The following is a 53676-nucleotide window of genomic DNA, read 5'->3' as shown; positions in this document are numbered from 1 at the left end:
CTTCGCCCAGCTATGAGCCTGCTGTTGCTGCTCAGCCTGCTGATGCAGGCACTGGTCGGTCTGGGCGCCCTGCTTCTGCTCGGCCAGGCACGCCGCCAGCAACCGGAAAGCTGGCAGGGCGTGCTGTTTGCCAGCCAACTTGGCTTTGCCCTGGCCGCTGCCAGCGCGGCCAGCAGCCTGCCGGCACACTGGCTGGCCGGCGGTGCCTGGCAGGAAGCCAGCGCCTGGCTGGAGCAGGCCCATCGCCTGCTCGGCCAGCCGCTACTGGCCCTCGCCGTGCTGACCCTGGCACGCCATTGGCACTGGAGTCGTCCGGCCTGGGGACGGGCGATTCTCGGCCTGTGTGCGTTCTTCGAGTTGTTCCGGCAAATGGGACACCTGGCTGACTACCGCCTGTTGCTGGAGTTGGGCAGCCTGGCCCTGCTGCTGTACGGCGGCCTGCTCCACGGCCCCAGCAGTCGCCCGCTGCGCCTGGCCCTGGCTGCGCTGCCGGCCTTTGTCGGCGCCGGTCTGGTGATGCATGGCCTGTGGGCGCTGCCGGCCTTTGTCGTACCGCTGCTGCTGTCGCTGGCCTACGGCCTGCTGCTCTGGCTGCTGCTGAGCCTGCTGGCCTTGCAAAAGCCACAGGAATAGCCAGCTGGGCCTTTATCCCGGCCCCACCCCTGGCCCATAATGCACGGGCGGCGGTATCCGCCCCCGCGCATCCTGAGGCGCCACAGTCACCATGAAACACCTTGGCCGCAGCCTGCTCATCGGCTGCCTGCTGCTTGGAAGCACACCCCTTGTCCTGGCCAGCAACAGCTTGCTGATCCCCGCCAGCAGCCGCTGTAACCTCGAAGACCTGGCCGCCGAGGCCCTGCCACAGGCGCTGGCCGACTGTCAGGCGCTGGCCGAACAGGGCGACAGCCAGGCGCAATTCGAACTGGCCGATCTGCTCCAGGAGCAGGCTCGCGCCGAGCAGGATCCCGAACGCCTGCAACAGGCCCTGCACTGGTTCGAGCAGGCCTCGCTGCAGGGGCACGCCGAAGCACAGTTGCGCCTGGGCAGCATGTTCTATCGCGGCGAAGGCGTACCGGCCAATCGCGTGCAGGCCTACATCGTGCTGAAGATGGCCTCGATCAATGGCTCCGATGCCGCCATGGATGCCGCTGATCTGGTCGCCTCGCAGATGACCCGCAGCGAGCATTCCACGGCCACGCAGATCCTCGGGCAGATCTTCCGCAACTACCTGCTGGAACTGCGGGCCAGCGAGTTTGCCGCGCCTGCCGAACCCACCCAGCCCTGAACCTGGCGCGCCCGGCGGCGCTTGCCCGGCGCTCGCCTCACCTTTACCCTACGCGGCCCTTGCCTATCGTCACGCGAGCCGCGCATGTCCCAGCCAGCCTTTACTCCCGACGCCTATGCGGCCCAGCTCGCGGCCAAACAGCAGCGCCTTCACGAGCTGCTGGCTCCCTTTGCCGCACCGCCCGCACAGGTGTTTGCCTCGCCGCTGTCGCACTATCGCCTGCGCGCGGAGTTCCGCCTGTGGCGCGAGCAGGAAGAGCGTCACTATGCGATGTTCGAGGCCGGCGACAAGCACACGCCGATTCTCATCAATGACTTCCCTATCGCCAGCCAGCGCATCAACACGCTGATGCCGCCGCTCAAGGCGGCCTGGCAGGCCAGCCGGGTGCTGTCGTTCAAGCTGTTTCAGGTCGAATTCCTCACCACGCTGGCCGGCGATGCACTGATCACCCTGTGCTACCACCGCCCGCTGGATGCCGCGTGGCAGGCCGAGGCCGAGCAGCTTGCCGCCAGGCTGGGTGTCAGCCTGGTCGGCCGTTCGCGCGGCCAGCGCCTGGTGATTGGCCGCGATTACGTCGAAGAAGAAATGACCGTGGCCGGACGCACGTTCCGCTACCGCCAGCCGGAAGGCGCGTTCACCCAGCCCAACGGCACGGTCTGCCAGCACATGCTGCAATGGGCCTATGACACCCTCGGCCCGCGCGACGACGATCTGCTCGAACTGTACTGCGGCAACGGCAACTTCACCCTGCCGCTGTCCACCCGGGTCAGGAAGGTTCTGGCCACCGAGATCAGCAAGACGTCGGTCAACGCCGCGCTGGCCAACCTGGCTGACAACGCCATCGACAACATCGAACTGGTGCGCCTGAGCGCCGAAGAACTGACCCAGGCGCTCAACGAAGTGCGCCCGTTCCGTCGCCTGGCCGGCATCGACCTGAAGTCCTACGACTTCGGCGCAGTGTTCGTTGACCCGCCACGCGCCGGCATGGACCCGGACACCTGCGAGCTGACCCGGCGCTTCGACAACATTCTGTACATTTCCTGCAACCCGGAGACCCTGGCCCGCGACATCGCACGCCTCAACGACACCCACCAGGTGACACAGTGCGCGCTGTTCGACCAATTCCCCTGGACGCATCACATGGAAAGCGGCGTCCTCCTGCAACGCCGCTAACGTGCACTGCCGGCTAGTTGCCAGCAGGCAATCGCCTTACACTGCCGGGCCTAGCAAAGCTGACAGGCAAGTCAGCCCCCCGTCAGGCAGGAGGCCAAGGCACCAGCACCCCGAAACGGCCATGCCCAACACCCAGCAACGCCTCAGCCAAGACTGGCAACTGCTTCTGCAACGTCATCCTGCCGGACTCCGCCAGCGTGTTGCCGAGCTGGCTAGCCAGCACCGCGCCGACCTCGCAGAACACTTCTACGCACAAATGGGCAGTGATGCCCACGCAGGGCAATTCCTTGCCCACCACAAGGTCAAGGAGCGCCTGGAGCCTTCCATGCAGCGCTGGATCAGCAGTCTGCTGGCCCTGCAGGATGATGCCGAACTCCCCGCGCAGGTCGCCCTGCAGAAGCAGATCGGCGAAATCCATGCCCGTGTCGACATCCCCATCAGTCTGGTGTTGCGCGGTGCGCGCTGCCTGAAGGAACGCCTGTTCAGCCACTTCAGCCAGGCCTTCAGTGATGGAGAACTGGCTGCGGCCATTGGCTTTGCCTCTGACAGCATAGATATCGCCATGGAGCTGATGAGCCACGCCTACACCCTGGCGCACGACCGCAACTCCCGCGCCGAAGAAGCCTATCGGTTATTTTCCGTGTCACAGAACATCGGCACCGAGCGCGAGCGCCAGCGTGCCGCACTGCTCGACTGGGAAAACCAGCTGATGTTCGAAATCGCCGCCGGCAGCCCGGCCCATCAGCTACCACGTGCGCAAAAGTCCGAATTCGGCCTGTGGTTCCGCCATAAGGCCCAGGACAGCTTCCAGGGCGCGCCGGAGATGCAGCAGATCGACCAGCACCTGGCACAAATTGATGAGTTGTACCTGCCCGCCTTCACCCAGGGCAGCCCTCGCGCCCTGGAGCAATTACGGGAAATCCGCGAAGCAGCCAAGGCCGTGCACTACCTGCTGGAACATCTTTTCGAGCGTGCCAGCGATATCGAAAACGGCCGCGACACCCTGACCCAGATGCTCAACCGCAAGTTCCTGCCCGTGGTCCTGGGCAAACAGGTCGCCAATGCACGCAAGAGCGCCAGCAGCTTCGCCTTGCTGATGATTGATGTCGATCATTTCAAGCAGGTCAACGACCAGTACGGTCACGAGGCAGGCGACCTGGTACTCCAGCAGGTCGCCAGTATCCTCGGCAACAGCACGCGGGGTGGCGACTACGCCTTCCGTTACGGCGGCGAGGAGTTCCTTCTGCTGCTGGTGGACACCAACGCGGCCAACGCGCAGATGCTCGCCGAACGCATCCGCCAGCGGGTCGCCGATGAGCGACTGCTGCTCCCCGCGGGGGTCACCCTACAGGTCAGTGTCAGCATCGGCGTGACCCTGCATGACGGCCACCCGGACTATCAGCGCAGCCTGCGCGCTGCCGACAGCGCGCTGTACCAGGCCAAGCACGGCGGACGTAACCGCTGCGTGTTCGTCGCCAGCTAAGCGCCGCGACGCAACAGGTAGCCGGCCAACCCCGCGGAGACCAGCTCGAACAGCAGCGCGTAGAGATTGAAGGTCTGCTGCAGGCCGCCATCCAGCCACAGCCCGGCCAGTCGGCCCAGCACCAGCGCGCTGTACAGCACCAGCAGCAGCAACAAGGCCGCACGCGCCAGGTGCTGCGTCAGCGCCAGCACCAGGTAAGCGGCCAGGCCCATCTGCAGCGCGCCGTAGTAGGCACGTACGTCGCTGATCGCCGCCGCCTGCATGAGCAGCATGCCGCTCAGATTGGCCATTTCATGCGGCCGCAGCAGGTAGGCCAGGCCAAAGGCCAGCAGAATCATGGCCTGCAGCAGCAGAAAGACTCGTTGCATCACCCTGTTGCACTCCTCGCCGCCATGCGGCTGTTCATCACTTGGGAAGTTGTCCGCCGCAGCATAAACTGACCAGGTCATTATCGGGAGAACCCCCATGCGCGCATTGCTCTTCACCGGTCTACTGCTGGCCGGTTCGCTGCAGGCTGCCGAGCCTGTGCATATCGACGTCTATCGCGACCCCAACTGCGGCTGCTGCAGCGACTGGATCGATCATCTGCAGGCCAATGGCCTGAGTGTGACCGACCATGTGGTCGACAACATGAGTGAGATCAAGCAGCAGCTCGGCGTACCGCCACGCCTGGCCTCCTGCCATACCGGGGTGATCAACGGGCAGTTCGTCGAAGGCCACGTACCGGCGGCCGACGTGCTCAAGCTTGGCCAGCGTCCCGCGCTGCGCGGGCTGGCCGTACCCGGCATGCCGCACGGCTCGCCCGGCATGGAAACCGGCCGGGTCGACGCCTACCAGGTCATCGGCCTGGACAAGCAGGGCCGCGAGGAAGTGATCAGCGCCTATCCGGCGCAGTGACATCCTCGCCCGACAAGCCCAGGCAAGCCAGGAGCTGGCGGCAATCCTGCACATGCAGGTCGGTCAGCTCGGGCCAAGGGTTATCGGGCAGGTTGACCAGCACACTGCAGGCGCCCGCGGCGCGCGCGCAGTCAAGGTCATAGCGGTAGTCACCAACCATGACCATGTGCTGCGGAGCCACCTGCCACGCCGCGGCCAGCTGCAACAATCCACCAGGATGCGGCTTGGGCGGCGCCTCGTCGCGGCCAATGATCTGGGCAGGCGCAAAGCAGTCAGCCAGGCCGATAACCTGCAGGGTCAGCAGGGCCAGTGGCTGGGCGTTGCGGGTCAGTATGCCAAGCCGGCAGCCGCGCGCGCGCAGCGTACGAACCAGCTCGACAGCCCCAGGCGCGGGCTGCGCCGCCCGTGCCAGCAGCTGTTCGTGGTCATGCAACCAGGCATGCTTGACTGCCGCCTCGGCCGCCGGCAGAGCGGCCAGGTGCTGCAGAATATCCTCCTGCTCGGCGATCCCCAGCGCTCGCTTGATCGCCGGAAAATCATGCACCGCCTGGGTCAGGGTACCGTCCATGTCGAACACCCAGTGCCGCCGCTCGGCCAGACGCAGCGCCGGACGAATCGTCACTTCCAGTCCTCACGCACCCGGGTGAGGCCTTCCTGGGCCACCGAAGCCACCAGCTGGCCAGCGCGGTTGTAGATGCTGCCGCGGGCAAAGCCACGGGCATTGCCCGCCCAGGGACTGTCCATGGCATACAGCAGCCAGTCGTCCATGCGCAGGTCGGCATGGAACCACAGGGCATGGTCGAGACTGGCTACCTGCATGAACTTCTGGAACACCGACACGCCATGAGGCTGCAGCGAGGTAGTCAACAGGTTGAAGTCACTGGCATAGGCCAGTAGCAGTTTGTGCAGCTGCGGTTCGTCGGGCAGATTGCCGGCTGCGCGAAACCACACATACTTCACCGGCTCGCACGCCTGCGGAGCAAACGGATTGATCTGCGTAACCGGACGAATCTCGATCGGCTTGTCGCTCAGTGCCCGCTCACGCAAGCGCTCTGGAATCAACGCTTCGACCCGCCTGGCCAACTCGGTTTCGCAGAGAAACTGCTCGGGACCGGGCACTTCCGGCATGCTTGGCTGATGGCCAAAGCCCGGCTCGTCATACTGAAAGGAGGCGCTGCAGGCGAAGATCGGCCGACCATGCTGGATGGCCACGACCCGGCGGGTACTGAAGCTGCTGCCATCACGGATACGCTCGACCTGGTAGACCACCGGCGCACGGGCATCACCGGGGCGCAGGAAATAGCCATGCAGCGAATGCACATGACGGGCCTCCTCGACCGTACGACTGGCCGCCGCCACGCACTGGCCGAGCACCTGGCCACCGAACAGCTGGCGAAAGCCAAGGTCCTGGCTACCGCCCCGAAACAGGTTTTCCTCGATCTTTTCCAGGCTCAGCAAAGCCACCAGGTCGTCGAGCACTTGGGTCATCACGCATCTCCAGGCAAACAGGCGCGACCGCAGGTCGCAGGCAGTGGCCAAGGATAATGATTTTTCCCCGCGCCGGCTGCCGGACTTCAGCCGTGTTCGACGCGATTTCGGCCAGCATGCTTGGCCCGGTACAACGCCTGATCAGCCTGATGGTAGAGATGATCAAGGCTTTCCGCCGACCCGCTCAGCGCCAGACCGAGGCTGGCAGTCAGTACGCAGCCGGAAGGTGAGGCGGCATGCGCAATAGCCAATTGCTCGATGGCCTGGCGCACTTGTTCGGCTACCTGCTGCGGCCCCTCGGCACTTTCGCCATACAGCACCAGGGCAAACTCCTCACCGCCCAAGCGTACCGCCATATCCAGCGGACGCCGGGCAAACCCCTGCAGCAGACGCGCCACCTGCTGCAAGGCCTGATCCCCGGCCTGATGCCCATAATGGTCGTTGAACGGCTTGAAATGATCGATATCCACCAGCACCAGCGCCACAGCCGCCCTGGCACGCCGCGCCTGGGAAAGCAGCAGCGGCAGGCGCTGGTCGAAGCTGCGCCGGTTGTACAGGCCGGTGAGCCCATCGCGCTCGGCCATCCAGTGCAGCAAGTGGCGGGACAGGAACTGCTCGCGCTGGCTGTACTCGCGCAGGTAAGCGCCGCTGGCGCTGACGATCACCGCCAGGAAGCAGTAGAACATGCTCAGGTTGAACTGCCCCAGCGCCTCGCCGTGCAGCAGCCAGTTGCCGATCAGCAGGCTGCCGAAAACGATGCCCAGACCGGCCCACAGGCTGCTGTAGAGCGTCATGCCCAGCGGGAAGAACACGGCGATGGTGAGCAGGATGACCCCATCGTAGGAGGCGGAAAAACCCGCGCGGGTATACAGCATATTGATGACCCCGGTAGCCACCCCACAGAGCAGGATCAACCAGGGCGTTACCGGCAGAATGAATTTCTGCATGCGTCTAAACAGCACCAGCAGGCCACCCAGGTAGAGCACACCGGCCACCCCCCAGCGCAAGCCAAGCAGGCACTGCAGATCCTGCGGATATTGCTGGAAGTTCTCCAGCGCGCCAATGCGTTGAGCGTCCAGGGCCACGAACAAGTGCCAAACCAGTAACGCCAGGACAATCGCGATGCGCCGCTGACGTACCGCCGCCAGGCCGATGAAATCCAGATACTGGCGTTCCAGCTCGGGCATGAATTGCAGACGGCCAAAGCCTCGCGCCAGTTGCTGCACATAAGGGTTGTCCGGCACACCGGGGAACAACTTTTCAATCCGCGAGACAGCCATGAGCAGCGGGCAACCTGAAATCCTGACTTTTTTACCTTAGTGGCACAGCGCCACGAACACCAGCCGAATATCACTGCGCTACAATCGCCTTTCTCATTCTGCGACCCCTGCCCCATGTCTGCCTGCACGTCATCCTCTACTCGCGTGGCCATCATCGGCGGTGGCCCGGCCGGCCTGATGGCCGCCGAAGTACTCGCCAGCCACGGTGTGCCAGTCGACCTGTTCGACGCCATGCCTTCGCTGGGACGCAAGTTCCTGCTCGCCGGGGTCGGAGGCCTGAACATCACCCATGCCGAGGACAAGGCGCAGTTCATCCAGCGCTACAGCAGCGGCCAGCCACGGGTCGCCGACTGGCTGGAGCACTTCGATGCCGAGGCGCTGCGCACCTGGGTGCATGGCCTGGGTATCGAAACCTTCGTCGGCAGCAGTGGCCGGGTGTTTCCCCGCGAAATGAAAGCCGCACCGCTGCTGCGTGCCTGGCTGCGCCGCCTGCGTCAGCAGGGGGTGCGCCTGCACACGCGCAGCCGCTGGCTGGGCTGGAGCGCGGAGGGTGCCTTGCGCATCGCCAGCCCGGACGGCGAGCGCCTGATCACCGCGCAGGCCTGTCTGCTGGCGCTAGGCGGCGCCAGCTGGCCCAAGCTGGGCTCGGATGGCAGCTGGGTGGCGCCACTGCAGGCCCGCGGCATCCGGGTCAATGCCCTGCAACCGAGCAACTGCGGCTTCGACGGCCCCGGCTGGAGCGAGCACCTGACCCGTCAGGCGGGCGCCGCCGTGAAAAATGTCAGCCTGGCCCTACCTGGCCAGCCGCCGCGACTGGGCGAATTCATCCTCACCGCCCACGGCGTGGAAGGCAGCCTGGTGTATGCCCTGTCCAGCACCATCCGCACGCAGATCAATCAGCACGGCCAAGCCTTGCTGCACCTCGACCTGCTGCCGGCACTCAGCCCGACGCACGTCCTGCAGCGCCTGAGCAAACCCCGCGGCAAAGCCTCGCTGGCTCGCCACCTGCAGCGCCAACTGGGCCTCGACGGTGCCAAGGCGGCGCTGCTGCGCGAGCTGGCACCGGCCAGTGCGCTGGCCGAACCGGCCCAGCTTGCCGCCCAGATCAAACAGCTGACCCTGCCGCTGTGCCGACCGCGTCCGCTGACCGAAGCGATCAGCACGGCCGGCGGTATCGCCCTCGACGAACTGGACGATGGACTGATGCTCAAGCGTTCGCCCGGCCTGTTCTGTGCCGGGGAGATGCTCGACTGGGATGCGCCTACCGGCGGCTACCTGCTTACCGCCTGCCTGGCCAGCGGTCGCCAGGCCGCCCACGGGGTACTCACCTGGCTGGCATAACAACCACGCGGAAAAGCTGGGCGAAGCGCCGACGAGACGACTATGCTTGAGCCAAGCCGGCCTGCGAACCGGCAGGCACAACAACAGGTGGTAACGATACGGTGATTCCGCTTCTGGTTTGCGACGACTCCGCCATGGCGCGCAAGCAACTGATCCGCGCGCTGCCGGCCGACTGGCCGGTTTCCATTACCCAGGCTGCCCATGGCGAGGAAGCCCTCGCGGCGATCCGCCAGGGGCTAGGCCCGATCATGCTGCTCGACCTGACCATGCCGGTGCTGGATGGCTACCAGACTCTGGCGGCCCTGCAGGCCGAAGGCTTGCAGAGCCAGGTCATCGTGGTCTCCGGTGACGTGCAAGATGAAGCCGTGCGTCGGGTACGCGAGCTGGGCGCCCTGGATTTCCTGAAAAAACCCGCCGACCCCGCGCTGCTTCTGGAAACCCTGCAACGCCACGGCCTGTACCAGGCCGCCAACCAGCCAAGCAGCGCCCCGCCAGCGCCACGCGCCGAGCTGGAACTGAAGATCAACTTCCGCGATGCCCTGCGCGAGGTGACCAACGTCGCCATGGGCCGTGCTGCCGCACTGCTGGCCAAGGTGCTGGGCGTCTTCGTGCAACTGCCGGTGCCCCAGGTGAACATTTTTGAGGTCAGCGAGCTGCACATGACCCTGCTCGACGCACAGCGCGGCGAACGTCTCAGTGCGGTCTGCCAAGGGTTCATCGGTGACGGCATCGCCGGCGAAGCGCTACTGCTGTTCCATGACTCGGAAGTCGCCGACATGGCGCGCCTGATGCGCTGGCAACCCGCCGACGACGCGGAAACCGCCGAGATGCTCCTCGACCTGGCCAGCATCCTGATCGGCGCCTGCCTGTCCGGCCTGGCTGAACAGATCGATGTGCGCTTTTCCCAGGGCCACCCGCAACTGCTGGGCCTGCATGCGTCCATCGACCACCTGATCCAGCTCAATCAGAAGCGCTGGAAGAAAACCCTGGCGGTGGAGATCAGCTACAGCTTGGAAGGCCAGGACATTCACTTCGACCTGCTGCTGCTGTTCACCGAAGACTCGATTCGCCGCCTGACCCACAAGATCAACTACCTGCTGAGCTGAACCGATGCCCGCGCAAATCGATATCAAGGAAGTCCACTGGCTGCTGGACATCGTGCAATGCATCGATGTCGGCGTCATCGTGCTGGACCGCCAGTACCGTGTCGAGGTGTGGAACAGTTTCATGGAAAACCACTCCGGCCTCGGCCCGGACGAAGTGCATGGCAAGGAGCTGTTTGCCCTGTTCCCGGAAATCGACGCCGCCTGGTTCAAGCGCAAGGTAGACACCGTGGTGCAACTGGGCACCCGCGCCTTCAGCCTGTGGGAGCAGCGCCCCTACCTGATGCACTTCAAGAACTACCAGCCGATCACCGGCCAGGAAGATTTCATGTACCAGAACATCACCCTGCTGCCGCTGGCCGCCTCCAGCGGCACGGTGGAGCACCTATGCGTGGTGATCTATGACATGACGGCCGCGGCGACCCACAAGAAACAGCTGGGCCGCCGCTAAGCACTCACTTGCCGAAACGCGGCGCCTTGCGCACCGCGCGCACCTTGGGTGCGGCATCGTCTTCGAACCAGTTGCCCAGGTGTACCTTGCCCTTGCCAGGGGCCTTGCCGGCACCGGGAATAAGCTTCTGCTTGGGCTTCTTGGGCTTTTTCAGCAACTGCCCAGTGGCCGTGGTTTGCGGCACCCGGTGCTCGGGGCTGAAGCCCTCCTCCTCACTGCGCGGCAGCACCTGCCCGATCAACTGTTCGATGGCCAGCAGGCGCTCGACTTCGTCCGCGCACACCAGTGACAGCGCCTGGCCAGTGGCCCCGGCTCGTCCGGTGCGGCCGATACGGTGTACATAATCCTCGGCGACCTGCGGCAGATCGAGGTTGACCACCAACGGCAGCTGATCAATATCCAGGCCACGGGCGGCCACATCGGTGGCCACCAGTACCTGCACCTGACCATCCTTGAAACGCTGCAGGGCCCGCAGCCGCGCCGGTTGCGGCTTGTCGCCATGAATGGAGTCGGCACGAATCCCCTGTGCCAGCAACAGCTGTTCAAGCTCATCGACTCCCTTGCGCGTCTTGCCAAAGACCAGCACCTGCCCCCAGCCACGACGGCGCAACAGGTGCAGGAACAGCTCACTCTTGCGCTTCTTGTCGACCACGATCAGTTGCTGCTGCACGCTGGCCGCGGCGGCATTGCGCGGACTGGTCTCCACCTGCAGCGGATCACGCAGCAGCTCGCCGGCCATCTGGCGAATGCTCTCGGAAAAGGTCGCGGAGAACAGCAGGGTCTGCCGACGACGTGGCAGAGCACAAAACAGCTCGTCCAACTCGCGGGCAAAGCCCAGGTCAAGCATGCGGTCGGCTTCGTCGAGCACCAGCGCCTGCAGCTGGGCAAAGCCCACGGCATTCTGCCGGTACAGGTCTAGCAGCCGCCCGGGCGTGGCCACCAGCAGATCGACGCCCTTGCGCAGCGCCATCATCTGCGGATTGATGCTGACCCCGCCATACACCGCATAGCTACGCAGCGGCAGGCCCTCGGCATAACGCTGTACGCTTTGCTGCACCTGCTCGGCCAGCTCACGGGTGGGTACCAGCACCAGCGCCCGCACGCTGTTGGCGGCTACCCGTGGGCCGGCACAACTGAGCTGCTGCAACAATGGCAGGGTAAACGCAGCGGTCTTGCCGGAGCCAGTCTGCGCTGCAGCCAGCACGTCACGTCCCTTGAGCACGGCGGCGATGGTGGCACGCTGCACCGCCGTCGGGCTGCGGTACCCCAACTCATCCAGACGTTGCAGGAGGGGGGCGAACAGCCCCAGGTCGGCAAAACTCATCGGGTCACTCTCGGTGGCACAAAAACAGCCTGCAGTGTACCTGCTTGCACGACACAGATCAGGTAAAGTGCCGCCGCCCTCCTTTGCGAGCCCGAGCCATGAACCCACTGTCCGCACTGGGCGATGCCTGGTATTTCTATCGTCGCCATTGTCTGGCCATCAGCGGCCTGTGCCTGCCGCTGATTGTCCTCGAAGCCCTGCTACGCCAGGTCCTGAACAGCACGTTGAACACCGACCAGGCAGCCATCGGCGAGCTGTTGCTGAGCCTGCTGTGCTACCCGCTGTACGGCGCGGCACTGATTCTGTTCATCGACAATCGCCTGCACGCACAACCGGCCAGCCACGCCGCGCTGTATGCCGGAGCACTGCGTCTGTGGCCACGCATGGCGGTCCTCTGCGCCCTGGCCACCCTGCTGATCATGCTCGGCGCTTCGCTGCTGATCCTGCCTGGACTGTGGCTGATGGTGCGCCTGGCTTTTGCCGAATACCTGCTGGTTTTGCACGGTCTGCCGCCTCTGGCGGCACTGCGCGAAAGCTTCCTGCTCACTCGCGGCTATTTCTGGCAACTCGGCCCACTGCTGTTGGGCATCATCCTGCCGCTGTGGCTGCTGCATGGCTGGCTGGGCAGTCTGTTACCTGCGCCCAGCAGCCCGCTGGCAGTCCTCCTGGATAGCGGACATGCCCTGGCCCAGCTGTTTACCAGCGTACTGGCCTGGCGCCTGTGCCAACTGCGCCTGCAGCTTACTGAGGCGGCCTGAGGCCCGATAGGCGCGGCAACAGAACGCGCTCGAACAGGCGTGGGAAGAAACGCGCCAGCACCCGCGCACGCCAGTCGACATTGGACAGCACCAACAGGCGCCGCCGCTGTAGCGCGCCCTGGTAGATGGCTTCGGCAACATCCTGCGGCGAGGCCACTTTGCCCATGGCCAGCGGTGGCTGACGGGTCGGCGAGCCATCGCCCACCAGGGCATTCTTGCGCAGGTCGGTGGCGGTAAAGCCCGGGCAGACCAGCATGATATTGACCCCTGAACCGCGCAGCTCGAAGCGCAGGGTCTCGAACAGCCCGTGCAGGGCATGCTTGCTGGCGTTGTAGGCACTGCGGTAGAGCAGCGGGGCAAAACCCGACAGGGAACTGAGTACGATGACCTGGCCTTGCCGGGCAATCAGACTCGGCAAAGCCTCGCGCGTGCAGTGCAGCGCGCCGAAGTAGTTGACCGCCATGACCCGCTGGAACACCGCCAGCTCTGTCTCGGCGAAGGTGCTGCGATGGGTAATGCCGGCATTGTTGATCAGGATGTCGATGCCGCCAAAACGCTCCAGCACTCGCTGCATGGCCGCCTGCACCGCCAGCGCATCCGCCACGTCACAACACAGTCCGAGCGCCTCGACGTTATGGTGGTCGGCCAGGTGCTGCACCAGGCTATCCAGGGTTTCCTGTTGCAGATCGAAGATCACCAGGCGCGCACCCGCCTGGGCAAAGCGAATGGCCAGCGCACGACCGATACCAGCCCCGCCCCCCGTAACCACAACCACCTTGCGCTCAAACACCTTGTTGGCAAAGACCTTGCGATGCATGCCGCACTCCCCTGCTGGCTAAACAGCCTGAGCATAGCCCAAAGCACCCCAGTCCCGGGCAGAAGCCTGCGACGCCTGGCCTCAGCCCCGTCCCGGATCGCACATGTCAAACTGCCGCGCCACCATGACTTGTCAGAGACGCCGGTAGCTGCTTGTCTATGGGACAGAACAACAATAACTCAAGGATACCGCTCACCGTGCATCGGTTTGCCTGCATGGCGCTACTACTTCTGCTGAGCGGCCTGACCTGGCCTACCCTGGCCAGCCCCGCGCAGGACACCCGCCCGGTGATTCGCGTCGGCTTTTACGACTTCCCACCCTACAGCTATGAAGACCGCTAGGGTCGTGCCCAGGGCAGCCTGCTGGCCCTCACCCAACGCCTGCTGGAACAGGCCGGCTATCGTGCGGAACTGCGCATGCTGCCGGTCGCGCGCCTGTATGCCGGGCTGCAGAACGGCAGTGTGCATGTCTGGCCTGGCGCACCCGGAAAGCCCGAGCTGCAAGGCTACACCCTGGAAAGTCGCCACCACCTCGGACATATCGGCCTGCACCTGTACTTCCGCGCGGATACCGCTCCGCCCGCCTTGCCGCATGGCCTGGCAGGCCGCGGACTGATTCTGATCAGTGGCTATAGCTACTGGGCGCCGTACAGCCAGTGGCTGACAGACCCCAGCCTGCAACTCCAACTGCATCGCACCAGCAGCCATGCCGCGGCGCTGGCCATGCTGCAGCGTCAACGCGGCGACTTCATCCTCGACTATCAGGAGCCCCTGGAACAGCACAGCCAGCAGGCCGGTGTACTCGGCTTACGCTCCATCGAACTACAGCGCCTCCCCCTGACCCTGGTCGTTTCACGGCGCGCGCCTCAGGCCGAGCGCCTGCTGGAACAACTTGATCAGGCCTACCAACAGCTGCAGGAGGCCGGTGCAGACTTGCAGCTACCGGCGGATCATTCCTCCAGATAGGCGGCGTAATAGGGCAACAAATTGCGCTCCAGCTCCGCGAAAAGATCCTGCGTCTCGGCGGCCAACACATCCAGCACGATGACCCCGTTAACCCCGTGATCACTGTCCGCAAGCGCACGCAGACGATTAGCCATGCCCAGATTGACCTGGCGTAATTGCGCATAGAGCCCCGGCAACTCATGCAAGGCGAAGTCTGCCGACAACCCCTGCTGGGCACGCAGCATCTGTCCGATTAGATAGGCACCGACCACACGAAACAGCGTTTCATCCGCTTCACTGAAGGGCTGGTGAAAATAAGCCAACGGCAGGAAGGGGCGGGTATGTGGACAGCCCGAGGTAGCGCCCAGCAGGCCAATCAGCGAGCCCAATACACGCTGCAGGGTGGTGCGCTGCTGGATAACCCGACTGCGCCAGCGAATGGTCACCGTCAGCTCATCATAGGAGTTGCGCTGTTCGAGCGGCGCCAGTACCCGCGCCAAAGCGCGGGCAAACGGACACCAGGGCTGCTCTGCCGGCCGCAGCGGACAGTTGCGGCATTGCTGGTACTCCAGGCGCGCCCAGTCCGGCGGCGGAGCATCCTCGGGCGAAGCAGCCATGGCGAGTTCGATCAGGCAACTAGCCGGCTGACCACTGTCGAACTGCAACAAGTAACTGACTTGGGGAGCGTTATGCATGCCTACCTCGACGGCGACCACTGGCATATACGACGATCGACTGACGCCAAAATGCCATCACTGCCGCTTTTTGCGACTATGCTAAACATAGACTTGAATTGCCAATCCGGCTGCACGCATATCGCCGCACGCCGCTAGGCCAAGGGAGGTGCCCGTCATGCTCGACCACGCCTACACCCTGGCTGCCGTGGAGCAGATCGCGGCGGGCTTTTTCATTCTTGATCAAGATACCCGCATTCTCTATTGCAACCGCTTCATCGTCGAGCACAGCGGGCGCCCGGCCAGCCAGCTGATCGGCCTGCGCCTCAACGAAGCCTTCCCGGAAATCGATACCCCCGTGTGGCGTGCCATGCTGGAAAAGGTCTGGAATACCGGCACCGCCCTGCAAACCGTGTGGCACGACCAGCCCTATCTGATCCTGCTTGATCGCCAGGGTGACGTACCCATGCTGCAAGCCTCGCTGCTCTACCGCTTTGAACTGGACGACCAGCGGCTGTTCGGCTTGGCCATCTTCGATAACAGCCGCGCCGCCAAGAACAACCCCATGCTCGACGAGGCGCTACGCGCCCTCAAGCACAAGCATGACGAATTGAGCACGCTCAGCGAGCAGCTGAAAATGGCCAACCGGCAATTGCTGCAGTCGGAAAAGATGGCCGCGATTGGCCAGTTGGCCGCCGGCGTCGCCCATGAGATCAACAACCCGGTAGGTTTCGTCGCCTCCAACCTGAAAACGCTTGTGGGCTATGTGCGCCAGCTGCTGGAGCTGGTCGATCACATGAACGAATGGGGTGGCAGCGAACTGCAGCAACTCAAGGAACGCTTCGACTATGACTTCATCCGCGAAGACATCAACGGCTTGCTGGCGGAGTCCGCCGACGGTGTCGAACGGGTCAAGAAAATCATTGCCGCGCTGCGCGACTTTTCGCGCAGCGGCGACGACACTTTCAGCCTGGCCGACCTGCACGAAGGCATCGAAAGCACGCTCAAGGTGGTCAATAACGAGATCAAGTACAAGGCCGAAGTGATCCGCGAATACGGCGAACTGCCCCCGGTGGAATGTATTGCCGCACAGATCAACCAGGTCGTGATGAACCTGCTGGTCAACGCCGCGCATGCCATCGAGGAGTTTGGCCGTATCGTGATCCGCACAGGCGTCGAGCGCGACCAGGCCTTCATTGAAATCGAAGACAACGGCTGCGGTATCCCCGCTCACCTGCAGCGGCAGATCTTCGACCCCTTCTTCACCACCAAGCCGGTCGGCAAAGGCACCGGACTGGGCCTGGCGCTCTCCTACAACATCATGGAAAAGCACAACGGCCAGATCAGCCTGCGTAGCGCACCCGGCCAGGGCAGCTGCTTCCGCCTCAGCCTGCCGCTACGGCAGACCGCCAGTACGCCAAGGAGTACGGCATGAGCACAGCGGACCAAGACAAGCCCTGCATCCTGCTGGTAGATGACGAGGAGAGTATCCTCAACAGCCTGCGCCGCCTGCTGCGCAGCCAGCCCTACGAGTTGCTGCTGGCCAGCAGCGGCGCTCAAGCCCTGGAGCTGTTCAGCACGCACAAGGTCGACCTAGTACTTTCCGATGCCCGCATGCCGGGCATGGATGGCGCCGCGCTACTGGCGGAAATCCACAAGCGCGACCCGCAGTGCATGAACCTGCTGCTAACCGGCTACGCAGACATTGGCACCATCACCGCCGCGATCAACGAAGGGCGCATCTACCGCTACCTGAGCAAACCCTGGGACGACGACGAGCTGCTGCTGGCACTGCGCCAGGCACTCGCCCACCAGCATGCCGAACGCGAGCGCCAACGCCTGCTGCTGCTGACCCGCGAGCAGAACGAGCAACTACGTCAGCTCAATGCCAGCCTGGAGCAGCGCGTACAAGCGCGCACCGCCGAGCTGCAACAGACAGCCGACATGCTCGACCTGGCCTATGCCGAGCTGCGCCGCAGCTATGTAACCAGCACCGAAGTATTTTCCCTGCTGGTCAATCAACGCCTGCCCCGCAACAAGCAAACCAACCAGCAGGTCATCGCCCTGGTCCGCGCCTTCGCCAGCCATGCCAAGCTCGGCGAGGGCGACAGCCACGATCTGCATATGGCGGCGGCGCTGTACAACATTGGCAAACTCAGCTGGCCGGATGCACTGATCAGCGCACCGGCCGACCTGCTACACAGCAAGCAACGCGACACCTACCGCGCCTACCCTGCACAAAGCGAATCGCTGTTGATGTCGCTGGAGCCACTGCAGGATGCCGCCCGCCTGATCCGTCATCATCAGGAACGCTGGGATGGCAGCGGCTTCCCCGACCATCTCAAGGGTGACGCCATTCCCCTCGGCGCACGCATCCTCAAACTGGCCGTGGACTTCGTCGAACTGCAGTGCGGACTGGTGCTGGAGCGCCAGATGAACCACGACGAGGCGTTGCTGTTCCTGCAGAAGTATGCCGGACGTCTCTACGACCCCGACCTGATCGACGACTTCTGCCAGGTATGCGCTCAGCAACTGCCGGATATCACCCTGACCGACAGCGATGTGCGCGCCCTCGATACCCGCCGCCTGCAACCCGGCATGGTGCTGGCGCGCAACCTGCACGCCGATAACGGCATGTTGCTACTCAACGAAGGCAAGGCACTGTCGCCATTACTGATCGAAAAGCTGATTGCTTTTGAAGCCATCGAAGGGGCGCGCTACACCCTGTTTGTACGCGTCCCAGAACACCTGACAGCCCTGACGGAGTAAGCGCATGATTCGCCTGCAAGTCATCGACGACGAACCGGCCATCCTCAAGGCCATACAACGTCTGCTGCGCCAGGAGGACTGGCAGGTGGACACCTTCAGCGACCCGCAGGACGCCCTGCAAGCGCTGACCGGAGCAAGCTACAACCTGATTCTCTGCGACCTGCGCATGCCGCAACTGGACGGCATCACCTACCTGCAGTTCGCCCGCCAGCGCCAGCCAGGCGCCATGCGCCTGCTGTTCAGCGGCCACGGCGACCGCGAAAGCCTGGTGCAGGCCATCAACCAGGCGCAGGTACAACGCTTCATCAGCAAGCCCTGGGATGACTACGAACTCCTGGAAACCCTACGCAGCTGCCTGCAACTGCAACAACTGCAAATGGAACAGCAACGCCTGCTGCTGCAGGTGCAACAACAACAGGATCAGTTGCAACGCCAACAGCAGGCGTTACAAGAGATGCAGCGGCGCCACCCGCAACTATTCAGCCTGACCCGCGCAGAAGATGGCAGCATTCTGCTGGAGGAACATCCCGGATAACCCGCCCTGTGCATGCGGCAACAATTTTGCCACTGTCGCGACAACGCTGAGGCACTACACTGCTCGCTTAGGGACAGAACGCCCCCGCGCCGATCACAACCGACATGGACTGCTATGCCCGTCACGCTGGCCTGCCTGCTTGCCTTGCTTCTCGCCCTGCCCTGTTGGGCACAAAGCGTTGCCGAACCGCGCCCCAGCGTGGTGGTGCGCTACTTTGAGTTTCCGCCGTTCAGCTTCACCAATCGCCAGGGCCAGCCAGACGGCAGCGTGCTGCGCCTGACCCGTCGCCTACTCGAGGAAGCCGGTTATGCCGGGGATATCCGTGCCCTACCCAGCGCCCGCGTATATGCCGGGCTGGCGGATGGCAGTGTACAGCTGTGGCCAGGGGCTCCGGGCGTGCCACAACTGCAGGACAAGGTACTGGAGGCCGGCGTCACCCTGGGCCAGGTCACGCTCAATCTGTACTACCGTGAAGGCGAACCACGCCCCAACCTGCCGGGCGATCTGCGCGGCAAACGCCTGATCCTGCTCAACGGCTATACCTACCGCCCGCCGGTTTCCGACTGGCTGCGTGACCCGCGACTGCGCCTGCAACTGACCCACACGCGCACTCATCAGGCCGCGCTGGCCATGCTGGAACGGCGCCGCGGCGACTACCTGATCGACTACGACAGCCCGATTGATCGCGAATTGCGCGAAAGCGGTGATGCACCACCGCCCGCCATCCCCCTGCTGAAACTGCCGGTCAAGCTGATCTACTCGCGCCATAACCCGCAGGCCGAGCAACTCCGCGACGATCTCGACCGCGCCTATCAGACCCTGCGCGAAGCCGGTGTCGACCTGGACATCTGATCAGCGGCGCGGCTTGGCCCGCGCCGTGGGCTCGGCGATCAGCGGGTCATCCGGCCAGTAGTGCTTGGGATAGCGGCCCTTGAGGTCCTTCTTCACCTCGACATAGGTATTGGCCCAGAAGCTGGCCAGATCCTGGGTCACCTGCACCGGCCGCCGCGCCGGCGACAGCAGGTGCAGCAACACACGCTGCCGGCCGCCGGCAATGCACGGCGTCTCGGCCAGCCCAAACAACTCCTGCAAACGCACGGCCAGCACTGGCGGTTGTTCGCTGTAATCGATGGCAATGCGCGAGCCGGACGGCACGCTCAGGCTCTTCGGCGCCAGCTCATCCAGGCGCTGCGGCAGCGGCCAGGGCAGCAGGGCCGCGAGCATGGCCGACAGGTCGAGGCTGGCAAAGTGGCTGAGCCGGCTGACCTTGCCCAGGTAGGGCAGCAACCAGTCTTCCAGCGAATCGCGCAGCGCCGCATCGGACAGGTCTGGCCACTCGCTCTCGCCCTTCTGTTGCAGATCAAGCCGGCGCAACAGCGCGATGCGTGCCTGCCACTGGCGCAACTCCGGCGTCCAGGCCAGCAACTCCAGGCCCTTGCGCCGCACCAGGGCGAGCAGCGCGCGGCCACGTGCGGCCTCGTCCAGTTGCGGCAAGGCCCGGCTGTCGAGCACCAGCTCGCCAACCTTGCGCTGGCGCTCGGCACGCAGCACGCCCTCGCGTTCGTCCCAGTCGAGCACATCCAGTTCACGGACCTGCTCGGCCAGCGGCCCGTCGAACAGCGCAGTCTGCAGATCGGCGGCCAGATAGATGCGCTCCTCGCGCTGGCCCTGGCGGCTGCCCAGGTCGGCGATCACCAGCCACTCGTGCTTCATCAGCGCATCGGCCTCGGCAAACAGCGCCGCGCGGCCATTGGCCAGGCGGTATTCGGCCCCGCCGGCGCGGCGCTGACGGGCGATGCGGTCCGGGTAGGCGAAGGCCAGCAGACAACCGAGCCAGCGCGGATGCTCGGGGTCGGCCACCGCCTCAGTGGCCTTGCCGCGGAGATAGGAGCGGAACTGCCGGGCCAGCTGACGCGCGCGCTGCACGCCACCGCGGGAGCCACCCGACGCCCGCGATTCCCCCGCCAGCAGGCTCATACGACTGTGCAGATCGGCACCCGCGCCGCGCAGGATGTCGCGCTCGGAGAGCAGCGCCGCCAGGTCAGCCGCTAGCGCCCCGAGCCCCAGCGCCTGACCGCGCAGCAGCAGATGGGCGATACGCGGATGCGCCGGCAGCTCGGCCATGGCCTGGCCGTGGGCCGTGAGTACACCGCGTTCATCCAGCGCACCGAGGCGCGCCAGCAGATCACGGGCCTGGGCGAAGGCAGCCGGCGGCGGCACATCCAGCCAGGCCAGCTCTGAGGGTTCGACACCCCAGCGCGCCAGCTGCAGGGCCAGCCCGGCCAGATCGGCCTGCAGGATTTCCGCCTCACCGTAGGCGGCCAACTGATCGTGCTGGCTCTGCGACCACAGGCGGTAGCACACCCCCGGCTGCAGACGCCCGGCCCGGCCGGCGCGCTGAGTGGCCGAGGCGCGGGCGATACGCTGGGTGTCCAGACGGGTCATGCCGCTGGCCGGGTCGAAACGCGGCACCCGCGCCAGGCCGGCATCCACCACCACGCGCACGCCGTCGATGGTCAGGCTGGTCTCGGCGATATTGGTGGCCAGCACCACCTTGCGCTGCCCGGCCGGCGCCGGTTCGATGGCCGCGCGCTGCGCGGAGAGGTCCAGCTCGCCATGCAGCGGACAGAGCAGCACGTCCGCGCGCCCGGCCAGCTGGCCCTGCAGTTGCTCGGCCACCCGGCGGATTTCTGCCTGGCCGGGAAGAAAGACCAGCAGGCTGCCGGACTCGTCGCTCAGCGCCTGCAGCACCGTCTGCACCACGCGCGGCTCGATCCATTCGCCGGGCTGCCAGGGCGCGCCCCAGCGGATATCCACCGGGTACATGCGCCCTTCGCTGGACACCACCGGCGCCTCGCCGAGCAGCGCGGACAGCCGCTCGCCTTCCAGCGTGGCCGACATCAGCAGCACCTTGAGCGGCGTGTCGCGCAGCAGCTCGCGGCCATTGAGGGTAAGCGCCAGCGCCAGATCGGCATCCAGGCTGCGCTCGTGGAATTCATCGAAGATCACCAGCCCGACGCCCTCCAGCGCCGGGTCGTCCTGCAGGCGGCGGGCAAGAATGCCCTCGGTGACCACCTCGATGCGCGTACGCGGACCGACCTTGCTGTCCAGGCGAATGCGATAGCCCACCGTCTCGCCGACCGGTTCGCCCAGCTCGCTGGCCAGGCGCTCGGCAGCCGCGCGCGCGGCCAGACGACGCGGCTCCAGCATGACGATGCGCTGCCCGGCCAGCCACGGCTCGTCGAGCAGCGCCAGCGGTACGCGGGTGGTCTTGCCGGCACCGGGTGGCGCCTCCAGCACCGCTTCATGGCCTGCAGCCAAGGCGCGGCGCAGGTCGGGCAATACAGCGTCAATCGGCAGCGGTGTCATCATTTCTCCCCATCAGGGCAGCGATTATAGCGATGAACCTGACGCCTTCAGTGCGGTCGTTAGTCCAGCCCGGTATAGTTCGCCACCTTGTCATGTTGTGGAGGTCACCATGTCCCTGCGTCCCCTGGCAGCTCTGCTGATCATTACCCTGAGCGCACAATTAAGCGCCTGCGGCACCCTCTTCTATCCGGAGCGGCGTGGGCAGATTTCCGGGCAGATCGACCCGGCCATTGCCGCGATGAATGCGATCGGTGTGCTGTTCTTCGTCATTCCGGGACTGATTGCCTTTGCCGTGGATTTCTCCACCGGGGCTATTTACATGCCTGGCAGTCGCTACAGCCTGGCTCCCGAACGCTTGCAGCCGGCCCTTCAGGCCGATGGCCAGGTCGATCTGGCACGCCTGCAGGCGATTCTCGCCGAGGAACTGCAGCTGTCTCTGGCCCTCGATCACCCTGCGCTACAAGTCCATCAGGGTGAGTTGCCGCAGCTGGCTCGTTTTGGCCTGGCACCACGCGGCTGAGCCTCATGGCCATCTCCCAGGAACATGCCCGACTGCTCCGCCTGGCTAGCCGTACAGCGCTGGGCGTAGCCCTGACGCTGGTACTGGCCAAGGCTATCGCCTGGTGGCTGAGCGGCTCGGTAAGCCTGCTCGCCGGCCTTACCGACTCACTGCTGGACAGTGCAGCGTCGCTGCTCAACCTGCTGGCAGTGCACTATGCCATTCGGCCGGCCGACGACGACCATCGCTATGGCCACGGCAAGGCCGAATCACTGGCCGGACTGGCTCAGGCGGCCTTTATCGCGGTCAGCGCGCTACTGGTGGGCGCCCAGGCCATCCAGCGCCTGCAAGACCCACAGCCACTCGGCGCACCGCTGCTGGGCATTGCCGTGATGCTGCTGTCACTGCTGCTCACCGCCGCGCTCCTGCTGCTGCAACAACATGTCATTCGCCAGACTGGTTCACCGGCTATCCGCGCCGATTCGCTGCATTATCGTTCCGACCTGCTGCTCAATAGCAGCATCCTGCTGGCCCTGGCTCTGGCCGCCTATGGCTGGGAAGAACTGGATGCGCTGTTCGGCTTGGCCATTGCCGGCTATATCCTGTGGAGCGCACTGGGTATTGCCCGCGATTCGGTGGCGGTACTGATGGACGAAGAACTGCCACCCGAGGTGAGCCAGCATATGCATGCCCTGGCGATTGCCGTTCCCGGTGTGCAAGGTGCCCACGACCTGCGCACCCGCGTATCCGGCAGTCACTGGTACGTGCAGCTACACCTGGAGTTGCCTGGCCAGCTCCCTCTGGAGCAGGCTCATGCCCTGTGTGTCGCCGTAGAGCAGGCCATTACTCAGGCTTACCCCCGCGCGGAAGTACTGGTCCACGCCGATCCGGTATAAGCGTCGCACAAAAAAGGGCAACCCGAGGGTTGCCCTTTTTTGTTGTCCCGATGCGCGGCGGGTAGCTACGTGTTCATCGCCTGCCTGATTGGGCAGTGCGGACCCGGGGGCCTGGTCGCTCCGGTGGAAGCGCCGGCGCCGCGACACCTGGTTGGGCGAAGCGGTTGGACAACTGTCCGGGCCATGAATCTGGGAGAAATAATAAGCCCACAAGCGCGACAGATGTTTGCTAAAATTGCGCAATAAAGCCACTCCATAGCAACAAATAAAAATAAAAACACAAGAATGCGCAATAAACACAAAAGGAAAGCATCGTGAGCACTCTGGACCGTTACGACCTGAAGATCCTCGCCGAACTACAACGCGACGCCCGCGTGTCCAATCAGGAACTGGCCGAACGCATTGGCCTGTCGCCTTCGCCTTGCTCGCGCCGCGTCAAGCAGCTCGAGGATGACGGCCTCATCCTGCGCCAGGTAGCGCTGCTGGATCGCAAGAAGCTGGGGCTGACCCTCACGGCCTATGTGCAGATCGGCATGGATCGCCACACCCCGGAACGCTTCGAGAACTTCGAGCAGGCCATTCGCCAGTGGCCGGAGGTGCTCGAGTGCAGCCTGGTCACCGGCATGGATGCCGACTACCAGCTCAAAGTCGTGGTGCCGGACATGGAGCACTATCAGCAATTCCTGCTCGGCCGCCTGACGCGTGTCGAGGGCGTAACCAGCGTGCGCTCCAGTTTTGTACTCAACCAGGTGGTGTCCAGCACACAGCTGCCACTGAGCCATTTGCGTTAGAATCCGCGACCTGACGCAACCCACCCGACGAGGCCGGCATGGAACCCGAACAGTTCGAAGCCCTGATGATGTATGTACTGGTAGGCGGCCTGATGGCTTTCATGGCCTTCATCATCTGGGACCTGGCCAAGAAGTCCAAAGCCGGGCGCCTGGGTACCGCTATCCTGTTCCTCGGCCTGGGCCTGTGCTTGTTCGCCTTTGCCGCCAAGCCGATCATTGGCTATCTGATCGGCCTTGCCCAGGGTATCGAATAATTCCCGCGTTCTTTCTGGAAGCCCTTACGCCATGAGCGAGTCACCCTATATTTTCGATATTTCCGGTACCGCCAGTTTTGAACAGCTGGTCATCGAAAACTCCTTCCACAAACCGGTGCTGGTGGACTTCTGGGCCGAATGGTGCGCGCCCTGCAAGGCCCTGATGCCGATGCTCGCCAAGATCACCGAGGAATACCGCGGGGAACTGCTACTGGCCAAGGTCAACTGCGATATCGAGCAGGATATCGTCATGCGCTTCGGCATTCGCAGCCTGCCCACCGTGGTGCTGTTCAAGAATGGCCAGCCGGTGGATGGCTTTGCCGGGGCGCAAGCGGAGTCAGCCGTCCGCGAGATGCTCAAGCCCCACGTCGCCGAGCCAGCCCCTCTGACGGCCGACCCCATGGAGGCAGCCCGTGAGCTGTTCGAAGCCGGACATATCGGCGAGGCCGAGGCACAGCTCAAGCAGTTGCTGACCGAGGACAATGAGCAGGCTGCAGCACTGATTCTCTACGCGCGCTGCCTGGCCGAGCGCGGAGAACTGGGCGAAGCCGAGGCCGTACTAAACGCCGTAAAGGGTGACGAACACAAGCAAGCCCTGGCCGCCGCCCGCGCCCAGTTGACCTTTCTGCGCCAGGCAGCCAGCCTGCCCGAGCCGGCCACGCTCAAGGCGCGTCTGGCCCAACACAACCAGGATGACGAGGCCTGCTACCAACTGGCTATTCAACAGCTGGCCCGGCAACAGTACGAGCCGGCCCTGCAGGGGCTGCTGCAGCTGTTCGTACGCAACCGCGGCTACGCCGAGGGCGCGGCGCACAAGACCCTGCTGCAGGTCTTCGACCTGCTCGGTAACGACCACCCACTGGTTACCGCCTACCGACGCAAGCTGTACCAGGCGATCTACTAAGACTAAGGGCAACGGCAAGCCAGTCATTCGACGCGCCACGCGGTCACTTGAGGCTAATAACCCTACCCCAGCCAGCAATAGCGCGCCGTATCTCCAAGACTTTCCACGCGCACCTGCGGGCAATGGCGTAGCTGCACCAGCAGACGCTTGCCCGCCTGTGCACTGCCCGTCAGGCCGACCAACTCGGCGAGCAACTGCGGGGCATCCAACTCGCCCGCCGCGCATAAAAGCTCCTGCGCCTGCTGCAGCCAGGCGTTACCTTCCCCGGTGCGTCCTGGCGGGGCTGGCGTTCTGGCAACCGGCTGGGCGGCACACTGCGCGCTCAGAGCCGCCCAATCCTGCTCATCCAGCTCCAGGGTCAGGTCCACCGGCCAGGCCCCTATATGTCCGCGCACTCTGATCATTGCCTCACCTCCTGCAGTAGCTGCCCATGCTCCCATGCAAAGCACGTTGCGGCATAGTCTGGCTGGCCAGCCACAGCAAAACCTTGTTATAACGTAACAATCATTACATTCATCAGGAGCCGCCATGCGCCCTCTGCTTCTCGCCCTGCCCTTCGCCCTGCTACCGCCGACTCTCGCCCAGGCCCATCAGCACGCGCATAAACACGACCACACGCATGCGCATAACCATGAGCATGCCGAGCATGCCGAGCATGCCGAGCATGCCGAGCATGCCGAGCATGGCAGCCTGGGCACCCATGAGCACGGCACGGCCGAGCTCAATGTGGTGCTCGACGGCCAAACCCTGGAAATTGCACTGAAGAGTCCGGCCATAAACCTGCTCGGCTTCGAGCATGCCGCGAAAAGCGCCGCCGACAGGGCCAAGGTGTCCGCCCTGCAGCACCAGCTGCAAGCACCCCAGACCCTGCTGGGCCTGAGCAGTGGAGACTGCAGCCTGGCCAGCCACACGCTGGAAAGCCCGTTATTGGCTGCCGAGCAGGCGCACAACCCGCACGACCAGAAGCATCAGCACGGCGATGCCGAAGCGGCCCATGACCACGACGCCGAGCACAGCGATATCCACGCCCACTACCAGTTCGACTGCCAGCAGCCAGACGCCTTGAAACAACTTGATCTGAGCGAACTGTTCAAAGCCTTCCCCGGCATGGAGAAAATTCAGGTACAACTGATCGGCCCCGCCGGCCAGAAGGGCCTGGAGCTTGGCCAGGGCAAGACCACCCTTAGTTTCTGATCTTTTTCGACCAGCAGATCGGCCGGGGCAACCCGGCCGTTTAATGTATGAGCCAAGCGCTGATAGAACTGTCCGACCTCGGTTTTGCCTGGCCCGGCCAGGCGGAGTTGCTGGACATTCCCGCCTTCACCCTGCAGCGCGGGGAGAGCCTGTTCCTCAAGGGCCCCAGCGGCAGTGGCAAGACCACCCTGCTGGGCTTGCTCGGCGGCGTGCAAAAACCGCAGCGCGGTCAAATTCAGGTGCTCGGCCAGAACCTCAGCCAGCTTTCCGCCGGTGCCCGCGACCGCTTCCGAGTTGACCATACCGGCTATATCTTCCAGCAGTTCAACCTGCTGCCGTTTCTCTCGGTACGCGAGAACGTGCAACTGCCCTGCCATTTCTCGCGCCTGCGTGCGCAGCGGGCCCGCCAACGCCATGGCAGCGTCGACCAGGCCACGGTCATCCTGCTCGCCCACCTGGGCCTGGATCAGCCCGATCTGCTTGAACGACGCGCCGATGCGCTGTCCATCGGCCAGCAGCAGCGGGTGGCCGCCGCCCGCGCCCTGATCGGCCAACCGGAGCTGGTGATTGCCGACGAACCAACCTCGGCCCTGGACGCTGATGCCCGCGCAGCCTTTCTTCAGCTGCTGTTCGCCGAATGCCGCGAAGCCGGCTCCAGCCTGCTGTTCGTCAGCCATGACCAGAGCCTGGCACCACGCTTCGACCGTAGCCTGTCGCTGGCCGAGCTGAACCGCGCCACTCAACTGGCGGAGATCTAACCATGTACTTACTACGCCTGGCCCTGGCCAGCCTGGGCAACCGTCGCTTTACCGCCCTGCTCACGGTATTCGCCATCGCCCTGTCGGTATGCCTGCTGCTCGCCGTAGAACGGGTACGTAGCGAAGCACGCGCCAGCTTCGCCAATACCATCAGCGGCACCGACCTGATCGTCGGCGCGCGTTCGGGCAGCATCAACCTGCTGCTGTATTCGGTATTTCGCATCGGCAATGCCACCAACAATATCCGCTGGGACAGCTTCGAGCGCTTTGCCGAGCACCGCCAGGTGAAATGGGCCATCCCCATCTCCCTGGGCGATTCGCACCGCGGTTACCGGGTCATGGGCACCAGCACGGCCTACTTCGAACACTACCGCTACGCCCGTAGTCAGCCTCTGCAGCTGCGCGTGGGCCGCACCTTCACTGATGATCCCTTCGAGGTAGTGCTGGGCGCCGAAGTGGCCCAGGCCCTGGATTATGGCCTGGGCGAGCAGATCGTCCTGGCGCATGGCGTGGCCCGTATCAGCCTGCTCAAGCATGACGACAAGCCCTTTAGCGTGGTCGGCATCCTGGCCCGCACCGGTACCCCGGTGGATCGCACCCTGCATATCTCCCTGGCCGGCATGGAAGCCCTGCATATCGACTGGCAAAACGGCATGCCCGCCCGCGGCGCCGCGCAGGTCAGTGCCGAGCAAGCTCGGGCCATGGACCTGCAACCGAAACAGATCACTGCATTTCTCCTGGGCCTCAACAGCAAGATCGCCACCTTCAGCCTGCAGCGCGAGATCAACGAATACCGTGGCGAGCCGCTGCTGGCGATCCTGCCCGGCGTAGCCCTGCAGGAACTGTGGAGTCTGATGGGCACGGCGGAAAAGGCACTGTTCGTAGTCTCGCTATTCGTCGTGCTCACCGGCCTGATCGGCATGCTCACGGCCATCCTTACCAGCCTCAACGAACGCCGCCGGGAAATGGCCATCCTGCGCTCGGTGGGTGCGCGCCCCTGGCATATCGCCGGGCTGCTGGTGGTCGAGGCCTTCGCCCTGGCCCTGGCCGGGGTGCTGCTCGGCTTGTTGCTGCTGTACCTGGGCATTGCCGGCGCCCAGAGCTATGTGCAGGCCCACTACGGCCTGTACCTGCCACTCAGCGCGCCAAGTGGCTACGAGTGGCGGCTGCTCGGCGCTATCCTGGCGGCCGCCCTGCTGATCGGCTGTGTGCCGGCCTGGCGAGCTTACCGCCAATCCCTGGCCGATGGCCTGTCGATCCGCCTGTAGCGAGAGCCCCATGCGCCTGTTACCCGCATTGCTACTTTCCGGCCTGGCCTGTCTGGCCTTGGCTAGCGAACCCCGTTTGCTCAACTGGAGCGAGCTGATCCCGCCAGACGCACCTCCCCAACCCCTGCAAATTCAGCCCCTGCACGGCCTGGAACAGTTGGCGGCCGAGCTGGGCGAGCAAGCCCCAGCGGCCACACAACAGGGCATCGACGCCCCGGTGGTCAAGGCTCTGCATGGCCAACACATCAAACTACCGGGCTACATCGTACCGCTGGATATCGACGAGCAGAATCGCGTCAGCGAGTTTCTCCTGGTCCCGTTCTTCGGCGCCTGTATCCACGTGCCACCGCCGCCCAGCAATCAGATCGTCCACGTGCGCAGCGAGCTGGGCGTGATGCTGAACGATCTCTACCAGCCCTTCTGGATCGAGGGCGCGCTGAGCGTGGAAAGCATCGACAGCGAACTGGCGCAAGCCGGTTACCAGATGCACGCCGAGAAGATCTATCCCTACGAACTGTAGGTGCATAGCACCACTTCATTGAGCCAAGTCAAAAAACTCTTTAGCAAGCTACCTAACATAGGCTCCAGTAAGAACCACCACCTGACTACGGAAGTCACTGGAGTTATCAATGAAAAAAACACTGCTCGCCACCAGCATCCTGGCCATCGCCCTGACTGCTCCCCTGGCTCACGCGTACAAGGCTGGCGACATCATTGTTCGCGCCGGTGCGGTTACCGTTGATCCCCACGAAAGCAGCAGCGACATCTGGGTTGGCGCACTGAATACCGACGTTCCGGGCACCAAAGCCTCGCTGGACAGCAACACCCAGCTGGGCCTGACCGGCACCTACATGATCACCGACAAAGTCGGTATCGAACTGCTGGCCGCCACGCCGTTCAGCCACAGCGTAGGCGTCAAGGGCATGCCGGGACCGTTTGCCGGCCTGAATGGCAAACTGGCGGACATCAAGCACCTGCCGCCGACCCTGAGCGCCGTGTACTACCCGCTGGCTTCGAGCTCGGCTTTCCAGCCCTATGTCGGCCTGGGTCTGAACTACACCTGGTTCTTCGACACCGAGCTGACCAGCGCAGCCGAAGGCAAAGGCTTCAGCGGCTTCGACCTAGATGACTCCTGGGGCTTGGCTGGCCAGGTCGGCATGGACTACATGCTGACTGACAACCTGCTGTTTAACGCCCACGTGCGTTACATCGACATCGAAACCACGGGCACCACCAGCTTTGGTGGCCGCGAAGTGAAGGTCGATGTTGACGTCGATCCGTGGGTCTACATGGTAGCGCTGGGCTACAAGTTCTAAGCCCCGCTCCAACATGGCCAGGGCGGCAATGCCCCTGGCCATGTATGCATTGCGTGCGTTCCCCGGAAAGCGCACTCAATGGTCAGCTCCCTGGAGCTGCAAGCCGGCCACGCTTGGTGCCGGTGGTCTGAACCACAGTCCTTTGGGCATTCCCCAAGCGGCGCTTCGGCGCCGCTTTTTTATGTCTGCTTAACGCCCGAGCAAACAGGCCAGACCGTCTACCAGCGGTGTCTCCAACGGCACGCTGTAATGCGCAAGCAGGCGCCGATTATCAGCTCGCGAGTGGCGAATATCTCCTGCTCTTGGCGCAACATGCGTGACCGCTGGCAAGCGCCCCAACACCTGCTCGATCGCCTGCAACAACTGCAATAGGCTCACCGCCTGGTTGCGTCCAACATTCACTGCTCCCGATGGCACCTGCTCGGCCAGCAGAGCCTGCACCAACAGCTCGACCAGCTCGCCGACATAGAAGAAATCACGCGTCTGCTCACCATCGCCGTACACCGTGATGGGACGACCGGACAACGCACGCTCGGCAAAAATACTGATCACCCCGGAATACGGCGAAGACGGATCCTGGCGTGGGCCATAGATGTTGAAGAAACGAAAGATCGCCGGCTCCAGAGCATGCTGCCGGGCATAAAAGTCCAGGTAATGCTCGCTAGCCAGCTTGTCGGCCGCATAAGGTGTCAGGGGCGCCTTGGGCGTATCCTCGGCGATCGCCTGGCCTTCGCCGTTCTGCCCATAGACCGCCGCACTGGATGCGAACACCACACGACGGACGCCCTGCTCACGCATGGCTTCACAGACATTCAGCGTACCGATGAAATTGCTTTGGTGGGTGGCTACCGGCGCCTCCACCGAGGCCTGCACCGAGGCCACCGCCGCCAGGTGCGCCACTGCTCGACAGCCTTGCAGCGCCTGACGCACACAGGTCGCGTCAGCTACATCGCCCTGCAACAGGTGCAGGCGCGGATGCGTCAGTTGCAGGTTATCCGGCTTACCGGTGGACAGGTTGTCCAGCACGCGTACATGACAGCCCGCAGCCAGCAGGCGATCGGCCAGGTGTGAACCGATAAAGCCGGCTCCGCCGGTAATCAGGATAGGCGCATCAGTCATGTCGGAAGTAACGATCCAGCAGGGCCGGCAGGCCCGCGCGCCAGGCACGTGGTTTGATGCCGAACGTATTGAGAATTTTCTTGCAGGCCAGCACCGCATGCTGAGGCTCTTCACCGGCATCCGGACGCGCCGCATGCGCCTGGGCCTGCACGTCCTCGGCCTTCAATGCACGCAACTGACGCGCTTCGCCAAGCAAGGTCTGCCCCAGCACCAACGAACTGGTCGCCTCGATGCCACCATAGTGATAGGTGCCCCAGAGTGGCGCCTGGCAGTCCAGCTGCTTGAGTACCGCCAGGATCACCCGGGCGGCGTCATCCACCGGGGTCGGATTACCGCGCCGGTCATCCGCCAGCCACAAGGTTGCATCGCTGGCCGCTCGCTTGAGAAAACGCCCCAGGCGCCCCTGGGGGGAGTCATCCAGTAACCAGCCAAAGCGCAGCAGGACGTGGCGCGGGCAGGTCGCACGCACACATTGTTCGATACGCCACAGCGATTGGCCACGCACCCCCAGCGGACGCGCCTCATCCTTCTCGCTATAGGCCGTGGCACGCATGCCATCGAACACCCGATAGCTGGAAGGCTGCAGCAGGGTGATCGCATGGTGCTTGCACAACTCGGTCAATCGCTCGATGGCTCGTTCCTGCGCGACACAGCGTGACTCGGCGAGGTGCTCGGCCTGAAACCAGTCGTCGTAGTAGGCCAGGTTGACCAGCACGTCCGGACGCGTGTCGTCGATCAACTGGGTCAGACTGGCACTATCCCAACCCTGCTCGGGAGGGCGCGGCGCAAGGAAGCCGATGTCTTCTTCGGCACCCAGACGAATCAGCGCCTGCCCCAGGGCGTTACCGCCGCCGAGCAATACCAGGCGCATTTTCAGACGATTGTGCAAGGAGCCAACTCAGAACGGAATGTCATCGTCAAAGCTGTCGTAGTCGGCGGCGGGTTGCGCCGCTGGCTGCGGAGCCGGACGTGCGGCAGCCGGCTGAGCTTCGCGCGCCGGACGCGGGGCACGAGGCGCTTCATCACCGGCATTGCCGCCGCGACCGCCGAGCAGCTGCATCTGCCCGTTCATATCGACCACGATCTCGGTGGTATAGCGCTTGACGCCATCCTTTTCCCACTCGCGGGTCTGCAGGCGCCCTTCGACGTAGACTTGCGAACCTTTGCGCAGATATTCGCCAGCGATTTCCGCCAGCTTGCCGAAGAACACCACACGGTGCCATTCGGTACGTTCCTGCTTCTGACCGCTCTGCTTGTCGGTCCAGCTATCGCTGGTCGCCAGGGTAATGTTGGTTACTGCGTTGCCGTTAGGCAGGTAGCGGGTTTCCGGATCGCCACCGACGTTCCCGAGCAGAATGACTTTGTTAACCCCACGGGCCATAACGTTCTCCTAGGCTTCAGCACGCCGCCGGGCCAGGTTGCTCAACCAGGCGCTCAAGGGACGTGCGGTCCAATTGTTGGGTATCGACTTTCACATACAGGGCAGCCTCTTCGGCCACCACCACGGCATCCGCCACCCCGGGCACTGCCAGCAAACGCTCGGCCAGCCCCGCATCGGCAAGTGCCCCGGCACTCAGGGGCAGGCGCAGGCTGGTGACATAAGGCGGTTCGCGCATAGTAACAGCAAAGCCCAGCCATAGAAGCGCCATCAGCGCACAGCCGAGAAACACCCCCTGCACGCCGTATTGTTGGAACAACCAGCCACCCGCGATACCGCCCAGCGCCGCACCGAGAAACTGGCTGGTGGCATACACGCCCATCGCGGTGCCCTTGCCCGCAGCCGGTGCCACCTTACTGACCAGCGAGGGCAACGACGCCTCCAGCAGGTTGAAAGCCGTAAAGAACAGCACGAAGCCCAGCACCAGCATCCACAGACTGTTACCCCACAGCAGGAAATACACCTCGCAGAACAACAGCAGACAGATCGCCGCCAACAACACGCGCTTCATCTGCCGGCGCTTCTCGCCATAGATGATGAACGGCAGCATGCCGAAAAAGCCGACCAGCAAGGCCCCCAGGTAGACCCACCAGTGCTCGTCGCGCGGCAAGCCTCCCTGTTCCACCAACGCCAGCGGCAGAGCCACGAAACTGGCCATGAGCAACGCGTGCAGACTGAATATCCCCATATCCAGGCGCAGCAATTCGCCATGACGCAACGCCGGCCACAGCGAGCCCCGCGCCACGGCCGACTCACGATGCTGCAAGGCACGCGGTGCACGCGGCACCAGCCAGGCGATGATCAGCATACCCAGTAAGGCCATCCCGGCAGTGCTCCAGAACAATCCGGACAGGCCGAATGCTCGCGTCAGCAAGGGGCCCAACACCATGGCCACAGCGAAGGACAGGCCAATACTCATACCGATCATCGCCATGGCCTTGGTACGGTGCTGCTCGCGGGTCAGGTCAGAGAGCAGGGCCATTACCGCCGCGGAAATCGCCCCGGCGCCCTGCAGCACGCGCCCGGCGATCACCCCCCAGATGGAGTCGGCTGTGGCGGCCAGCGCGGCGCCGGCGGCAAACACCAACAAGCCGGCATAGATCACCGGCAGGCGGCCCCAGCGATCGGAGAGCATGCCGAAAGGGATCTGCAACACGGCCTGGGTCAGTCCGTAGGCGCCAATGGCCAAGCCGATCAAGGCAGGCGTCGCATCGTGCAGCTCCATGCCGTAGGTAGCCAGGACCGGCAACACCATAAACATGCCGAGCATGCGGAAGGCGAATACCAGGGCCAGACTGCCGGCTGCCCGGCGCTCTCCCGCGCTCATGCGCTCGCTGTGGCTGTTGTCCTGCATGATTGCACCCCAATTCAACAAGCCGGCGATTCTACCAGCAGCCGGCACGCCGGCACAGGCGCGCGCTTTGCCGCAGCCCCGGGCAGCCCCGTATACTGCGGCGTTTACGCACTGCCTCGAGGCACGCCGTGGACCAGATCCTGATTCGTGGGGCGCGCACCCACAACCTGAAGAACATCGACCTGACCCTGCCGCGCGACAAACTGATCGTCATCACCGGGCTATCCGGCTCGGGCAAATCGTCGCTGGCGTTCGATACGCTGTACGCCGAAGGCCAACGCCGCTATGTGGAATCGTTGTCGGCCTATGCCCGGCAGTTCCTGTCGATGATGGAAAAACCCGATGTCGATACCATCGAGGGGCTGTCGCCAGCCATTTCCATCGAGCAGAAATCCACCTCGCACAATCCGCGTTCGACCGTCGGCACCATCACCGAGATCTACGACTACCTGCGCCTGCTGTATGCCCGCGCCGGCACGCCACGCTGCCCGGAGCATGACGTCCCGCTGGAGGCGCAAACCGTCAGCCAGATGGTCGACCAGGCGCTGGCTCTGCCCGAAGGCAGCAAGCGCATGTTGCTGGCCCCGGTGATACGCGAGCGCAAAGGCGAACATCTGGCGCTCTTCGAGGAGCTGCGCGCCCAGGGTTTCGTTCGCGCACGGATCAACGGCAGCCTCTACGAACTCGACGAACTGCCCAAGCTGGACAAGCAGAAGAAGCACAGCATCGACGTGGTAGTGGATCGCTTCAAGGTACGCAGCGACCTGCAGCAGCGTCTAGCCGAATCTTTCGAAACCGCTCTCAAGCTGGCCGATGGCATTGCCTTGCTGGCACCCATGGATGGCGAGGACGGCGACGAGATCATCTTCTCGGCACGCTTTGCCTGCCCGCACTGCGGCCACTCGATCAGCGAACTGGAACCCAAGCTGTTTTCCTTCAACAACCCGGCGGGCGCCTGCCCAAGCTGCGACGGCCTGGGTGTAAAGCAGTTTTTCGATGCCAAGCGCCTGGTCAATGGTGAACTGACCCTGGCTGAAGGCGCCATCCGCGGCTGGGACCGACGCAACGTTTACTACTTCCAGATGCTCGGCTCACTGGCCGGACACTATGGTTTCAGCCTGGAGGAGCCTTTCGACGAGCTGTCCGCTGCGCATCAGAAAGTCATCCTGTTCGGCAGCGCTAGCCAGAATATCGACTTCAAGTACCTGAACGACCGTGGCGATATCGTCAAACGCTCCCACCCGTTCGAAGGCATCATTCCCAACTTGGAGCGCCGCTATCGGGAAACCGAATCCAACAGCGTGCGCGAAGAGCTGGCACGCTTCCTCAGCACCCAGCCCTGCCCGGCCTGCCACGGCACACGCCTGCGTCGCGAAGCGCGACATGTCTGGGTTGGCGAGAAAACGCTGCCGGCGGTGACCGCCCTGCCGGTCGGCGATGCCTGCAACTATTTTGCTGAACTCAGCATGCCCGGCCGACGCGGCGAGATCGCCGCCAAAATCCTCAAGGAAATTCGCGAGCGCCTGCAGTTCCTGGTCAATGTCGGCCTGGACTATCTGACCCTGGACCGCAGCGCCGACACCCTGTCCGGCGGCGAAGCCCAGCGTATCCGCCTGGCCAGCCAGATTGGTGCCGGCCTGGTCGGCGTGATGTACATCCTCGACGAACCCTCCATCGGCCTGCACCAGCGCGACAATGAGCGCCTGCTGGCCACCCTCACCCACCTGCGCAACCTCGGCAACACGGTAATCGTCGTCGAGCACGACGAGGACGCCATACGTCTGGCCGACTACGTGGTGGATATCGGCCCGGGCGCCGGCGTGCATGGCGGCCGCGTGGTGGCTGAGGGCACACCTGAACAGGTCATGAATCATCCCGACTCACTGACCGGCAAATACCTGTCTGGCCGCGAGAAAATCCGTTACCCGCAGCAACGCACGCCGATTGATCGCAAGCGCCTGCTCAAACTCAAGGGCGCCCGCGGCAACAATCTGCAGAAGGTCAACCTCGAAGTACCAGTCGGCCTGCTCACCTGCATCACCGGGGTCTCTGGATCGGGCAAGTCGACACTGATCAACAACACGTTGTTCCCAATCACCGCCACCGCCCTCAATGGCGCGACCAGCCTGGAAGTCGCGCCCTACGACAGCTTTGACGGCCTGCAACACCTCGACAAGGTGGTGGATATCGATCAGAGCCCGATCGGTCGCACCCCGCGCTCCAACCCGGCAACCTACACCGGGCTGTTCACACCGATCCGCGAACTATTCGCCGGGGTACCCGAGTCGCGTGCACGCGGCTATGGCCCGGGACGCTTCAGCTTCAACGTCAAGGGCGGACGCTGCGAGGCCTGCCAGGGTGACGGTGTGATCAAGGTAGAAATGCACTTCCTGCCGGACATCTACGTACCCTGCGACGTGTGCAAGGGCAAGCGCTACAACCGTGAAACCCTCGAAGTGAAGTACAAGGGCAAGAACATCACCGAGATCCTCGACATGACCATCGAAGATGCCCGGACGTTTTTCGATGCAGTGCCGGCGATCGCCCGCAAGCTGCAGACGCTGATCGACGTAGGGCTTTCCTACATCAAGCTGGGACAGAGCGCGACCACCCTGTCCGGCGGCGAGGCGCAACGCGTCAAGCTATCCCGCGAACTGTCCAAGCGCGATACCGGCAAGACCCTGTACATCCTCGACGAGCCCACCACCGGCCTGCACTTCGCCGATATCCAGCAGCTACTCGATGTCCTGCACCGCCTGCGCGACCACGGCAACACGGTAGTGGTCATCGAGCACAATCTGGACGTCATCAAGACAGCCGACTGGCTGGTCGACCTCGGCCCCGAAGGCGGCTCACGTGGCGGGCAGATCATTGCCTGCGGCACGCCGGAGGAAGTCGCCAACATGCCACAGTCGCATACCGGGCGCTTCCTCAAGCCATTGCTGGAAAGAGACCGGGCCTGAGGCAGAGACAGACGGCAGTCGCCTCCATAAAAAAGCCAGAGCGGATTCTCTCCGCTCTGGCTTTTTGATCATCGCTGTAACCGACAGCTTACATCTGACTTTGCAGGTAGTTCTGCAAGCCAACCCGAGCAATCAGACCGAGCTGCGTTTCCAGCCAATAGGCATGGTCTTCCTCGGTGTCCTTCAATTGCGCGGCCAACACATCGCGACTGACATAGTCACCATGCTGCTCGCAAAGTGCGATGCCTTTGGCCAGGGCTGCACGCACTTCATACTCCACCGCCAAATCGAGGCGGAACATCTCCTCGACATCCTTGCCGAAGGTAAAGGCGTTCGGCGTCATGTCCGGAACGCCCTCCAGAAAAAGGATCCGCTGCAACAACGCATCGGCGTGCTGGGTTTCCTCTTCCATTTCATGGTTGATTCGCTCAAACAGCTTGCTCAACCCCCAATCCTGATAGTAGCGGGAGTGCACGAAATACTGATCGCGTGCAGCCAGCTCACCCTTGAGCAGGGTTTTCAGGTAGGCAACCACCTCGGCATGACCTTTCATTGCAGGAACTCCTTTGATTCAGTTACAGGCGACAATACCGCATGCTCCGCCGCCCACGGCAACCGGTCAAGCAAAAGCATCCAGGATCTCAGGCCACCAGAATGAAGCCGATGAAGGCCAAGCTGGCCGCCAGCAAGGTATAGGGTAGTTGGGTAACCGCGTGGCTGATCAAGTCACAACCTGCCCCCTGTGCGGCCAATACCGTAGAGTCACTGTAAAAACAGGCCTGGCTGCCGAAGGCGGATGCCGACATCAGTGCACCAATCACCAGCGGGATATTGGCATCCAGCGCATAGGCCAACGGCATGACGATGGGGATGGTGACGGCAAAGATGCCCCAGGACGACCCCGTGGCAAAGGACAGCACCGCCATAGTCAGAAAGACCATGGCCGGCAGCATTTGCGGGCTCATGTACGGGCGCATGCTATTAACGACGTACTGCGGCAACTGCAACTGATCGCACACATCCTTGAAGATAAAGGCTGCGATGCAGATACCGATAGCCGGCAGCATGGTTTTGAAACCATCGACCATCTGCTCAAGCATTTCATTAAGCGGCATCAGCCGCTGCGCCATGTAGAAAGGTACCGTGACCAGCAGGGTGGCAAGCATACCCATCCATACATCGATATCGAAATACAGGGTAAAACCCACCAGCATGAGCAACGGCAGCAGAAAGTTATAGAGCTTGCCGCCTTCCTTATCGGACTGCTCAAACTCCTGCTCCAGCGAGCGCATGGCGAAGTTGTGTTCAGGCTGCAACTCTCCGACATGCATGGCTCCGGCAGAACCATGGCGCGCAAGCGATTCGGCCTTACGCATTGGGCCTATGGCCGGAAACAGCCCCGCAGCAACCAACAACACCAGCAACACGGCAAACCAGGCGTACAGCATGTAAGGGATGGCCTGCATGTACACGCTGATACCTTGGCCCTGGCCGGCTATACCGTTGTTCTCCAGCAAACCACCGAAGAACACCGCCCATGTCGACAGGGGCACCAGTACGCAAATCGGTGCTGCCGTAGAGTCGACCACGTAGGCGAGCATTTCCCGTGACACCTTGAAGCGGTCGGTTACCCGCTTCATGGTTTCACCCACGGTCAGCGCATTGAGGTAGTCATCGACGAAAATGACCACGCCCAGCGCGAACGTCATCAACAGGGAAGAGCGCCGCCCGCGCGCAACCTTGACCGCCGCGCGCCCGAAAGCCAGCGCGCCCCCTGTACGCACCAGCAGCGCAATCAACGCACCAAAACTCCCGCATACCAGGATCAGCCAACCAATGGTCTCATCCTGCATGACCTTGAGCGATATCTCGGCAAACCCGCTCAAGGCGTTTTGCGGTGAGAGCAGTAGCAAGCCACTGGCAGCGCCACACACCAGTGCCAGGATCGGACGACGCAAGGTAATCGCCAGGAGCAGCACGACAGCGGGAGGAATCAGAGAAAGCGCGGAGGGTTCGGACATGATTAAAGCCATTGTTGTTATTGGGAGCCGTACGGTCAGTGCCGGACATGCTGGCGACCTTACCCGATGCAAAAAAACGAACACAATATCGAACGCCTGCGTTCGATATTTAATTCATGCAGGAACCCCAAGACAAAGCGAGAAACAAACAGCAGAAAACAAAAAACCGAGCACTAGGCTCGGTTTTTTGCGCAACAGACAGCCTTATTCAGCGCTTACTGCTTCACCGCCGACCTTGCGGTCAACCAGCTCAACATAAGCCATCGGGGCGTTGTCACCAGCGCGGAAACCGCACTTGAGAATACGCAGGTAACCGCCCTGACGGGTGGCGTAGCGCTTGCCCAGATCGTTGAACAGCTTGCCGACGATGGCTTTCGAACGAGTACGGTCGAAAGCCAGACGACGGTTAGCAACGCTGTCTACCTTGGCCAGGGTGATCAGCGGCTCGGCAACGCGACGCAGCTCCTTGGCTTTCGGCAGAGTAGTTTTGATCAGCTCGTGCTCGAACAGCGATACCGCCATGTTCTGGAACATGGCCTTGCGGTGAGCGCTGGTGCGGCTGAGGTGACGGCCACTTTTACGATGACGCATGGTTCAATTCCTTACCAAACTCACGTTCGGTGATGATGACGATCAGGCAGTCGCCTTATCGTCTTTCTTCAGACTTGCCGGCGGCCAGTTGTCGAGGCGCATACCGAGGGACAGACCGCGAGAGGCCAGAACATCCTTGATCTCAGTCAGGGACTTCTTGCCCAGGTTCGGCGTTTTCAACAGTTCTACTTCGGTGCGCTGAATCAGGTCGCCGATGTAGTAAATGTTTTCTGCCTTGAGGCAGTTGGCCGAACGAACGGTCAGTTCCAGGTCATCAACCGGGCGCAACAGGATCGGATCGATCTCGTCGCCTTCCGGCTCCGGAGCAGGTGCGGCCTCGCCCTTGAGGTCGACGAATGCAGCCAGCTGCTGTTGCAGGATGGTTGCAGTACGGCGAATCGCCTCTTCGGGATCCAGGGTACCGTTGGTCTCCAGATCAATGACCAGCTTGTCCAGGTTGGTGCGTTGCTCGACGCGGGCGTTTTCCACCACGTAAGCCACACGACGGACCGGGCTGAAGGAAGCGTCCAGCTGCAAGCGACCAATGCTGCGGCTTTCATCTTCATCGCTCTGGCGCGCGTCAGCCGGCTCATAGCCGCGACCACGAGCCACCTTGAGCTTCATGTTCAGAGCACCGTTGTCCGCCAGATGCGCGATTACGTGATCGCCATTGACGATTTCGACATCGTGATCCAGCTGAATATCGGCGGCAGTGACCACGCCAGCACCTTTCTTGGAAAGGTTCAGCGTAACTTCATCACGGCCGTGCAGCTTGATAGCCAGACCTTTCAGGTTGAGCAGGATTTCAATGACGTCTTCCTGAACACCTTCGATGGCACTGTACTCATGGAGTACGCCGTCGATTTCGGCCTCGACTACTGCACAGCCAGGCATGGAGGACAACAGGATGCGACGCAGCGCGTTGCCCAGGGTATGGCCGAAGCCACGCTCGAGAGGCTCGAGCGTGATCTTGGCGCGGGTCGGGCTGACCACCTGCACATCAATGTGACGGGGGGTCAGAAACTCATTTACCGAACTCTGCATGGATGCACCTATTTTCTAGCCCTTACTTGGAGTAGAGCTCGACAATCAGGTTTTCGTTGATGTCGGCGGACAGATCAGTACGTGCCGGAACGCTCTTGAACACGCCGGACTTCTTCTCTGCGTCTACTTCGACCCACTCAACGCGACCGCGCTGGGCGCACAGCTCAAGAGCCTGCGCAATGCGCAGCTGGTTCTTGGCCTTTTCGCGAATAGCCACGACATCACCAGCTTTAACCTGGTAAGACGGGATGTTTACGGTTTGACCGTTAACAGTAATGCTCTTGTGCGAAACCAGCTGGCGGGACTCGGCACGCGTGGAGCCGAAGCCCATGCGATAGACCACGTTATCCAGGCGGCACTCGAGCAGCTGCAGCAGGTTTTCGCCGGTAGCGCCCTTACGACGGGCAGCTTCTTTGTAGTAGCTGCTGAACTGACGCTCCAGCACGCCGTAGATACGACGAACTTTCTGCTTCTCACGCAGCTGCAGACCGTAGTCGGACAGACGGCCGCGACGGGCACCATGCTGACCGGGAACGGATTCGATGTTGCACTTAGATTCAAGCGCGCGAGCACCACTCTTCAGGAAGAGATCGGTGCCTTCACGACGAGACAGTTTGCACTTGGGACCAATGTAACGAGCCATTCTTCACTGTCTCCTATTACACGCGACGCTTCTTCGGCGGACGGCACCCGTTGTGCGGGATAGGCGTCACGTCGGTGATGCTGGCGATTTTGTAGCCGCAAGCGTTAAGAGCACGCACAGCGGATTCGCGACCAGGGCCCGGGCCCTTGACGTTTACGTCGAGGTTCTTCAGACCGTATTCCAGAGCTGCCTGACCGGCGCGCTCAGCAGCCACCTGAGCAGCGAACGGAGTGCTCTTACGGGAACCACGGAAACCCGAACCACCCGAGGTAGCCCAGGACAGGGCGTTACCCTGACGGTCAGTGATGGTCACGATGGTATTGTTGAAAGAAGCGTGGATATGGGCGATCCCATCCACCACTGTCTTTTTGACTTTTTTACGAGTACGAGCAGCTGGCTTAGCCATGACTTAATTCCTGTCGATTCGCGGGCGCAATTACTTGCGGATCGGCTTGCGCGGACCCTTACGGGTACGGGCGTTGGTCTTGGTACGCTGACCACGAACCGGCAAGCCACGACGGTGACGCAGACCGCGATAGCAGCCCAGGTCCATCAGACGCTTGATGTTCATGTTCAGCTCGCGGCGCAGATCACCTTCAGTAGTGAGCTTGGCAACTTCGCCACGCAGCTGTTCGATCTGCTCGTCAGTCAGATCCTTGATCTTTGCCGCCGGATTGACGCCGGTGGCTGCACAAATTTTCTGTGCAGTGGTGCGACCAACACCGTAGATATAGGTCAGCGAGATAACAGTGTGCTTGTTATCCGGAATGTTGACGCCTGCAATACGGGCCATTCAGTGAAACTCCAATTGACAGCTACCCACGCCCTGGAAGCCAAGAAATAGGGCGCGCGATATTAGCGCTGTAATAACAAAGAATCAACCCGGCAGCGCACTAGCTGCCGGGTTCATTACGCGTGACTCACACTCAGCCTTGGCGCTGCTTGTGACGCGGCTCCGCGCTGCAGATCACCCGCACGACACCTTCGCGACGGATAATCTTGCAGTTACGGCACATCTTCTTGACCGATGCACGAACTTTCATCAGTAACTCCTCGAACCTTACGGCACCAGGTCAGCGGAGCATGCCGCTGCCGTAGCCCTTCAGGTTGGCTTTCTTCATCAGGGAATCGTACTGGTGCGAAACGAGGTGCGATTGTACTTGGGCCATAAAGTCCATCACAACCACGACCACGATCAGCAACGAGGTCCCGCCAAGGTAAAACGGTACATTTGCCGACACCACCAGGAACTGGGGAAGCAGACAAACAGCCGTCATGTACAGAGCACCGAACATGGTCAAGCGGGTCAGAACGCCATCGATATAGCGCGCCGACTGCTCACCGGGACGGATACCCGGAATAAAGGCACCGGACTTCTTCAGGTTTTCCGCTACGTCTTTCGGGTTGAACATCAACGCTGTATAGAAGAAGCAGAAGAAGATGATCCCTGCACTAAACAGCAGAATGTTCAATGGCTGCCCCGGAGCAATTGCCTGGGAAATATCCTGCAACCAGCCCAAACCCTCGGACTGACCAAACCACGAACCCAGCGAAGCCGGGAACAGCAGAATACTGCTGGCGAAAATCGCCGGGATGACACCAGCCATATTGACTTTCAACGGCAAGTGACTGGTCTGCGCAGCAAAAACCTTGCGGCCCTGCTGACGCTTCGCGTAGTGCACCGCAATGCGACGCTGACCACGCTCTATGAACACCACAAAACCGATGATCGCCACAGCAAGCAGACCGATGGCAATGAGAGCGAAAATGTTGATATCGCCCTGGCGAGCAGACTCGAAAGACTGCCCGATTGCCGACGGAAGACCCGCCACGATACCCGCAAAGATCAGCATCGAAATGCCATTGCCGATACCGCGCTCAGTCATCTGCTCACCCAGCCACATCATGAACATCGCACCCGAAACAAAGGTGGTGACGGCCACGAAGTGGAAGCCGAAATCAGTGGCGAACGCCACGCCCTGGCTCGCCAGACCAACGGACATGCCGATAGCCTGAATGAACGCCAGGACGAGCGTGCCGTAGCGAGTGTACTGGCTGATCTTGCGACGGCCAGCTTCACCTTCCTTCTTCAACTGCTCCAGCTGCGGACTAACAGCCGTCATGAGCTGCATGATGATCGACGCCGAAATGTACGGCATGATCCCCAGCGCAAAGATGCTCATGCGCTCCAGCGCACCACCGGAAAACATGTTGAACAGGCTAAGAATGGTCCCCTCATTCTGTCGGAACAGTTCCGCGAGACGATCCGGGTTGATGCCAGGCACAGGGATATGCGCACCTATTCGATAGACGATAATCGCCAGGAACAGGAAACGCAGACGACCCCAGAGCTCAGACAGCCCACCACCGCTCAACGAAGAGAGAGCACCTTGCTTAGCCATTTAGTCCTCGACTTTACCGCCAGCAGCGATGATGGCTTCGCGGGCACCTTTGGTGACAGCGATACCTTGCAGAGTCAGCGCACGAGCAACCGCACCGGACAGCATAACTTTTACGCGCTGTACGTTGTGATTGATGACGTTGGCATCTTTCAGCGCCTGCAGAGTCACGATGTCGCCCTGCACTTTAGCCAGTTCGGACGTGCGCACTTCAGCGCGATCCATGGCTTTCAGCGAGACGAAACCGAACTTCGGCAGACGACGGTGCAGAGGCTGCTGACCGCCCTCGAAGCCGGGAGCAATGGTGCCACCGGAGCGAGAAGTCTGGCCCTTGTGACCGCGACCACCGGTTTTACCCAGGCCGCTACCGATACCACGACCCGGACGCAGCTTCTCGCGACGGGCACCCGGCGCAGAACGCAGATCGTTCAGTTGCATGGCTTAACCCTCCACACGCAGCAGGTAGTAAGCCTTGTTGATCATGCCGCGATTTTCAGGAGTATCCTGAACCTCAACGGTATGACCGATACGACGCAGGCCGAGGCCTTTGACGCAGGCTTTGTGATTGGCCAGACGGCCGTTGACGCTTTTGATCAGCGTCACTTTGACGGTGTTAGCCATGATTAGAGAATCTCCTCGACACTCTTACCACGCTTGGCAGCCACGGATGACGGAGACTGCATACCCTTCAGACCTTCGAAGGTTGCATAAACCACGTTCACCGGATTGGTGGAGCCATAGCACTTAGCCAGAACGTTCTGCACACCAGCCACTTCCAGCACGGCACGCATAGCGCCGCCAGCAATGATACCGGTACCCTCGGAAGCCGGCTGCATGTACACCTTGGAGGCGCCATGTGCAGACTTGATCGGGTACTGCAGGGTAGTACCGTTCAGATCGACCTGGATCATATTACGACGCGCAGCTTCCATCGCCTTCTGGATGGCAGCAGGAACTTCGCGGGACTTGCCACGACCGAAACCAACGCGACCGTTGCCATCACCCACCACTGTCAACGCGGTGAAAGTGAAGATACGGCCGCCCTTGACGGTCTTAGCAACACGATTAACCTGCACCAGCTTCTCGGTGTAGCCATCGCTCTGGGCATCGTCACGGTTACCGCGATCGCGCTTTTGCTCGTTATTTGCCATAACTTAGAACTCCAGCCCGCCTTCACGAGCAGCATCGGCCAGCGCTTTCACACGGCCGTGGTACTTGAAGCCAGAACGATCGAATGCAACCTGGGTGATGCCAGCGGCTTTTGCACGCTCGGCAACCAGCAGACCGACCTTCTTGGCCGCTTCAACGTTGCCAGTGGCACCGCTACGCAGGTCTTTTTCCACAGTAGAGGCGCTGACCAATACTTTGGCGCCGTCGGCCGAAACGACCTGGGCGTAGATATGCTGGGAAGAGCGGTACACGCAGAGGCGTACGGCTTCCAGCTCGCGCATTTTCAGGCGTGCCTTGCGAGCGCGACGCAGACGAGTTTCTTTCTTTACGCTCATTTGCTATGCCCTACTTCTTCTTAGCTTCTTTACGACGGACGACTTCGTCGGCGTAACGCACACCCTTGCCTTTGTAAGGCTCCGGCGGACGGAAGTCGCGAATTTCGGCAGCCACCTGACCGACCAGCTGCTTGTCGATACCCTTGATCAGGATATCGGTCTGGCTCGGAGTTTCAGCGGTAACACCTTGCGGCAGTTGATAGTCGATCGGATGCGAGAAGCCCAGCGCAAGGTTCAACACCTCGCCTTTGGCCTGCGCCTTGTAACCAACACCAACCAGCTGCAGCTTACGCTCGAAGCCCTGGCTGACGCCGATGACCATATTGTTGACCAGAGCACGGGTAGTACCGGCCATGGCCTTGTTCTGCTGATCACCATTACGGGCAGCAAAACGCAGCTCACCATCTTCCTGCAGCACTTCAACGGAAGGATGAACATTCAGCTCGAGAGCGCCCTTGGCGCCTTTCACCGACAGCTGCTGACCGACCATCTTGATTTCGACGCCAGCGGGCAGCTTGACAGGGTTTTTAGCAACGCGAGACATGCCTATTCCCCTTAGAACACAGTGCAGAGCACTTCGCCACCAACACCAGCAGCACGGGCCGCACGATCAGTCATCACACCCTTGTTGGTGGAAACGATCGAAACACCCAGGCCGCCACGTACTTTCGGCAGCTGATCAACAGACTTGTACTGGCGCAGGCCAGGACGACTCACACGCTTGAGCTCTTCAATGACCGGACGGCCTTCGAAATACTTCAGCTCGATGGACAGCAGCGCCTTGGTGTCGCTGTTGACCTGAAAACCCGAAATGTAGCCTTCGTTCAGCAGAACATTGGCAACAGCCACCTTCAACTTGGAAGACGGCATGCTTACGACGGACTTTTCAGCCATCTGGGCATTACGGATACGAGTTAGCATGTCCGCTAACGGGTCCTGCATACTCATGGGCTAGTTGCTCCTAAATACAAAAAAAGGCTTTGCAGCCACGATCCCCGGATCGCAAAACGCAGACTCGGAAGAGCCGGTCATTCTAGTGACCGATCAAAAATGAATCAAGCCCCATAAGGGGCTTGATTCATTGAAACGCAACACCCCACCAAAAGCGCAGGGCGAAAAGCGATTACCAGCTGGCCTTGACCAGACCCGGTACATCACCACGCATGGCAGCTTCACGCAGCTTGTTACGGCTCAGACCGAACTTACGGTAAACACCGTGCGGACGACCCGTGATGCGGCAACGGTTGCGCAGACGGGATGCCGAAGCATCACGCGGCTGCTTCTGCAGGGCAACCTGAGCTTCCCAGCGCTGTTCAGCCGAGGTGTTCGGATTGGCGATGATCGCTTTCAGCTCGGCACGCTTTTTAGCGTACTTGGCTACCGTGAGCTGACGCTTCAGCTCGCGGTTCTTCATGCTTTGCTTGGCCATATCCTGGTCCTCAGTTACGGAACGGGAAGTTGAAGGCACGCAGCAGCGCGCGACCCTCATCATCGTTACGGGCAGTGGTGGTCAGGGTGATATCCAGGCCACGCAGAGCATCGATCTTGTCGTAATCGATTTCCGGGAAGATGATCTGCTCTTTGACACCCATGCTGTAGTTGCCACGACCATCGAAGGACTTGGCATTCAGGCCGCGGAAGTCACGCACGCGCGGCAGGGAGATCGAAACCAGACGATCCAGGAATTCGTACATACGGTCGCCACGCAGGGTGACCTTGACACCGATCGGCCAGCCTTCACGCACCTTGAAGCCTGCAATCGACTTGCGAGCAAAGGTGACGACCGGCTTCTGACCAGTGATCTTCTCAAGGTCAGCCACTGCGTGCTCGATGACTTTCTTGTCACCGATCGCTTCGCCCAGACCCATGTTCAGGGTGATTTTGGTAACGCGCGGAATTTCCATCACGTTGCTCAGCTTCAGGTCTTCCTTCAGCTTCGGAGCGATGGTGTTCCGGTAAATCTCTTTTAGTCGTGCCATGGTGTTCTACCTAGCAGTGCTCAAGCATCAACCGGCTTTTGGGTCGACTTGAAGACACGAATTTTTTTGCCATCTTCCACTTTGAAACCAACGCGATCAGCCTTGTTGGTTTCAGCATTGAAAATGGCCACGTTAGAGGCATGCAGCGGCGCCTCCTTCTCGACGATACCGCCCTGAACGCCCGACATCGGGTTCGGCTTGGTATGGCGCTTGATCATGTTGATGCCGCCAACGACCAGACGGTCGTCAGCCAGCACCTTAAGCACCTTGCCACGCTTGCCCTTGTCTTTGCCGGCGATCACGATGATCTCGTCATCACGACGAATCTTTTGCATGACGGCTTCTCCTTAGAGCACTTCGGGTGCGAGCGACACGATCTTCATGAACTTTTCAGAACGAAGTTCACGGGTCACCGGGCCGAAGATACGAGTACCAATGGGCTCCTGCTTGTTGTTCAGCAGAACAGCAGCATTACCGTCAAAACGGATGATCGAGCCGTCAGGACGGCGAACACCGTGCTTGGTACGCACTACTACAGCGGTCATTACCTGGCCTTTCTTGACCTTGCCGCGCGGAATCGCTTCCTTGACGGTGACCTTGATGATGTCGCCAATGCCGGCGTAGCGGCGATGCGAACCACCCAGCACCTTGATGCACATGACACGGCGTGCACCGCTGTTATCGGCCACATCGAGCATGGATTGAGTCTGAATCATGGTTCCTCACCTCAAACGTCAACAGCGCGCTCGATGACTTCTACCAGGGCCCAAGCCTTGGTTTTAGCCAGCGGACGGGTTTCGCTAATGGTGACCAGGTCACCAATGCGGCACTGATTGCTTTCGTCGTGGGCGTGCAGTTTGGTCGAACGCTTCACGTACTTGCCGTAGATCGGGTGCTTAACGCGACGCTCGATCATTACGGTAATGGTTTTGTCCATCTTGTCGCTGACAACACGGCCGGTCAGCGTACGGACTGTCTTCTGGGCTTCAGCCATGATCACTTACCTGCCTGCTGGTTGAGCACAGTCTTGACGCGAGCGATGTCGCGCTTCACTTGCTTGAGCAGGTGGGACTGCCCCAGCTGACCAGTTGCTTTCTGCATACGCAGATTGAACTGGTCGCGCAGCAGGCCGAGCAGTTGCTCGTTCAGCTGTTGCGCGGTTTTCTCACGAAGTTCGGTCGCTTTCATCACATCACCGTCCGCTTAACAAAGGTGGTCTCGATCGGCAGCTTGGCTGCAGCGAGAGCAAAAGCCTCACGCGCCAGCACCTCAGAAACACCTTCAATCTCATACAGGACCTTGCCCGGTTGAATCTGGGCTACCCAGTACTCGACGCCACCCTTACCTTTACCCATACGTACTTCCAGGGGCTTTTTGGTAACCGGCTTGTCAGGGAACACGCGAATCCAGATCTTGCCGCCGCGTTTTACGTGACGGGTGAGAGCACGACGAGCGGCCTCGATCTGACGAGCAGTCAGGCGGCCACGGCCAGTTGCCTTGAGGGCGAACTCACCGAAGCTGACCTTGCTTCCGCGATGTGCCAGGCCACGGTTGTGGCCAGTCATTTGCTTGCGGAACTTCGTACGCTTAGGTTGCAACATGTGCGTACTCCTTACTTAGCAGCTTTTTTGCGAGGCGCAGGTGCGACCGGCTTGAGTTCTTCTTGGCGGCCACCAATGACCTCACCCTTGAAGATCCAAACCTTGACACCGATCACACCGTAAGTGGTGTGCGCTTCGTAGGTTGCGTAGTCGATATCGGCACGCAGGGTGTGCAGCGGCACACGACCTTCGCGATACCACTCGGTACGTGCGATTTCAGCACCACCCAAACGACCGCTCACCTGGATCTTGATGCCTTTGGCACCAATCCGCATGGCGTTCTGTACAGCGCGCTTCATGGCGCGACGGAACATCACACGACGCTCAAGCTGCTGAGCTACGCTTTGCGCAACCAGCATGGCGTCCAGTTCAGGACGGCGAATTTCTTCGATGTTGATGTGCACCGGCACACCCATCTGCTTGGTCAGGTCCTGACGCAGCTTCTCAACATCTTCACCTTTCTTGCCGATCACAATGCCGGGACGAGCGGTGTGGATGGTGATGCGTGCGGTTTGCGCCGGGCGAGCAATGTCGATACGGCTTACGGACGCGCTTTTTAGTTTGTCTTGGAGATACTCTCGAACCTTGAGATCGGCAAACAGATAATCAGCGTATTGACGCTTGTCTGCATACCAAATGGAGGTGTGCTCCTTGACGATACCCAGGCGAATGCCAGTGGGATGTACTTTCTGACCCATCTGATCGACTCCGTTACTTGTCCGCAACCTTGACAGTGATATGGCAAGACCGCTTGACGATGCGATCAGCACGGCCTTTGGCACGCGGCATGATGCGCTTCAGCGAACGCCCTTCGTTGACGAAGACGGTGGAGACTTTCAGATCGTCTACATCCGCACCTTCGTTGTGCTCGGCGTTGGCAACGGCCGACTCCAGCACTTTCTTCATGATCTCGGCGGCTTTCTTGCTGCTGAAAGCCAGGAGGTTGAGCGCATCGCCCACCTTCTTCCCGCGGATCTGGTCGGCGACCAAGCGGGCTTTCTGGGCGGAAATGCGAGCGCCAGACAGCTTAGCGGCTACTTCCATCGTTCCTTACCCCTTAACGCTTGGCTTTCTTGTCTGCTACGTGACCGCGATAGGTGCGGGTGGCAGCAAACTCGCCGAGTTTATGACCGACCATGTCTTCGTTCACCAGAACCGGGACATGTTGACGGCCGTTATGCACAGCAATGGTCAGACCGACCATCTGCGGCAGAATGATCGAACGGCGCGACCAGGTTTTCACCGGCTTGCGATCGCTCTTTTCCACCGCAACCTCGACCTTCTTCAGTAGGTGAAGATCGATAAAAGGACCTTTTTTCAGAGAACGCGGCACTGTCGTATCCCTCTAATTACTTGCGGCGACGAACGATCATGTTGTCGGTGCGCTTGTTGGAGCGAGTCTTCGCACCCTTGGTCGGGAAGCCCCACGGCGAAACCGGGTGACGACCACCAGAAGTACGACCCTCACCACCACCGTGCGGGTGATCAACCGGGTTCATGGCAACACCACGAACGGTCGGACGAACACCGCGCCAGCGCTTGGCACCGGCCTTGCCCAGGGAACGCAGGCTGTGCTCCGAGTTGGAGACTTCGCCCAAGGTTGCACGGCACTCGGAGAGCACCTTGCGCATTTCACCGGAACGCAGACGCAGGGTAACGTAGGCACCTTCGCGAGCGACCAGCTGCACGGAGGCACCTGCGGAACGCGCGATTTGAGCACCCTTACCCGGCTTAAGCTCGATGCCATGCACCGTGCTACCAACCGGAATGTTACGCAGCGGCAGGCTGTTGCCCGGCTTGATCGGCGCGTGGGCGCCGGCTACCAGCTGATCACCCGCTACCACGCCTTTCGGCGCGATGATGTAGCGACGCTCGCCGTCGGCATACTTGAGCAGCGCAATGTGTGCAGTACGGTTCGGATCGTATTCGATACGCTCGACAACGGCAGGAATGCCGTCCTTGTCGTTGCGACGGAAGTCGACCAGACGATAGTGCTGCTTGTGACCACCACCAATGTGGCGGGTGGTGATGCGACCGTTGTTGTTACGACCACCGCTCTTCGACTTCTTCTCGACCAGCGGAGCGTACGGGGCACCTTTGTGCAGATCCTGGTTGACAACCTTGACCACGAAACGGCGGCCAGCGGATGTCGGTTTGCATTTAACGATTGCCATGATGCACCCCTTTACTCAGCGCTGCTGGCGAAATCGAGATCTTGGCCCGGCTGGAGGGCGATGTACGCCTTTTTCCAGTCGTTACGCTTGCCCAGGCCGCGAGCAGTGCGCTTGGTCTTACCCTTGACATTCAAGGTGCAGACGCCGGCAACTTTCACGCCGAACAGGCTTTCTACGGCCTTCTTGATTTCCAGCTTGGTTGCATCAGTGGCAACCTTGAAAACGAACTGGCTCTTGCCGTCAGCAAGGACGGTAGCCTTCTCGGAGATGTGCGGACCAAGCAGCACTTTAAAAACGCGTTCCTGGTTCATGCCAGCAGCTCCTCGAACTTCTTCACGGCAGACACGGTGATCAGCACCTTGTCGTAGGCGATCAGGCTTACCGGGTCGGAACCCTGCACATCACGCACATCGACATGCGGCAGGTTGCGAGCAGCCAGGTACAGGTTCTGGTCAACCGACTCCGACACGATCAACACATCGTTCAGACCCAGGCCAGCCAGCTTGGCAGCCAGCTCTTTGGTCTTCGGCGCAGCTACGGCGAAATCATCAACCACGACCAGGCGATCCTGACGGACCAGCTCAGCGAGGATGGAGCGCATGGCAGCGCGATACATCTTCTTGTTGAGCTTCTGCGAGTGATCCTGCGGCTTGGCAGCGAACGTGGTACCACCGGAACGCCAGATGGGGCTACGGATAGTGCCCGCACGAGCACGACCGGTACCCTTTTGACGCCAGGGCTTCTTGCCGCCACCGGACACTTCGGAACGGGTCTTCTGAGCGCGAGTACCCTGACGGCCACCGGCCATGTAGGCGACAACGGCCTGGTGAACCAGGGTCTCGTTGAACTCACCACCAAAAGTACGCTCGGAGACTTCGATAGCCTGAGCGCCATTTACATTCAATTGCATCTCAGCTTCCCCTCTTAACCGCGAGCCTTGGCTGCCGGACGCACCAGCACATCACCACCGGTAGAGCCCGGAACGGCACCCTTGACCAGCAGCAGATTGCGCTCAGCATCGACACGGACAACTTCCAGGGACTGCACGGTTACGCGCTCAGCACCCAGGTGACCGGACATTTTCTTGCCCTTGAATACTCGACCAGGAGTCTGGCACTGGCCGATAGAGCCCGGAACACGGTGCGAAACCGAGTTACCGTGAGTATTGTCCTGACCACGGAAGTTCCAGCGCTTGATGGTACCGGCGAAACCCTTACCCTTGGACTGACCGGTGACATCCACCAGCTGACCCGCCTGGAAAAGCTCGGCAGTAATTTGATCGCCAGCCTGGTACTCGCCTTCTTCAAGACGGAATTCCCAGACACCGCGACCGGCAGCAACGCTGGCCTTGGCAAAGTGACCGGCTTGCGCCTTGGTCACACGGGAAGCACGACGCTCACCCACAGTGACCTGCACTGCGCGGTAGCCATCGGTTTCTTCAGTTTTGAACTGGGTCACGCGATTCGGCTCGATCTCAATGACCGTAACCGGAATGGAGACACCTTCTTCGGTGAAAATGCGGGTCATGCCGCACTTACGACCGACTACACCAATAGTCATGTTAGAACCTCATGAGTGTACGGGGCTTTCACCCGCTATGGCCGCCCATTTCAGAGCGTTACACGACTAACAAACTTGCAGTTCGTTAGCCGAGGCTGATCTGCACTTCCACGCCAGCCGCAAGATCGAGCTTCATCAGCGCATCAACGGTTTTATCCGTCGGCTGGACGATGTCCAGAACGCGCTTATGGGTACGAATTTCATACTGATCACGCGCGTCTTTATTGACGTGCGGGGAGATCAGTACAGTGTACCGCTCCTTGCGGGTAGGCAGAGGAATCGGACCACGCACCTGAGCACCAGTACGTTTCGCGGTTTCCACGATTTCCTGGGTAGATTGATCGATCAGGCGATGGTCAAAAGCCTTCAACCGAATACGGATTTGTTGGTTTTGCATTTTGACCTCAGACTCCAAGTTGCCATCCCCACCGGGCGGAATACGCCCGATAAAAGGAGGCGTGATTGTACGGATGCCCCCCAGGGGTGTCAATAAATGATCAACAAAAGAAAAGGGCTCCCGAAGGAGCCCTTTTCAAACGCCAATCGATTACTCGATGACTTTGGCAACCACGCCGGCACCAACGGTACGACCACCTTCGCGAATAGCGAAGCGCAGGCCGTCTTCCATGGCGATCGGCTTGATCAGGGTGACAACCATTTTGATATTGTCGCCCGGCATTACCATCTCAACACCTTCCGGCAGTTCGCACGAACCGGTTACGTCAGTGGTACGGAAGTAGAACTGCGGACGGTAGCCCTTGAAGAACGGGGTGTGACGACCACCTTCTTCCTTGGACAGCACGTACACTTCTGCTTCGAACTTGGTGTGCGGCTTGATGGTGCCCGGCTTGGCCAGAACCTGACCACGCTCAACTTCATCACGCTTGGTACCGCGCAGCAGTACGCCACAGTTCTCACCCGCACGACCTTCGTCGAGCAGCTTGCGGAACATTTCAACACCAGTACAGGTGGTCTTCAGGGTCGGACGCAGGCCAACCACTTCGATCTCTTCCTGGATTTTGACAATGCCACGCTCAACACGACCGGTTACCACGGTGCCACGACCGGAGATCGAGAACACGTCTTCGATCGGCATCAGGAACGGCTTATCAATGGCACGCACCGGCTCCGGAATGTAGCTGTCGAGAGTCTCGACCAGCTTCTTCACGGCAGTGGTACCCATTTCGTTGTCGTCCTGACCGTTCAGAGCCATCAGCGCGGAACCGATCACGATCGGAGTGTCATCACCCGGGAAATCATAGGTGGACAGCAGGTCGCGAACTTCCATCTCGACCAGCTCCAACAACTCAGCGTCATCCACCATGTCGGCCTTGTTCAGGAACACGACAATGTACGGAACGCCTACCTGACGGGACAGCAGGATGTGCTCACGAGTCTGCGGCATGGGGCCGTCGGCAGCCGAGCAAACCAGGATCGCACCGTCCATCTGGGCAGCACCGGTGATCATGTTCTTCACATAGTCAGCGTGACCCGGGCAGTCAACGTGCGCGTAGTGACGAGTCTCGGAGTCATACTCTACGTGAGCAGTGTTGATGGTGATACCGCGAGCCTTCTCTTCCGGGGCGCTGTCGATCTTGTCGAAGTCAACCTTGGCGGAACCGAATACTTCGGAGCACACGCGGGTCAGAGCAGCAGTCAGAGTGGTCTTGCCATGGTCAACGTGACCAATGGTGCCAACGTTGACGTGCGGTTT

General features: G+C 61.6%; 69 protein-coding genes and 1 pseudogene (1 of these 70 only partly in view). 26 read left to right on the top strand and 44 right to left on the bottom strand.

Features of this window, described 5'->3' with window-relative positions; translation table 11 throughout:
• The 5 genes from hemL to CW360_RS16460 all read left to right on the top strand — a co-directional run.
• On the top strand, positions 1-16 hold the end of the coding sequence (hemL, locus tag CW360_RS16480; protein ID WP_101194431.1) for a glutamate-1-semialdehyde 2,1-aminomutase. The gene continues 1265 nt to the left of window position 1, outside the view; only the last 16 of its 1281 coding nucleotides appear in the window; the start codon falls outside the window, past its left edge; the stop codon is at positions 14-16.
• Complete coding sequence (locus CW360_RS16475; protein ID WP_245874740.1) at positions 13-633, top strand: hypothetical protein; 621 nt, start codon at positions 13-15, stop codon at positions 631-633. The genes hemL and CW360_RS16475 overlap by 4 nt, the downstream gene beginning before the upstream one ends.
• Before the next feature lie 91 nt (positions 634-724).
• Positions 725-1285 (top strand): tetratricopeptide repeat protein, encoded by a 561-nt coding sequence (locus CW360_RS16470; RefSeq protein WP_101194430.1) that lies wholly within the window; start codon positions 725-727, stop codon positions 1283-1285.
• Positions 1286-1369: 84 nt separating this feature from the next.
• The gene (gene trmA / locus CW360_RS16465) at positions 1370-2458 is read left to right on the top strand and encodes a tRNA (uridine(54)-C5)-methyltransferase TrmA (protein WP_101194429.1); all 1089 of its coding nucleotides are present in this window, start codon (positions 1370-1372) and stop codon (positions 2456-2458) included.
• 121 nt (positions 2459-2579) lie between these two features.
• Entirely contained in the window at positions 2580-3941 is a 1362-nt protein-coding gene (locus CW360_RS16460; protein WP_101194428.1) for a diguanylate cyclase, read from the top strand.
• Here CW360_RS16460 and CW360_RS16455 read toward each other — a convergent pair.
• On the bottom strand, positions 3938-4309 hold the full coding sequence (locus CW360_RS16455; RefSeq protein ID WP_101194427.1) for a DUF4345 family protein: 372 nt from the start codon (positions 4307-4309) through the stop codon (positions 3938-3940). The genes CW360_RS16460 and CW360_RS16455 overlap by 4 nt on opposite strands.
• Positions 4310-4406: 97 nt before the next feature.
• Here CW360_RS16455 and CW360_RS16450 point away from each other — a divergent pair, with 97 nt between their 5' ends.
• On the top strand, positions 4407-4838 hold the full coding sequence (locus CW360_RS16450; RefSeq protein ID WP_101194426.1) for a DUF411 domain-containing protein: 432 nt from the start codon (positions 4407-4409) through the stop codon (positions 4836-4838).
• On the opposite strand, the gene CW360_RS16445 is transcribed toward CW360_RS16450, so the two are convergent.
• The 3 genes from CW360_RS16445 to CW360_RS16435 all read right to left on the bottom strand — a co-directional run bounded on the left by CW360_RS16445 (position 4816) and on the right by CW360_RS16435 (position 7606).
• On the bottom strand, positions 4816-5442 hold the full coding sequence (locus tag CW360_RS16445; RefSeq protein WP_101194462.1) for an HAD family hydrolase: 627 nt from the start codon (positions 5440-5442) through the stop codon (positions 4816-4818). The two genes, CW360_RS16450 and CW360_RS16445, sit on opposite strands and share 23 nt — an antisense overlap.
• A gap of 14 nt (positions 5443-5456) precedes the next feature.
• The gene (gene tesB, locus CW360_RS16440; protein WP_101194425.1) at positions 5457-6326 is read right to left on the bottom strand and encodes an acyl-CoA thioesterase II; all 870 of its coding nucleotides are present in this window, start codon (positions 6324-6326) and stop codon (positions 5457-5459) included.
• An 86-nt stretch (positions 6327-6412) separates the two neighbouring features.
• Positions 6413-7606, bottom strand: coding sequence for a GGDEF domain-containing protein (locus tag CW360_RS16435; RefSeq protein ID WP_101194424.1), 1194 nt, complete (start codon positions 7604-7606; stop codon positions 6413-6415).
• A gap of 114 nt (positions 7607-7720) precedes the next feature.
• Here CW360_RS16435 and CW360_RS16430 point away from each other — a divergent pair, with 114 nt between their 5' ends.
• From CW360_RS16430 to CW360_RS16420, 3 genes are all read left to right on the top strand, one after another.
• The gene (locus CW360_RS16430; RefSeq protein ID WP_101194423.1) at positions 7721-8947 is read left to right on the top strand and encodes a TIGR03862 family flavoprotein; all 1227 of its coding nucleotides are present in this window, start codon (positions 7721-7723) and stop codon (positions 8945-8947) included.
• Positions 8948-9081: 134 nt separating this feature from the next.
• Positions 9082-10053 carry a response regulator gene (locus CW360_RS16425; RefSeq protein ID WP_229727223.1) on the top strand — a complete coding sequence of 324 codons (972 nt, stop codon included), beginning with the start codon at positions 9082-9084 and terminating at the stop codon, positions 10051-10053.
• A gap of 4 nt (positions 10054-10057) precedes the next feature.
• Positions 10058-10501 (top strand): PAS domain-containing protein, encoded by a 444-nt coding sequence (locus CW360_RS16420; RefSeq protein WP_101194422.1) that lies wholly within the window; start codon positions 10058-10060, stop codon positions 10499-10501.
• A 4-nt stretch (positions 10502-10505) separates the two neighbouring features.
• Here the strand turns inward: CW360_RS16420 and rhlE1 are convergent, their stop codons facing one another.
• Complete coding sequence (gene rhlE1, locus CW360_RS16415; protein ID WP_101194421.1) at positions 10506-11825, bottom strand: RNA helicase RhlE1; 1320 nt, start codon at positions 11823-11825, stop codon at positions 10506-10508.
• Positions 11826-11923: 98 nt separating this feature from the next.
• Between rhlE1 and CW360_RS16410 the strand changes: the two genes are divergently transcribed.
• Complete coding sequence (locus tag CW360_RS16410) at positions 11924-12583, top strand: hypothetical protein (RefSeq protein WP_101194420.1); 660 nt, start codon at positions 11924-11926, stop codon at positions 12581-12583.
• Here the strand turns inward: CW360_RS16410 and CW360_RS16405 are convergent.
• A complete protein-coding gene (locus CW360_RS16405) occupies positions 12567-13400 on the bottom strand; it encodes an SDR family oxidoreductase (protein WP_093985622.1) in 834 nt (277 codons plus the stop codon). The genes CW360_RS16410 and CW360_RS16405 overlap by 17 nt on opposite strands.
• A 215-nt stretch (positions 13401-13615) precedes the next feature.
• Between CW360_RS16405 and CW360_RS16400 the strand changes: the two are divergent.
• A pseudogene (locus tag CW360_RS16400) lies at positions 13616-14365 on the top strand (substrate-binding periplasmic protein).
• Here the strand turns inward: CW360_RS16400 and CW360_RS16395 are convergent.
• The gene (locus CW360_RS16395; protein WP_157825317.1) at positions 14350-15039 is read right to left on the bottom strand and encodes a DUF6901 family protein; all 690 of its coding nucleotides are present in this window, start codon (positions 15037-15039) and stop codon (positions 14350-14352) included. The pseudogene CW360_RS16400 and the gene CW360_RS16395 sit on opposite strands and share 16 nt — an antisense overlap.
• Before the next feature lie 157 nt (positions 15040-15196).
• Here CW360_RS16395 and CW360_RS16390 point away from each other — a divergent pair, with 157 nt between their 5' ends.
• The 4 genes from CW360_RS16390 to CW360_RS16375 all read left to right on the top strand — a co-directional run bounded on the left by CW360_RS16390 (position 15197) and on the right by CW360_RS16375 (position 19174).
• On the top strand, positions 15197-16453 hold the full coding sequence (locus CW360_RS16390) for an ATP-binding protein (RefSeq protein WP_101194418.1): 1257 nt from the start codon (positions 15197-15199) through the stop codon (positions 16451-16453).
• Positions 16450-17787, top strand: coding sequence for a response regulator c-di-GMP phosphodiesterase, NosR family (gene nosR / locus CW360_RS16385; RefSeq protein ID WP_101194417.1), 1338 nt, complete (start codon positions 16450-16452; stop codon positions 17785-17787). Before CW360_RS16390 ends, nosR begins: the two co-directional genes overlap by 4 nt.
• A gap of 4 nt (positions 17788-17791) precedes the next feature.
• A complete protein-coding gene (locus tag CW360_RS16380; RefSeq protein ID WP_101194416.1) occupies positions 17792-18322 on the top strand; it encodes a response regulator in 531 nt (176 codons plus the stop codon).
• A gap of 114 nt (positions 18323-18436) precedes the next feature.
• Positions 18437-19174, top strand: a complete 738-nt coding sequence (locus CW360_RS16375; RefSeq protein ID WP_101194415.1) for a substrate-binding periplasmic protein — start codon at positions 18437-18439, stop codon at positions 19172-19174.
• Here CW360_RS16375 and hrpB read toward each other — a convergent pair whose 3' ends face one another.
• Positions 19175-21691, bottom strand: coding sequence for an ATP-dependent helicase HrpB (hrpB, locus tag CW360_RS16370; RefSeq protein ID WP_101194414.1), 2517 nt, complete (start codon positions 21689-21691; stop codon positions 19175-19177).
• A 109-nt stretch (positions 21692-21800) separates the two neighbouring features.
• On the opposite strand from hrpB, the gene CW360_RS16365 reads away from it, so the two are divergent.
• From CW360_RS16365 to trxA, 5 genes are all read left to right on the top strand, one after another.
• Entirely contained in the window at positions 21801-22211 is a 411-nt protein-coding gene (locus tag CW360_RS16365; RefSeq protein WP_093985629.1) for a polyribonucleotide nucleotidyltransferase, read from the top strand.
• A gap of 5 nt (positions 22212-22216) precedes the next feature.
• On the top strand, positions 22217-23086 hold the full coding sequence (locus CW360_RS16360; protein WP_093985630.1) for a cation diffusion facilitator family transporter: 870 nt from the start codon (positions 22217-22219) through the stop codon (positions 23084-23086).
• A 314-nt stretch (positions 23087-23400) separates the two neighbouring features.
• Positions 23401-23877, top strand: coding sequence for an Lrp/AsnC family transcriptional regulator (locus CW360_RS16355; RefSeq protein ID WP_093985631.1), 477 nt, complete (start codon positions 23401-23403; stop codon positions 23875-23877).
• A gap of 38 nt (positions 23878-23915) precedes the next feature.
• Positions 23916-24131 carry a DUF2788 domain-containing protein gene (locus CW360_RS16350; RefSeq protein ID WP_093985632.1) on the top strand — a complete coding sequence of 72 codons (216 nt, stop codon included), beginning with the start codon at positions 23916-23918 and terminating at the stop codon, positions 24129-24131.
• 31 nt (positions 24132-24162) lie between these two features.
• Positions 24163-25035, top strand: coding sequence for a thioredoxin (gene trxA / locus CW360_RS16345; RefSeq protein ID WP_101194413.1), 873 nt, complete (start codon positions 24163-24165; stop codon positions 25033-25035).
• A gap of 62 nt (positions 25036-25097) precedes the next feature.
• On the opposite strand, the gene CW360_RS16340 is transcribed toward trxA, so the two are convergent.
• Complete coding sequence (locus CW360_RS16340; RefSeq protein WP_101194412.1) at positions 25098-25439, bottom strand: hypothetical protein; 342 nt, start codon at positions 25437-25439, stop codon at positions 25098-25100.
• Between the two features lie 124 nt (positions 25440-25563).
• On the opposite strand from CW360_RS16340, the gene CW360_RS16335 reads away from it, so the two are divergent.
• The 5 genes from CW360_RS16335 (at position 25564) to CW360_RS16315 (ending at position 29571) form a co-directional block, all read left to right on the top strand.
• The gene (locus CW360_RS16335) at positions 25564-26229 is read left to right on the top strand and encodes a DUF2796 domain-containing protein (RefSeq protein ID WP_101194411.1); all 666 of its coding nucleotides are present in this window, start codon (positions 25564-25566) and stop codon (positions 26227-26229) included.
• Between the two features lie 47 nt (positions 26230-26276).
• Positions 26277-26987 carry an ABC transporter ATP-binding protein gene (locus CW360_RS16330; RefSeq protein ID WP_101194410.1) on the top strand — a complete coding sequence of 237 codons (711 nt, stop codon included), beginning with the start codon at positions 26277-26279 and terminating at the stop codon, positions 26985-26987.
• Between the two features lie 2 nt (positions 26988-26989).
• Complete coding sequence (locus CW360_RS16325; RefSeq protein ID WP_101194409.1) at positions 26990-28255, top strand: ABC transporter permease; 1266 nt, start codon at positions 26990-26992, stop codon at positions 28253-28255.
• Positions 28256-28265: 10 nt separating this feature from the next.
• Positions 28266-28775, top strand: a complete 510-nt coding sequence (locus CW360_RS16320; protein ID WP_093985638.1) for a DUF3299 domain-containing protein — start codon at positions 28266-28268, stop codon at positions 28773-28775.
• 109 nt (positions 28776-28884) lie between these two features.
• Positions 28885-29571 carry an OmpW/AlkL family protein gene (locus CW360_RS16315; protein ID WP_101194408.1) on the top strand — a complete coding sequence of 229 codons (687 nt, stop codon included), beginning with the start codon at positions 28885-28887 and terminating at the stop codon, positions 29569-29571.
• Positions 29572-29760: 189 nt separating this feature from the next.
• Here CW360_RS16315 and CW360_RS16310 read toward each other — a convergent pair whose 3' ends face one another.
• The 4 genes from CW360_RS16310 to CW360_RS16295 are packed head-to-tail and all read right to left on the bottom strand — an operon-like array spanning position 29761 to position 33482.
• Complete coding sequence (locus CW360_RS16310; protein WP_101194407.1) at positions 29761-30690, bottom strand: SDR family NAD(P)-dependent oxidoreductase; 930 nt, start codon at positions 30688-30690, stop codon at positions 29761-29763.
• Complete coding sequence (locus CW360_RS16305; protein WP_101194461.1) at positions 30683-31567, bottom strand: sugar nucleotide-binding protein; 885 nt, start codon at positions 31565-31567, stop codon at positions 30683-30685. Before CW360_RS16305 ends, CW360_RS16310 begins: the two co-directional genes overlap by 8 nt.
• Before the next feature lie 21 nt (positions 31568-31588).
• A complete protein-coding gene (locus CW360_RS16300) occupies positions 31589-32071 on the bottom strand; it encodes a single-stranded DNA-binding protein (protein WP_093985641.1) in 483 nt (160 codons plus the stop codon).
• A gap of 16 nt (positions 32072-32087) precedes the next feature.
• The gene (locus tag CW360_RS16295; protein ID WP_093985642.1) at positions 32088-33482 is read right to left on the bottom strand and encodes an MFS transporter; all 1395 of its coding nucleotides are present in this window, start codon (positions 33480-33482) and stop codon (positions 32088-32090) included.
• Between the two features lie 128 nt (positions 33483-33610).
• On the opposite strand from CW360_RS16295, the gene uvrA reads away from it, so the two are divergent.
• Complete coding sequence (gene uvrA, locus CW360_RS16290) at positions 33611-36445, top strand: excinuclease ABC subunit UvrA (protein WP_101194406.1); 2835 nt, start codon at positions 33611-33613, stop codon at positions 36443-36445.
• Positions 36446-36533: 88 nt separating this feature from the next.
• On the opposite strand, the gene bfr is transcribed toward uvrA, so the two are convergent.
• The 31 genes from bfr to tuf all read right to left on the bottom strand — a co-directional run.
• Positions 36534-36998, bottom strand: a complete 465-nt coding sequence (bfr, locus tag CW360_RS16285; protein ID WP_093985644.1) for a bacterioferritin — start codon at positions 36996-36998, stop codon at positions 36534-36536.
• A gap of 88 nt (positions 36999-37086) precedes the next feature.
• On the bottom strand, positions 37087-38466 hold the full coding sequence (locus CW360_RS16280; protein ID WP_101194405.1) for a Na+/H+ antiporter NhaC family protein: 1380 nt from the start codon (positions 38464-38466) through the stop codon (positions 37087-37089).
• Positions 38467-38670: 204 nt separating this feature from the next.
• Positions 38671-39057: a 50S ribosomal protein L17 gene (gene rplQ / locus CW360_RS16275; protein ID WP_093985646.1), complete on the bottom strand. Its 387-nt coding sequence runs from the start codon at positions 39055-39057 to the stop codon at positions 38671-38673.
• 42 nt (positions 39058-39099) lie between these two features.
• Complete coding sequence (locus CW360_RS16270; RefSeq protein WP_093985647.1) at positions 39100-40101, bottom strand: DNA-directed RNA polymerase subunit alpha; 1002 nt, start codon at positions 40099-40101, stop codon at positions 39100-39102.
• A 22-nt stretch (positions 40102-40123) separates the two neighbouring features.
• The gene (gene rpsD, locus CW360_RS16265; RefSeq protein WP_093985648.1) at positions 40124-40744 is read right to left on the bottom strand and encodes a 30S ribosomal protein S4; all 621 of its coding nucleotides are present in this window, start codon (positions 40742-40744) and stop codon (positions 40124-40126) included.
• Positions 40745-40760: 16 nt separating this feature from the next.
• Positions 40761-41150 carry a 30S ribosomal protein S11 gene (rpsK, locus tag CW360_RS16260; protein WP_021702690.1) on the bottom strand — a complete coding sequence of 130 codons (390 nt, stop codon included), beginning with the start codon at positions 41148-41150 and terminating at the stop codon, positions 40761-40763.
• 30 nt (positions 41151-41180) lie between these two features.
• The gene (gene rpsM / locus CW360_RS16255) at positions 41181-41537 is read right to left on the bottom strand and encodes a 30S ribosomal protein S13 (RefSeq protein ID WP_093985649.1); all 357 of its coding nucleotides are present in this window, start codon (positions 41535-41537) and stop codon (positions 41181-41183) included.
• Positions 41538-41670: 133 nt separating this feature from the next.
• Positions 41671-41787 (bottom strand): 50S ribosomal protein L36, encoded by a 117-nt coding sequence (gene rpmJ, locus CW360_RS16250; RefSeq protein ID WP_093985650.1) that lies wholly within the window; start codon positions 41785-41787, stop codon positions 41671-41673.
• A 30-nt stretch (positions 41788-41817) separates the two neighbouring features.
• Entirely contained in the window at positions 41818-43146 is a 1329-nt protein-coding gene (secY, locus tag CW360_RS16245) for a preprotein translocase subunit SecY (RefSeq protein WP_093985651.1), read from the bottom strand.
• Entirely contained in the window at positions 43147-43581 is a 435-nt protein-coding gene (gene rplO, locus CW360_RS16240) for a 50S ribosomal protein L15 (RefSeq protein ID WP_093985652.1), read from the bottom strand. It abuts the gene before it with no gap.
• Positions 43582-43584: 3 nt separating this feature from the next.
• Complete coding sequence (rpmD, locus tag CW360_RS16235) at positions 43585-43764, bottom strand: 50S ribosomal protein L30 (protein WP_093985653.1); 180 nt, start codon at positions 43762-43764, stop codon at positions 43585-43587.
• Positions 43765-43766: 2 nt separating this feature from the next.
• Entirely contained in the window at positions 43767-44294 is a 528-nt protein-coding gene (gene rpsE, locus CW360_RS16230; protein ID WP_093985654.1) for a 30S ribosomal protein S5, read from the bottom strand.
• A 3-nt stretch (positions 44295-44297) separates the two neighbouring features.
• Positions 44298-44648 (bottom strand): 50S ribosomal protein L18, encoded by a 351-nt coding sequence (gene rplR, locus CW360_RS16225; protein ID WP_093985655.1) that lies wholly within the window; start codon positions 44646-44648, stop codon positions 44298-44300.
• A 10-nt stretch (positions 44649-44658) separates the two neighbouring features.
• Complete coding sequence (rplF, locus tag CW360_RS16220) at positions 44659-45192, bottom strand: 50S ribosomal protein L6 (RefSeq protein WP_093985656.1); 534 nt, start codon at positions 45190-45192, stop codon at positions 44659-44661.
• A gap of 11 nt (positions 45193-45203) precedes the next feature.
• Positions 45204-45596: a 30S ribosomal protein S8 gene (rpsH, locus tag CW360_RS16215; protein WP_093985657.1), complete on the bottom strand. Its 393-nt coding sequence runs from the start codon at positions 45594-45596 to the stop codon at positions 45204-45206.
• A gap of 175 nt (positions 45597-45771) precedes the next feature.
• Positions 45772-46077 (bottom strand): 30S ribosomal protein S14, encoded by a 306-nt coding sequence (rpsN, locus tag CW360_RS16210; RefSeq protein ID WP_093985658.1) that lies wholly within the window; start codon positions 46075-46077, stop codon positions 45772-45774.
• A 10-nt stretch (positions 46078-46087) separates the two neighbouring features.
• Positions 46088-46627, bottom strand: coding sequence for a 50S ribosomal protein L5 (gene rplE / locus CW360_RS16205; RefSeq protein ID WP_101194404.1), 540 nt, complete (start codon positions 46625-46627; stop codon positions 46088-46090).
• A 20-nt stretch (positions 46628-46647) separates the two neighbouring features.
• The gene (gene rplX, locus CW360_RS16200; RefSeq protein WP_093985660.1) at positions 46648-46962 is read right to left on the bottom strand and encodes a 50S ribosomal protein L24; all 315 of its coding nucleotides are present in this window, start codon (positions 46960-46962) and stop codon (positions 46648-46650) included.
• Between the two features lie 12 nt (positions 46963-46974).
• Positions 46975-47343: a 50S ribosomal protein L14 gene (gene rplN, locus CW360_RS16195; protein ID WP_003448734.1), complete on the bottom strand. Its 369-nt coding sequence runs from the start codon at positions 47341-47343 to the stop codon at positions 46975-46977.
• Positions 47344-47354: 11 nt separating this feature from the next.
• The gene (rpsQ, locus tag CW360_RS16190) at positions 47355-47621 is read right to left on the bottom strand and encodes a 30S ribosomal protein S17 (protein WP_101194403.1); all 267 of its coding nucleotides are present in this window, start codon (positions 47619-47621) and stop codon (positions 47355-47357) included.
• A gap of 2 nt (positions 47622-47623) precedes the next feature.
• Positions 47624-47815 carry a 50S ribosomal protein L29 gene (rpmC, locus tag CW360_RS16185; protein WP_093985662.1) on the bottom strand — a complete coding sequence of 64 codons (192 nt, stop codon included), beginning with the start codon at positions 47813-47815 and terminating at the stop codon, positions 47624-47626.
• A complete protein-coding gene (gene rplP, locus CW360_RS16180; RefSeq protein WP_093985663.1) occupies positions 47815-48228 on the bottom strand; it encodes a 50S ribosomal protein L16 in 414 nt (137 codons plus the stop codon). The genes rpmC and rplP overlap by 1 nt, the downstream gene beginning before the upstream one ends.
• Before the next feature lie 11 nt (positions 48229-48239).
• Positions 48240-48926, bottom strand: a complete 687-nt coding sequence (gene rpsC, locus CW360_RS16175) for a 30S ribosomal protein S3 (protein ID WP_093985664.1) — start codon at positions 48924-48926, stop codon at positions 48240-48242.
• Positions 48927-48939: 13 nt separating this feature from the next.
• A complete protein-coding gene (gene rplV, locus CW360_RS16170) occupies positions 48940-49272 on the bottom strand; it encodes a 50S ribosomal protein L22 (RefSeq protein ID WP_003304070.1) in 333 nt (110 codons plus the stop codon).
• 13 nt (positions 49273-49285) lie between these two features.
• Positions 49286-49561: a 30S ribosomal protein S19 gene (gene rpsS / locus CW360_RS16165; protein WP_093985665.1), complete on the bottom strand. Its 276-nt coding sequence runs from the start codon at positions 49559-49561 to the stop codon at positions 49286-49288.
• 16 nt (positions 49562-49577) lie between these two features.
• Positions 49578-50402: a 50S ribosomal protein L2 gene (gene rplB, locus CW360_RS16160; protein ID WP_093985666.1), complete on the bottom strand. Its 825-nt coding sequence runs from the start codon at positions 50400-50402 to the stop codon at positions 49578-49580.
• 11 nt (positions 50403-50413) lie between these two features.
• Entirely contained in the window at positions 50414-50713 is a 300-nt protein-coding gene (gene rplW, locus CW360_RS16155) for a 50S ribosomal protein L23 (RefSeq protein WP_093985667.1), read from the bottom strand.
• Entirely contained in the window at positions 50710-51312 is a 603-nt protein-coding gene (rplD, locus tag CW360_RS16150) for a 50S ribosomal protein L4 (RefSeq protein WP_093985668.1), read from the bottom strand. Before rplD ends, rplW begins: the two co-directional genes overlap by 4 nt.
• Before the next feature lie 14 nt (positions 51313-51326).
• A complete protein-coding gene (gene rplC, locus CW360_RS16145; RefSeq protein ID WP_093985669.1) occupies positions 51327-51962 on the bottom strand; it encodes a 50S ribosomal protein L3 in 636 nt (211 codons plus the stop codon).
• Between the two features lie 85 nt (positions 51963-52047).
• Positions 52048-52359, bottom strand: a complete 312-nt coding sequence (rpsJ, locus tag CW360_RS16140) for a 30S ribosomal protein S10 (RefSeq protein WP_003243886.1) — start codon at positions 52357-52359, stop codon at positions 52048-52050.
• A gap of 150 nt (positions 52360-52509) precedes the next feature.
• Positions 52510-53676 (bottom strand): elongation factor Tu (gene tuf, locus CW360_RS16135; protein WP_101194402.1); only part of this gene is annotated, 1167 nt, incomplete at its 5' end.

Origin of the sequence: Pseudomonas fluvialis, from assembly GCF_002835605.1 — a bacterium.
Classification (GTDB): domain Bacteria; phylum Pseudomonadota; class Gammaproteobacteria; order Pseudomonadales; family Pseudomonadaceae; genus Aquipseudomonas; species Aquipseudomonas fluvialis.
The sequence above is the reverse complement of the archived record's forward strand: the minus strand, read 5'-3'. Positions and strand labels throughout refer to the sequence as shown.

Excerpts from the sequence above, each read along its gene's own strand:
- CW360_RS16330 (WP_101194410.1), top strand. The coding sequence starts at position 26,277 with ATGAGCCAAGCGCTGATAGAACTGTCCGACCTCGGTTTTGCCTGGCCC.
- nosR (WP_101194417.1), top strand. The coding sequence starts at position 16,450 with ATGAGCACAGCGGACCAAGACAAGCCCTGCATCCTGCTGGTAGATGAC.
- rplX (WP_093985660.1), bottom strand. The coding sequence starts at position 46,962 with ATGCAAAAGATTCGTCGTGATGACGAGATCATCGTGATCGCCGGCAAA.
- CW360_RS16280 (WP_101194405.1), bottom strand. The coding sequence starts at position 38,466 with ATGTCCGAACCCTCCGCGCTTTCTCTGATTCCTCCCGCTGTCGTGCTG.
- tesB (WP_101194425.1), bottom strand. The coding sequence starts at position 6,326 with ATGACCCAAGTGCTCGACGACCTGGTGGCTTTGCTGAGCCTGGAAAAG.
- CW360_RS16420 (WP_101194422.1), top strand. The coding sequence starts at position 10,058 with ATGCCCGCGCAAATCGATATCAAGGAAGTCCACTGGCTGCTGGACATC.
- rplF (WP_093985656.1), bottom strand. The coding sequence starts at position 45,192 with ATGTCTCGCGTTGCTAAAAACCCTGTCAAGCTGCCCGCTGGCGTCGAA.
- CW360_RS16390 (WP_101194418.1), top strand. The coding sequence starts at position 15,197 with ATGCTCGACCACGCCTACACCCTGGCTGCCGTGGAGCAGATCGCGGCG.
- CW360_RS16380 (WP_101194416.1), top strand. The coding sequence starts at position 17,792 with ATGATTCGCCTGCAAGTCATCGACGACGAACCGGCCATCCTCAAGGCC.
- rpsN (WP_093985658.1), bottom strand. The coding sequence starts at position 46,077 with ATGGCCAAGCAAAGCATGAAGAACCGCGAGCTGAAGCGTCAGCTCACG.
- CW360_RS16325 (WP_101194409.1), top strand. The coding sequence starts at position 26,990 with ATGTACTTACTACGCCTGGCCCTGGCCAGCCTGGGCAACCGTCGCTTT.
- rplQ (WP_093985646.1), bottom strand. The coding sequence starts at position 39,057 with ATGCGTCATCGTAAAAGTGGCCGTCACCTCAGCCGCACCAGCGCTCAC.
- CW360_RS16475 (WP_245874740.1), top strand. The coding sequence starts at position 13 with ATGAGCCTGCTGTTGCTGCTCAGCCTGCTGATGCAGGCACTGGTCGGT.
- rhlE1 (WP_101194421.1), bottom strand. The coding sequence starts at position 11,825 with ATGAGTTTTGCCGACCTGGGGCTGTTCGCCCCCCTCCTGCAACGTCTG.
- CW360_RS16300 (WP_093985641.1), bottom strand. The coding sequence starts at position 32,071 with ATGGCCCGTGGGGTTAACAAAGTCATTCTGCTCGGGAACGTCGGTGGC.
- rplB (WP_093985666.1), bottom strand. The coding sequence starts at position 50,402 with ATGGCAATCGTTAAATGCAAACCGACATCCGCTGGCCGCCGTTTCGTG.
- CW360_RS16435 (WP_101194424.1), bottom strand. The coding sequence starts at position 7,606 with ATGGCTGTCTCGCGGATTGAAAAGTTGTTCCCCGGTGTGCCGGACAAC.
- CW360_RS16455 (WP_101194427.1), bottom strand. The coding sequence starts at position 4,309 with ATGCAACGAGTCTTTCTGCTGCTGCAGGCCATGATTCTGCTGGCCTTT.
- hrpB (WP_101194414.1), bottom strand. The coding sequence starts at position 21,691 with ATGACACCGCTGCCGATTGACGCTGTATTGCCCGACCTGCGCCGCGCC.
- rpsJ (WP_003243886.1), bottom strand. The coding sequence starts at position 52,359 with ATGCAAAACCAACAAATCCGTATTCGGTTGAAGGCTTTTGACCATCGC.
- rplD (WP_093985668.1), bottom strand. The coding sequence starts at position 51,312 with ATGCAATTGAATGTAAATGGCGCTCAGGCTATCGAAGTCTCCGAGCGT.
- trmA (WP_101194429.1), top strand. The coding sequence starts at position 1,370 with ATGTCCCAGCCAGCCTTTACTCCCGACGCCTATGCGGCCCAGCTCGCG.
- rplE (WP_101194404.1), bottom strand. The coding sequence starts at position 46,627 with ATGGCACGACTAAAAGAGATTTACCGGAACACCATCGCTCCGAAGCTG.
- CW360_RS16320 (WP_093985638.1), top strand. The coding sequence starts at position 28,266 with ATGCGCCTGTTACCCGCATTGCTACTTTCCGGCCTGGCCTGTCTGGCC.
- bfr (WP_093985644.1), bottom strand. The coding sequence starts at position 36,998 with ATGAAAGGTCATGCCGAGGTGGTTGCCTACCTGAAAACCCTGCTCAAG.
- CW360_RS16340 (WP_101194412.1), bottom strand. The coding sequence starts at position 25,439 with ATGATCAGAGTGCGCGGACATATAGGGGCCTGGCCGGTGGACCTGACC.
- rplN (WP_003448734.1), bottom strand. The coding sequence starts at position 47,343 with ATGATTCAGACTCAATCCATGCTCGATGTGGCCGATAACAGCGGTGCA.
- rpsD (WP_093985648.1), bottom strand. The coding sequence starts at position 40,744 with ATGGCTCGTTACATTGGTCCCAAGTGCAAACTGTCTCGTCGTGAAGGC.
- rplR (WP_093985655.1), bottom strand. The coding sequence starts at position 44,648 with ATGAGCGTAAAGAAAGAAACTCGTCTGCGTCGCGCTCGCAAGGCACGC.
- trxA (WP_101194413.1), top strand. The coding sequence starts at position 24,163 with ATGAGCGAGTCACCCTATATTTTCGATATTTCCGGTACCGCCAGTTTT.
- rplW (WP_093985667.1), bottom strand. The coding sequence starts at position 50,713 with ATGAACCAGGAACGCGTTTTTAAAGTGCTGCTTGGTCCGCACATCTCC.
- rplP (WP_093985663.1), bottom strand. The coding sequence starts at position 48,228 with ATGTTGCAACCTAAGCGTACGAAGTTCCGCAAGCAAATGACTGGCCAC.
- CW360_RS16315 (WP_101194408.1), top strand. The coding sequence starts at position 28,885 with ATGAAAAAAACACTGCTCGCCACCAGCATCCTGGCCATCGCCCTGACT.
- rpsH (WP_093985657.1), bottom strand. The coding sequence starts at position 45,596 with ATGAGTATGCAGGACCCGTTAGCGGACATGCTAACTCGTATCCGTAAT.
- CW360_RS16395 (WP_157825317.1), bottom strand. The coding sequence starts at position 15,039 with ATGCATAACGCTCCCCAAGTCAGTTACTTGTTGCAGTTCGACAGTGGT.
- rpsK (WP_021702690.1), bottom strand. The coding sequence starts at position 41,150 with ATGGCTAAGCCAGCTGCTCGTACTCGTAAAAAAGTCAAAAAGACAGTG.
- rpsC (WP_093985664.1), bottom strand. The coding sequence starts at position 48,926 with ATGGGTCAGAAAGTACATCCCACTGGCATTCGCCTGGGTATCGTCAAG.
- CW360_RS16405 (WP_093985622.1), bottom strand. The coding sequence starts at position 13,400 with ATGCATCGCAAGGTCTTTGCCAACAAGGTGTTTGAGCGCAAGGTGGTT.
- rpmC (WP_093985662.1), bottom strand. The coding sequence starts at position 47,815 with ATGAAAGCGACCGAACTTCGTGAGAAAACCGCGCAACAGCTGAACGAG.
- rpmD (WP_093985653.1), bottom strand. The coding sequence starts at position 43,764 with ATGGCTAACACCGTCAAAGTGACGCTGATCAAAAGCGTCAACGGCCGT.
- CW360_RS16310 (WP_101194407.1), bottom strand. The coding sequence starts at position 30,690 with ATGACTGATGCGCCTATCCTGATTACCGGCGGAGCCGGCTTTATCGGT.
- rplO (WP_093985652.1), bottom strand. The coding sequence starts at position 43,581 with ATGCAACTGAACGATCTGCGTTCTGCGCCGGGTGCCCGTCGCGAGAAG.
- CW360_RS16350 (WP_093985632.1), top strand. The coding sequence starts at position 23,916 with ATGGAACCCGAACAGTTCGAAGCCCTGATGATGTATGTACTGGTAGGC.
- CW360_RS16295 (WP_093985642.1), bottom strand. The coding sequence starts at position 33,482 with ATGCAGGACAACAGCCACAGCGAGCGCATGAGCGCGGGAGAGCGCCGG.
- CW360_RS16365 (WP_093985629.1), top strand. The coding sequence starts at position 21,801 with ATGTCCCTGCGTCCCCTGGCAGCTCTGCTGATCATTACCCTGAGCGCA.
- CW360_RS16360 (WP_093985630.1), top strand. The coding sequence starts at position 22,217 with ATGGCCATCTCCCAGGAACATGCCCGACTGCTCCGCCTGGCTAGCCGT.
- CW360_RS16375 (WP_101194415.1), top strand. The coding sequence starts at position 18,437 with ATGCCCGTCACGCTGGCCTGCCTGCTTGCCTTGCTTCTCGCCCTGCCC.
- CW360_RS16470 (WP_101194430.1), top strand. The coding sequence starts at position 725 with ATGAAACACCTTGGCCGCAGCCTGCTCATCGGCTGCCTGCTGCTTGGA.
- rpsE (WP_093985654.1), bottom strand. The coding sequence starts at position 44,294 with ATGGCAAATAACGAGCAAAAGCGCGATCGCGGTAACCGTGACGATGCC.
- CW360_RS16430 (WP_101194423.1), top strand. The coding sequence starts at position 7,721 with ATGTCTGCCTGCACGTCATCCTCTACTCGCGTGGCCATCATCGGCGGT.
- rpsM (WP_093985649.1), bottom strand. The coding sequence starts at position 41,537 with ATGGCCCGTATTGCAGGCGTCAACATTCCGGATAACAAGCACACTGTT.
- CW360_RS16460 (WP_101194428.1), top strand. The coding sequence starts at position 2,580 with ATGCCCAACACCCAGCAACGCCTCAGCCAAGACTGGCAACTGCTTCTG.
- rpsQ (WP_101194403.1), bottom strand. The coding sequence starts at position 47,621 with ATGGCTGAAGCCCAGAAGACAGTCCGTACGCTGACCGGCCGTGTTGTC.
- CW360_RS16410 (WP_101194420.1), top strand. The coding sequence starts at position 11,924 with ATGAACCCACTGTCCGCACTGGGCGATGCCTGGTATTTCTATCGTCGC.
- CW360_RS16450 (WP_101194426.1), top strand. The coding sequence starts at position 4,407 with ATGCGCGCATTGCTCTTCACCGGTCTACTGCTGGCCGGTTCGCTGCAG.
- rpmJ (WP_093985650.1), bottom strand. The coding sequence starts at position 41,787 with ATGAAAGTTCGTGCATCGGTCAAGAAGATGTGCCGTAACTGCAAGATT.
- rplV (WP_003304070.1), bottom strand. The coding sequence starts at position 49,272 with ATGGAAGTAGCCGCTAAGCTGTCTGGCGCTCGCATTTCCGCCCAGAAA.
- CW360_RS16335 (WP_101194411.1), top strand. The coding sequence starts at position 25,564 with ATGCGCCCTCTGCTTCTCGCCCTGCCCTTCGCCCTGCTACCGCCGACT.
- CW360_RS16425 (WP_229727223.1), top strand. The coding sequence starts at position 9,082 with ATGGCGCGCAAGCAACTGATCCGCGCGCTGCCGGCCGACTGGCCGGTT.
- CW360_RS16270 (WP_093985647.1), bottom strand. The coding sequence starts at position 40,101 with ATGCAGAGTTCGGTAAATGAGTTTCTGACCCCCCGTCACATTGATGTG.
- secY (WP_093985651.1), bottom strand. The coding sequence starts at position 43,146 with ATGGCTAAGCAAGGTGCTCTCTCTTCGTTGAGCGGTGGTGGGCTGTCT.
- rplC (WP_093985669.1), bottom strand. The coding sequence starts at position 51,962 with ATGACTATTGGTGTAGTCGGTCGTAAGTGCGGCATGACCCGCATTTTC.